Raw genomic sequence first — 56,919 nt, 5'->3', positions numbered from 1 at the left:
GAACTCCTGGTCCTCGGCCAGCGTGGCCAGCCGCTCGGCGGAGACCTCCCCGAGCACCTTCACCGGGTCGCCTCCGCAGCTGGCCCACAGCTCGGGGTCGAGCGCCTCGAAGAGGTCGCGGGTCGCCCAGTGCCAGGACCAGCGCAGGTTGATGACCAGCTGCGACAGCGGCCTCAGCGCCTCGGGCAGGGAGGCGCGGACGGTGAGTCGTCGGAGAGCTCGCATCGGCTGACCATAATCGTGACCGCGCTCACGCACAGGGTCCTCCGGGCAGCGGTCGCAGCGGCCGTCCTGGTCCCCCGGCCGACCAGGACCGCCGCCGACGTGTGAGCTGGGGGCCTTCTGGATAGCGTTGCCGCGATGACTGGCCGCCCTGACCTCCGCCTCGGCATCTCCGATGTCGCCCCCGTCGTGTCCTGCGGGTCCTTCTCGACCCGTGCCGTGGTCGGCGAGCACCTGCCGATCACCGCCACCGTGTTCCGGGAGGGCCACGACGCCGTGGCCGCCGACGTCGTGCTCACCCCGCCCGGTGGCGACCCCGCCGGGCGGCGGCTGGTGCGGATGGTCAGGTTCGGACCCGAGCCCGATCGCTGGACGGCGACCGTCGTCCCCGACAGCGAGGGGCTGTGGACCTACCAGGTCGAGGCCTGGGACGACCCGCTGGGCACCTGGCACCACGACATCGAGGTCAAGGTCGAGGCCGGCCAGGGCCCCGAGGAGCTGGCCAACGACCTGGAGTCCGGCGCCCGGCTGCTCGACGAGGTCGCCGCGACCGCCCCCGCGGAGCACCGCGAGGCGCTCACCGCCGCGGCCACCGCGCTGCGCGACGACTCGCTCGAGCTCACCGCCCGGATCACCCCGGCGCTGTCCCCCTCGCTCCAGCGCGTCCTCTCCGACCACCCGGTCCGCCGGCTGGTCACCGGCTCGCAGGTCGTCGAGCTGTGGGTGGACCGTCCCCGCGCGCTCTACGGCTCCTGGTACGAGTTCTTCCCGCGCTCCGAGGGGCCGGTCGTCGAGGGCAGGCCCACCCACGGGACCTTCGCGCAGGCCGCCGAGCGGCTGCCCGCGATCGCCGACATGGCCTTCGACATCGTGTACCTGCCGCCGATCCACCCGATCGGGCACACCAACCGCAAGGGCAAGAACAACACCCTGGTCGCGCACGCCGACGACGTCGGGTCGCCGTGGGCGATCGGCAGCGAGGAGGGCGGGCACGACGCCGTCCACCCGCAGCTGGGCACCCTGGAGGACTTCAAGGCCTTCGTCGCCCGCACCCGCGAGCTCGGCATGGAGGTCGCGCTCGACCTCGCCCTGCAGGCGACGCCGGACCACCCGTGGGTCCGCGAGCACCCGGAGTGGTTCACCACCAAGCCCGACGGCACGATCGCCTACGCGGAGAACCCGCCGAAGAAGTACCAGGACATCTACCCGATCAACTTCGACAACGACCCCGAGGGCCTCTACGCCGAGGTGCTGCGGGTCGTGCGGCACTGGATGGACGCCGGTGTCCGGGTCTTCCGGGTCGACAACCCGCACACCAAGCCGCTGGACTTCTGGCACTGGCTGATCTGGGAGGTCAAGCAGACCGACCCGGATGTGCTCTTCCTCGCCGAGGCCTTCACCCGGCCGGCGATGATGCACCAGCTGGCCCGGATCGGGTTCACCCAGAGCTACACCTACTTCACCTGGCGCACCGAGCGCTGGGAGCTCGAGGAGTACGGCCGCGAGCTGGCCGCCAACGCGCACTACATGCGGCCCAACTTCTTCGTGAACACCCCGGACATCCTGCACGAGACGCTGCAGATCGGCGGCCCGCCGATGTTCAAGATCCGCGCGGTGCTCGCCTCGATGATGAGCCCGACCTGGGGCGTCTACTCCGGTTACGAGCTGTTCGAGCACGTCGGTCTGCGGCCGGGCAGCGAGGAGTACCTGGACACCGAGAAGTTCCAGCTGCGCCCCCGCGACTGGGCCGCCGCCGAGGCCTCCCGCCGCACCCTCGCGCCCTACCTGCGCCGGCTCAACGAGATCCGTCGCGCGCACCCCGCGCTGCAGCAGCTGCGCACCCTGCGGTTCCACCCGACGGACAACGAGAACCTGCTCTGCTTCTCGAAGACCGATCCCGCATCCGACGACGCGGTGCTCGTGGTCGTGTCGCTGAACAGCACGTACACGCAGATCGGCACGACGTCGCTGGACATGCCCGCCCTCGGGCTGGACTGGTCCGACCGGTTCGCCGTCACCGACGAGATCACCGGTGCGCACTACGACTGGGGCCAGTCCAACTACGTCGAGCTCGACCCCTACCGTGAACCCGCGCACGTGTTCACCGTGCACCGCAGCCGGCACACCCCGATCCAGCCCGCCTGAACGAGGACCTGCCCGCCCCCACCGCTCGCAGGCCAGCGGCGGGCCCCTGCAAGCAGGCCACGACGCCAAGCCCCAGCGCACGTGCCCAGCCCTATGAACGAGGAACCCTCTCCATGACCCTCCCCGTCCCCGCGCAGTCCACCCCCGGCGCGGGCGAGCAGTCGACGCTGTCCTCCCCGGGCAGCGACCCCGAGTGGTTCAAGCGCGCCGTCTTCTACGAGGTGCTGGTGCGCGGCTTCGCCGACAGCAACGCCGACGGCATCGGTGACCTGCGCGGCATGATCGGCAAGCTGGACTACCTGCAGTGGCTCGGCGTCGACTGCCTGTGGCTGCCGCCGTTCTTCGCCTCCCCGCTGCGCGACGGCGGCTACGACGTGAGCGACTACACCGCGGTGCTGCCGGAGTTCGGCGACATCGAGGACTTCAAGGAGCTCATCGGCGAGACGCACTCGCGCGGCATGCGGATGATCATCGACTTCGTCATGAACCACACCTCGGACCAGCACCCGTGGTTCCAGGCCAGCCGGAGCGATCCGGACGGCGACTACGGTGACTTCTACGTGTGGGCCGACGACGACACCGGCTACCCCGACGCCCGGATCATCTTCGTCGACACCGAGAGCTCGAACTGGACCTTCGACCCGGTGCGCAAGCAGTACTTCTGGCACCGGTTCTTCAGCCACCAGCCCGACCTCAACTTCGAGAACCCGAAGGTGCAGGAGGCGATCATCGACGCCCTGCGCTTCTGGCTCGACCTGGGCATCGACGGCTTCCGGCTCGACGCCGTCCCCTACCTGTTCGAGGAGGAGGGGACCAACTGCGAGAACCTCCCCAGGACCCACGAGTTCCTCAAGAAGGTCCGCAAGGTGGTCGACGCCGAGTACCCCGACCGGGTGCTGCTGTGCGAGGCGAACCAGTGGCCGGCCGACGTCGTCGAGTACTTCGGCGAGGACGGCGACGAGTGCCAGATGGCGTTCCACTTCCCGGTGATGCCGCGGCTGTTCATGGCCGTCCGGCGGGAGCAGCGCTTCCCGATCTCGGAGATCATGGCGCAGACGCCGGACATCCCGGAGAACTGCCAGTGGGGCGTCTTCCTGCGCAACCACGACGAGCTGACGCTGGAGATGGTCACCGACGAGGAGCGGGACTACATGTGGGGGGAGTACGCCAAGGACCCCCGGATGAAGGCCAACATCGGCATCCGCCGCCGGCTGGCCCCGCTGCTGGACAACGACATCGACACCCTGGAGCTGTTCAACGCGCTGCTGCTGTCGCTGCCCGGGTCGCCGGTCCTGTACTACGGCGACGAGATCGGCATGGGCGACAACATCTGGCTCGGTGACCGGGACGGGGTCCGCACCCCGATGCAGTGGACGCCGGACCGCAACGGCGGCTTCTCCACCGCCGACCCGCAGCGCATGCACCTGCCGCTGATCGCCGACCCGGTCTACGGGTTCCAGGTGACCAACGTGGAGAACCAGCTGCGCAACACCACGTCCCTGCTGCACTGGCTGCGGACGATGATCTCGGTCCGCAGCCAGCACCCGACCTTCGGCGTGGGCAGCTTCGCCGAGATCAGCTCGCGGAACCCCACGGTGCTGTCGTTCGTGCGTGAGTTCGGTGACGACGTCGTGCTCTGCGTCAACAACCTCTCCCGGTTCCCGCAGCCGGTGGAGCTGGACCTGCGCCGCTTCGAGGGCTACACGCCCATCGAGCTCACCGGCCGGGTGCAGTTCCCGCAGATCGGCGTCCTGCCCTACATGCTCACCCTCGCCGGCCACGGCTTCTACTGGTTCGAGCTCTCCAAGCCGGCCGCCCCGGCGGCCGAGGAGGACGACAGCTGGGAGACCGCCGTGAGCAGCAGCGTCGCGCAGTCCCTGCTCGACGCCGGGGTGGTGGGCGGCACCGACGCCCCCGCCGGCAGCGGCGGCCTCGGCGCTGAGGCCCCCACCACGACCACCCACGGAGAAGCCTGATGAGTGCGTTGACCGACATGCTGGCCGACTGGATGCCCGGGCAGCGGTGGTTCGGCGGGAAGGGCCGCGAGTGGGCGTCGGTGAGCGAGGACGGCTTCTTCCTCGACCAGTCCGACCCCGCGCTGTCCGTGCACCGGGTCCGGGTCGGGTACACCGACGGGCACACCGAGACCTACCTGGTGCCGCTGTCCTGGCGCAGCGCCCCGGCCGAGGACCTCGCCGCGGCGTTCGTCGGCGCGGTACCGGGGTCGCACGGTGAGAACTACGCCTACGACGCGATGCGCGACCGCGACGCGACCGTCCCGTGGCTCACCCACCTGGTGGCCGCCTCGACCGTCGGCCCGATGCACTTCCACCCCGCCGGGGTCGCCTACATCCCCGAGGGCCTGCCCGGCGACGTGATCTCGACCGAGCAGAGCAACACCTCGCTGGTCTACGGCGAGACGGCGATCCTGAAGCTGTTCCGCCGGCTCGAGCCGGGGCTCAACCCCGACGTGGAGATCCTCGACGCCCTGCGCCGCACCGAGAACAAGCACATCGCCCCGCTGCTCGGGCACATCGAGATCGACGACCCCGACCCCGCCCAGCAGCCGGCCACCGTCGCGATGCTGCAGGCCTTCGTGCCCAACGCCAGCGACGGCTGGCGGCTGGCCACCTCCAGCGTCCGCGACCTCTACGCCGAGGGCGACCTGCACGCCGACGAGGTGGGCGGCGACTTCGCCGGGGAGAGCGAGCGACTGGGCGAGGCCACCGCCTCGGTCCACGCCGACCTCGCCCGGGTGCTGCCCACCGAGCCGGCCGACCGGGACTGGTACGCCGCGGTCGCCGCCCAGATGACCGAGCGGCTGGATGCGGCGCTCGCCGTCGTCCCCGACCTCGCCGAGCACGCCGACGCGCTGCGGACGCTGTACGCCGCGGTCGCCGGGACCGACGAGCCGGTGCTCCGCCAGCGGGTGCACGGCGACCTGCACCTGGGCCAGGTGCTGCGGACGACGACCGGCTGGATCGTGCTGGACTTCGAGGGCGAGCCGGCCCGACCGCTGGCGGCCCGCCGGGAGAACGACACCCCGCTGCGCGACGTCGCCGGGATGCTGCGGTCCTTCGACTACGCCGCCCGGCACATGCTCGTCGAGCAGCCGGGTGACCCGCAGCGCGCCTACCGCGCGCAGGAGTGGGCCGAGCGGAACCGCACCGCGTTCTGTGCGGGCTACTCCGCCGCCGCCCCGGACCTCACACTGTCGAGCGAATCCGCGCTGCTGCGCGCGTTCGAGGCCGACAAGGCGGTGTACGAGTGTGTGTACGAGGCGCGCAACCGGCCGCACTGGCTCATGATCCCGCTCAGCTCGCTGTCCCGGTTGACCTCCGGCGACTGAAGAAGGACCTCTCTGCCTCCCACGCCTCGCTCCGCTCGGCGAGGGCCCCTGCAGAGAGGCCGGACAAGACCGACGCACCTGGAGGGAACCCATGACGATCGACGACACGCAGCCACCGGGTACCGACACCCCCGAGGAGCCGGCCGACCGGGCCGAGCTGACCCGCCGGGTCGAGGAGAAGACCGCAGCCGTGCAGGCCGCGGCCGAGCCGGCGAAGAAGGTGGCCCGCAAGGCCGCCAGGAAGACGGCAGCCGCCGACGCACCGGCGGCACCGGCCAAGCGCACCCGCAAGGCCGCCGCCGTCCCGGCCGCTGAGGATGCGGGCCCCACCGACGACGTCGCCCCGGCCAAGCGGACCCGCAAGGCCGCCGCGAAGAAGGCGGCACCGGCCGCCGACGACGCAGCGCCGGCACCGGCCAAGCGCACCCGCAAGGCCGCGGCCAAGAAGGTCACCGCGACCCCGGTCGTCGCGCCGGCCCCGATCGCCCAGCCGGGCGACCCGGCGGCCCCCTCGGCACCGCAGCCGGAGCCGCCGAGCCCGGACCCGGCCGAGCCGAGCACCCCGCAGGCACCGGCCGACGGCCGGCAGGCGGGCACCGGCGGCACCTCGCCGGCCCGGACCGCGTCCGGGCCCGGCGCCGAGCTGTCCCCCGACACGGTGCCCGTGGACCGTCCCGCCGAGGACGCCGGTGCGGGCACCTCACCGGACACCGCACAGGGTCCCGGCGCCGTCCCCGGTGAGGTGACCGGCGCCGAGGTCACCACCGCCGACCTGGCGACCAGCGAGGTCCCCGACCTGCCCCCGGCGCCCGGGCAGGCCCCTGAGCCGGCCGCCGCCGGGCTGGTGGCCGCGCTGCCCGAGGGCGAGGCGCCGGTGAGCACCTCGGTGCCGGCCGATGCGGTCCCGTCCGGCAACGAGGTCAGCGACGAGCAGTTCGCCGCCGTCGTCGACGGCTGGTCCTTCGACCCGCACGGCGTCCTCGGGGCGCACCGGCTGGCCGAGGGCTGGGCGGTCCGCACGCTGCGGCCCGACGCGGTCGCCGTCACCGTCGTCGACCAGGACGGCACCCGCCACGAGGCGAGCCCGGTCTTCCGCGGCGGCGTCTTCGAGGCCCGGCTGCCGCAGCAGCCCGGCGACTACCGGATCGAGGTCGGCTACCCCAACGCCGACGGTGGGACCGACACCTTCCTCGTCGACGACCCGTACCGCTGGCTGCCCACCCTGGGCGAGGTCGACCAGCACCTCATCCGGGAGGGCCGGCACGAGAAGCTGTGGACGGTGCTGGGCGCGCACGTGCGCGGCTACGACACCCCCGGTGGGCGCGTCGAGGGCGTCTCCTTCGCCGTCTGGGCGCCCAGCGCCCGAGGCGTGAAGGTGACCGGCGACTTCGACTACTGGGAGGCGCGCGCCTACCCGCTGCGGTCGCTGGGCGCCTCCGGCGTGTGGGAGGTCTTCGTCCCCGGCGTCCAGGTGGGCAGCCGGTACCGGTACCACGTCCTGGGTGCCGACGGTCGGTGGCAGGTGAAGAGCGACCCGCTGGCGTTCGCCACCGAGGTCCCGCCGGCCAACGCCTCGGTGGTCACCACCTCGACCCACGAGTGGCACGACGACGAGTGGCTGGCCACCCGCGCCGAGGGCAGCTGGCACCAGCGGCCGGTCAGCGTCTACGAGGTGCACGCCGGCTCGTGGCGCCAGGGGCTGTCCTACCGGGACATGGCCGACGAGCTCGTCGCCTACGTCAAGGACGCCGGGTTCACCCACCTGGAGTTCATGCCGCTGGCCGAGCACCCCTTCGGCGGCTCGTGGGGCTACCAGGTCACCTCCTACTACGCCCCGACCTCCCGCTTCGGCTCTCCCGACGACCTGCGCTACCTGATCGACGCCGCCCACCAGGCCGGCATCGGCGTCATCGTCGACTGGGTGCCCGCGCACTTCCCCAAGGACGAGTGGGCGCTGGCCCGCTTCGACGGCACCCCGCTGTACGAGCACCCGGACCCGCGCCGCGGCGAGCAGCCGGACTGGGGCACCTACGTCTTCGACTTCGGCCGCAACGAGGTGCGCAACTTCCTGGTCGCGAACGCGCTGTTCTGGGCCCAGGAGTTCCACGTCGACGGCATCCGCGTCGACGCCGTCGCCTCGATGCTGTACCTGGACTACTCGCGCAACGAGGGCGAGTGGACGCCGAACCAGTACGGCGGCCGGGAGAACCTCGAGGCGGTGTCGTTCCTGCAGGAGATGAACGCGACGCTGTACCGCGAGGTGCCGGGCGTGGTGACCATCGCCGAGGAGTCGACCGCGTGGCCGGGCGTCACCCGGCCCACCTACCTGGGCGGCCTGGGCTTCGGCTTCAAGTGGAACATGGGCTGGATGCACGACTCGCTGGGCTACATGTCCAAGCAGCCGGTGTACCGCAGCTTCCACCACAGCCAGCTCACGTTCTCCCTGGTCTACGCCTTCTCGGAGAACTACGTCCTGCCGATCAGCCACGACGAGGTCGTCTACGGCAAGGGCTCGCTCATCCGGAAGATGCCCGGCGACCGGTGGCAGCAGCTGGCGAACCTGCGGGCCTTCCTGGGCTACATGTGGGCCCACCCGGGCAAGCAGCTGCTGTTCATGGGCTCGGAGTTCGGTCAGCTGTCGGAGTGGGCGGAGAGCCGGTCGCTGGACTGGTGGCACCTCGACGACCCGGCGCACCGGGGCGTCCTGGACCTCGTCCGCGACCTGAACACCGTGTACCGGGACACCGAGGCGCTCTGGTCGCAGGACGTCGACGCCGCGGGCTTCCAGTGGATCGACGCCAACGACGCCGGCGGCAACACGCTGACCTTCCTGCGCTACGGCACGGACGGCCAGGTGCTGGCCTGCGTGGCCAACTTCTCCGGGACGCCGCACCACGACTTCCGGATCGGGCTGCCCCGCGGCGGCCGGTGGCGTGAGCTGATCAACACCGACTTCGAGGGCTACGGCGGCTCCGGGGTCGGCAACCTCGGCGGGGTCGACGCCGTCGCCGAGAGCTGGCACGGGCAGCCGTACTCGGCGGCGCTGACCGCGCCGCCGCTGGCGACCGTGTGGTTCGTGCACGAGGGGCCAGAGCCGGAGGCCCCCGACGACGGGGTCCCGGCCGACGCGCAGCACAGCGCCGCGGTCGAGGCCTCCGGCCAGGCGGAGGGCCCGGGCTCCGGGCTCCAGCCGGCCCAGGAGGGCTGAGGCAGCACCCGGGTCACGACGACGGCGGGGCGGGGGCAGGTCCCCCGCCCCGCCGTCGTCGCTCGCCCCACCCCGCACGACCGACGCGTCGCCGGTCCCGACCGGGTCCGGCAGGATGGGGACGCAGCTGCCGGTCCGGCGGCCTGACCGATCGGGAGCCCATGTCCTCCTCGCCCCGCCGGGTGCTCCTCCGTGCCGTCGTGGGCGCCCTGCTGGGCTCGACCGTGCTGACCAGCTGCGCCGTCACCCTCGTCGACGGCCACGCGACCCCCGCCTCCGGGGTCCGCGACGACGTCGACCCCCAGCAGTTCCAGATCATCGGCGCGACCGACGACGACATCGACCAGATCGCCCGCAACGCCCTGCTGGACCTGAACACCTACTGGGCCGAGCAGTTCCCGGGCACCTTCGACCAGGAGTTCACCCCGCTCGCCGGCGGCTACTTCTCGGTCGACCCGGCCGACGTCGACCCGGCGCAGTACCCCAACGGGCAGATCGGCTGCGGCGAGCCGCCGGAGGCGGTGCAGGACAACGCCTTCTACTGCGACGCCAGCAACACCTACCCCAACGGCGACGCGATCCAGTACGACCGTGCGTTCCTCGGCGAGCTCGCCTTCGGCAGCGGCGGCAGCGGGGGCTACGGCCGGTTCATCCCGGCGCTGGTGATGGCGCACGAGTTCGGCCACGCGGTGCAGGGCAGGGTCGGCTACCCGATCCAGGCGTCGATCGCGATCGAGACCCAGGCCGACTGCTTCGCCGGGGCCTGGACCAAGTGGGTCGCCGACGGCGACGCCCCGCACAACACCATCCGCCCGGGCGAGCTCGACGACGTGCTGCGCGGCTACCTGCTGCTGCGGGACCCGGTGGGCACCGGCCGGAACTCCGGCGAGGCGCACGGCTCCTACTTCGACCGGGTGTCGGCGTTCCAGCAGGGGTTCGACGACGGCCCTCCCGCGTGCCGGGACGCCTTCGGCCAGGACCGCCCCTACACCCAGGGCGAGTTCAGCGACCAGGACCTCGCCACCGGCGGCGACGCCCCCTACGACCAGACCGTGGGCCAGTTCGCCACCGAGGGCCTGGCCGAGTTCTTCACCACCGCGGTGGACCAGCAGGGCAAGACCTTCACCGCCCCCACCCTCGCCGGCTTCGACGGGCAGGCCCCCGAGTGCGACGGCGAGCAGCCGGACACCGACCTGGTCTACTGCGCCGCCACCGACACGGTGGGCTACGACGAGACCGACCTGACCGAGCCGCTGTACGCCGACGAGCAGGGCGGGGACTACGCGGTGCTGACCGCCATCGCGATCCCGTACGGGCTCGCCGTGCGCGACCAGCTGGGCCTGTCCACCGACGGTCAGGACGCCGTCCGGTCAGCGGTGTGCCTGGCCGGTGCGTTCACCGCCGGGGTGCTCAACGGCCAGAGCACGGTGCTGCAGATCTCCCCCGGTGACGCCGACGAGAGCGTGTCGTTCCTGCTCGAGTACAGCGACGACCCGGAGGTGCTGGCCGACAGCGGCCTGACCGGCTTCCAGCTGGTCGACGTCTTCCGCAGCGGCGTCTTCCAGGGCCTCCCCGCCTGCGACATCAGCGCCTGACGAACTGCCCCGGCCCTCCACCGTGGATCAGGTGACCTGATCGAAGGGCGTCGTCCCGCACCAACGCTGGTGAGGGAGGACGGCCTCTGATCAGGTCACCTGATCACTGGCGGCGGCGTCAGAACAGGGCGGTCATGAGGGCGCGGCGGGCGGGGCCGACGCGGGGGTCCTCGTCGCCGACGATGCCGAACAGCTCCACCAGGTGCTTGCGCGCGGCGTCGCGGTCCTCCCCGGCGGTCCGGCGGACGACGTCGAGCATGAGTGCGAACGCCGCGTCGACGTCGCCGGTGCCCAGCAGGAAGTCCGCGGCCCGGGTCTGGGCGGCGACGTCGTCCGGCGCGGCCTCGGCGGCGGACAGCGCGTCGGGGCCGGCCTCCTCGGCGCGCCGGAACAGCTGCACCTGGCGCAGCGCCAGGCCGGCGACCGGGTGGTCGGGCTCGGCGTCCAGGATCGACCGGTAGGCAGCCTCGGCGGCGGCCAGGTCACCGCGGTCCAGCGCCGCCTCCGCCTCGTCCAGCCGCGGGTCCTCGGGCAGCTCGTCCTCGCCGCCCTCGACCGCGCCCGGCAGTCCCCCGCCCGTGGTGGCGGCGACCAGCTCGGTGACGAACTGCCGCGCCTGCTCCTCGGGGATGGCACCGGTGAACTCGGCGACCAGCTGGCCCTGCCAGACGGCCTTCACCGCCGGGATGCCCTGCACCCGCAGCCCCTGGGCCAGCGCCGGGTTGGCGTCCACGTCGATCTTCGCCAGCACCCAGGAGCCGGCGCCCTCGGTGGCCAGCCGCTCGAGGACCGGGGACAGCTGCTTGCACGGCTGGCACCACTCGGCCCACAGGTCGAGCACGACGGGCACCTGGAAGGACCGGTCGAGGACCTCGGACTGGAAGGTGGCCTCGGTGACGTCGACGACGGCGCTGCCCGGCGCACCGGCCGGCGCAGCGGCACTCGGCGGTGGGGCGGCCTGGGCGCGGGCGGCTGCCTCACCGCGTGCCTTGACCGCGGCGAGGTCGACCGCCCCGGCCAGCGAGGCCGCCATCTGGGCCTGCTGGGCCGCGGCGCGCGGGTCGGTACGAGCGGGACGGTTGGGCTGCATGACCTCGATCATCCCACCGGCCGGGCGGGTCGCCGCCGGGGCCCGTCGCGCCGGCGGTGCGACCGGCCCCGCACCGGCGGTCAGGCGGGCGGCGCCGGGCGCAGCCGCGGCGCCTTGCGGATGCCGAAGACCTGCCGCAGCGCCACCCGGGCGGCGTTGTCACCGCAGTGGCCGTGCACCGCCGGCCCGGGCGGGGTGGCCGACGACGCCAGGTAGGTGCCGGTGATCGGCGTCGAGTAGGTGTTCCACCGCGGCACCGGACGGGCCAGCATCTGCCGCAGGGAGGCCTCGCCGTTGGAGATGTCACCGCCGACGTCGCTGGGGTTCCAGTGCTCCATCTCCCCCGCGTGCATCGTGCGCCGGCCGACGATCGCGTCGCGGAAGCCCGGGGCGAAGCGCTCGACCTGCGCCTCGATCGCCTCGGTCATGTCCACCGTCGAGCCGTGCGGCACGTGCACGTACGCCCAGAAGATGTGCCCGCCCTCCGGTGCCCGGGTGGGGTCGACGACGGTCGGCTGGACGGCCAGCACGTAGGGCTTGTCGGCCAGCCGGCCGTGCGCCGGTGCCGACTCGCCGGCGATGGTCTCCTCCATGGTCCCGGCGACGTGGATGGTGCCGGCCCGACGGACGTCGGCGTTGGCCCACGGCACCGGCTCGGAGAGCACCCAGTCGATCTTGAACACGCCGGGGCCGTGCTTGTAGCGCCGGACCCAGCGCTGGTAGCCGACCGGCAGCTGGTTGCCGGCCATCGCCACGAACGCCCCGGGCGAGGTGTCCAGCAGCACCGCCGGGACCCCGGCGAACTCGCGGAGGTCGGTCACCTCGTGCCCGGTGACCACCTCGCCGCCCTGCTGCTCCAGCGCGGTGACCATCGCGTCGGCCAGCTTCTGCGAGCCGCCCTCGATCAACGGCCAGCCCTGGTGGTGGCTCATCATGCCCAGGAACATCCCGAGCGCCGCGGTCAGCGGGCGGGTCAGGTCGAGCATCCCGTGCGCCGCGGCGCCGGCGATGAGCGCCTTGCCCGCCTCGGTCCCGAAGTAGCGGCCGGCCAGGTAGCCGATGTTCGGCAGCCCCTGCAGCCCGAAGCTGGCGATGGCCGGGGCGCCGCGCACCGGCAGCCGGCGGAACGCCGAGGTGAGGAAGAAGTCGGTGATCTCGTCCGCGTGCCGCAGCAGCGGGCCGAACAGCCGGCGGTACCCGTCGGCGTCGTCGCCCAGACCGGCCGCGGTGCGCTCCAGCGAGGAGAACGAGAGCGCGGCCCGGCCGCCGTCCAGCGGGTGGGCGAAGTTGATCTCCGGGTGCACGAGCCGGACCCCGCGCGAGGCGAGGTCGAACTCCCGGAAGAACGGCGCGGCGGCCGCCATCGGGTGCACCGTGGAGCAGATGTCGTGCCAGTAGCCCGGGCGGATGTGCTCCTCGGTGCGCATGCCGCCGCCGGGCCGGTCACCCCGCTCGACCACCCGCACGGACAGGCCGGCCGCGGCCAGTCGCAGCGCCGCGGCCAGGCCGTTCGGTCCAGCTCCGACGACGACGGCGTCCGGGGTCCCGTTCACGTCGCCATCCTGCCTGCGCCCGGTCGGCCCCGCCGCCCGAGCGGCGACGGGGCCGGCGGGGTCACGCCTGGGCGGAGAGGGGCCGGGCGGGGACGTGCAGGATGAGCGCGTCGCCCTGGCCGCCGCCGCCGCAGAGGGCCGCCGCGCCGACGCCGCCGCCGCGGCGGCCGAGCTCGAGGGCGAGGTCCAGCACGATCCGCGCGCCGCTCATGCCGATCGGGTGCCCCAGCGCGATGGCGCCGCCGTTGGGGTTGACCTTCGCCGGGTCGATGCCGAGCTCGCGGGTGGAGACGATGGCGACGGCGGCGAAGGCCTCGTTGAACTCGACCAGGTCGAGGTCTGCCGGGTCGATGCCCTCCCGCTCGCAGGCCTTCTGGACGGCGCGCGAGGGCTGGGTCTGCAGGGTCGCGTCCGGGCCGGCGACGACGCCGTGGGCACCGATCTCGGCCAGCACGGTGAGCCCGAGCTCCTCGGCCTTGGCCGCGGACATGACGACGACCGCGCAGGCGCCGTCGGAGATCTGCGACGCCGACGCCGCGGTGATGGTGCCGTCCTCGGCGAACGCGGGCTTGAGCCGGGCCAGGCTCTCGACCGTGGTGTCGGGGCGGATGCCCTCGTCCTCGCGGAACTCGATCGGGTCGCCCTTGCGCTGCGGGATGAGCACCGGGGTGATCTCGGCGTCGAAGACGCCGTCCTTGGCCGCGCGTGCCGCCTTCTGGTGGCTCTCCGCGGCGAAGGCGTCCTGCTCCTCGCGGGTCAGCCCGTACCGGCTGTTGGAGTCATCGGTCAGCTTGCCCATCGCGACCTGGTCGAAGGTGTCGGTGAGGCCGTCGTGGGCCATCGAGTCGACCAGCGTGGCGTCGCCGAACTTGGTGCCGGTGCGCGAGGCCTGCAGCAGGTGCGGCGCCTGGGTCATCGACTCCATCCCGCCGGCGACCACGACCTCGAACTCCCCGGCCCGGATGAGCTGGTCGGCCAGGGCGATCGCGTCGAGCCCGGACAGGCAGACCTTGTTGAGCGTGAGGGAGGGCACCGACATCGGGATGCCACCGGCGACGGCCGCCGGGCGGGCCGGGTTCTGCCCCGCGCCGGCCTGGATGACCTGCCCCATGATCACGTAGTCGACCTGCTCGCCGGTGATCCCGGCACGCTCGAGCGCGGCCTTGATCGCCACGCCGCCGAGGTCGGCGGCGGAGAAGTCCTTCAGCGAGCCGAGCAGGCGGCCCATCGGGGTGCGAGCACCGCCGACGATGACGGAACGGGTCTGTGCGGGCTGGCTCATCGGGGCTCCACGGGGCTCCGGCCGCCGACTCTGGCGACCGTCTCGACAGGACACCGCGCAGGCCGGGACGGCGCAACGGGCACCGTCCAGGATAGATCGCGACGGGGTCGGTGACGCCGCAGCGTGAGCCAGCTCACCCGACCGGCCGGGACCGGCGGCCGCCGTCGGCGGCAGGATGCCCGGCATGACGAACTCCGTGCCCGACGCGCACACCGGTCTGCCCGCCGAGCTGTTCAGCACGATCGACCACGTCGGCATCGCCGTGCCCGACCTGGACGAGGCCCTCGCCTTCTACGCCAGGACCTTCGGCGTCTCCTCGGTGCACGAGGAGACCAACACCGACCAGGGCGTCCGGGAGGCCATGCTGGCGGTGGGGAACGGCACGACCCGCATCCAGCTGCTCGCCCCGCTGACGCCGGACTCGACCATCGCGAAGTTCATCGGCCGCTCCGGCCCGGGGCTGCAGCAGCTCGCGTTCCGGGTCACCGACGTCGAGGCGGTCAGCGCCACGCTCCGCGAGCGCGGGCTGCGCCTGCTCTACGACGAGCCCCGCCGCGGCACGGCCGGCAGCCGGGTGAACTTCGTCCACCCCAAGGACGCCGGCGGGGTGCTCGTCGAGCTCGTCGAACCTGCCGTGCACTGAGCTGCAGCGCCCGTGCCGGCGGCCGGGGCACAGCGGCCCGCGGCCGGCGTCGCGGACGGTGCCTGGGAGTCCGCTGGGAGCGGTCCTGGTCACGCTGACCTCTGCCCGGGTTCTCTGCGAGGATGAGGGCCATGACCGACCCCCGCGACGATCTGCTCGCCTACCGCGACGGCGGCCCGACCTTCGACGTGGTGCGCAAGGGGTACGACCGGGAACAGGTCGCCGAGACCCTGGCCGGTCTGGACGCCGACCTGCGGGTGGCGCTGGCCGACCGGGACGCCGCCGTCTCCCGGTCGGCCGATCTCGCCCGCCAGCTGCAGGCCCTGCACGGTGAGGTGGAGTCGCTGCGCCGCCGGGCGGCCAGCGCGAGCGCGCCCACGTTCGAGAACATGGGCGAGCGCATCTCCAACATGCTCCAGCTCGCCGAGGACGAGGCGGCGGAGATCCGCCGGTCGGCCCAGGAGCAGGCGGCCGCGATGCAGGCGCAGGTGGCCGCCGAGGTGGAGGCGATCCGGGAGCGCATCGCCGGCGAGGAGCGCGCGCTGGGTGAGCGGTCGGCCGCCAGCCAGGCCGAGGCCGAGCGGCTGGTCGCCGAGGCCCGGCAGCACGCCGAACAGATCTCCGCGGTGGCGCAGGCGCGCGCCGACGACCTGGTGACCAAGGCCCAGGAGCGGGTGGCCCGGCTGGACGCCGACTCGCAGGCGCGCCGGGCCAAGGTCGAGGAGGACTTCGAGATCGCCCAGCGGGCCCGGCGGACGGAGGCCGCCCGCTCCGAGGAGGAGCGGGAGCGCGCCTCGGTGCAGGCCGCCCAGCAGCGCGTCGCGGCAGCCGACGAGCAGGCCCGCCGGACCGTCGGCGAGGCCGAGGCGTCGGCCGCGGCGATCCGCGCGGTGCGCGACGACCTGACCCGTCGGCTCACCGAGGTGCGCAGCCTGCTCGGCCAGCTGCCCGACCTCTCCGATCAGCGCCCCCAGGAGGGCGCCCGGCAGCAGCGCCCGGACCCGTCGCCCGCCCCGGAGCCGGCAGCGCAGGCCGAGGCACCCCGGACCGAGGCACCCCGGACCGAGGCGCGTCCGACCGAGGCACCGCGGACCCAGGTCGCGCAGCAGGCCCCGTCCGCCGAGCCCGCAGCGGCACAGCGCGAGGAGGCGCCTGCCGGCGGGAGCACCGCGGTCGACCCGGCCCAGGTGCAGGCAGCTCCGCAGGCACCGGCACGGACCGCGGACCCGGCGGCCACCCAGCCCTCGGTCACCCAGACCCAGGCGGTCCGGCTCCCGGGGAACGGCAACGCGGCTCAGCCGGCGCCCCAGCAGGCCGCGCAGAACGCCTCCCGCCCGGCCGCCGAGGCGGTTGCGCCGACCGGTGAGCAGGGCGCCGTGCAGCCGCCGCGCCAGGTGCGGACGCCGACCCCGGCGCACCCCACGACGGCCCAGCACGCGGCGGTCCAGGCCGGTCCGGCCCAGCAGCGTCCCCAGCCGGGGCCGCGGCAGGCCCCGCCGCTGCCGACCCGCGCGCCGGCGACCCGGGCCCAGCCGCCCACCACCCCGCCGGTCCCGGCCGGTCAGGGCGGGCAGGTGCCCCCGAACCAGGACTGACCCGCTCCTGGTCTCCCGCCGACGGCCCTCCCGGCTCCCGGGCAGGGACGTCGTCGTCCCCGGTGGCCGTGGCCGGACGAGCGTGCCAGGGTCGGTTGCGGACGGTGACCGTGTCGCCCCGGGGAGGTGTCCACCGGTGCGCGGGCGGGCCCCGACCCCGGTTGGCGGGACCCCCGCCGGGGCCCAGGGCCGCGTCGCGGCAGGTACACCCGCACTGTGAAGAGGAGCCCGATGTCCCGGCTGACCCGAGGGCCGTTGCTGGCCCTGCTCGTGGCCGGGCTCTGCGCGCTCGGGTTGCCGGCTGCGGCGGCCGCCCCTGCCGCCCCGAGCGGCAGCGGGCTGCTCCGGATGATGCACCTGTCGCCGGACACCCCGTCGGTCGACGCCTCCATCGACTCGGTGTCCGACCCCGACGTCGGCGTGGTCCTGCCGGCGGTGAGCTACGGCGACGTCTCGCCGTACCAGGCCGTCCCGGCCGGCACGTACACCGTGAGCGCCCGGAAGGCCGGCGCCGCCGCGGACACCCCGCCGGCGCTGGCCACGACCGTGACGGTCGCCGCCGGCCAGGCGGTCACGATCGCCGGTGTCGGGTACTTCGCCGACCTGGGCTTCGCGGTGCTCACCGACGACCTGACGCTCCCGCCGTCGGGCCGGTCCCGTGCCCGGGTGATCAACGCCGCGGCGACGGGCTCCCCGCTGGAACTGGCCCTGGACGGCACCAGCACGCTGGCCCAGGGGCTCGCGTTCGCCCAGGACACCGACTACGTCGACGTGCCCGGCGGCGCGGGCACCCTGACCGTCACCCCCACCTCCGCCGCGCCGACCGACCTGCCGGTCACGCTGGAGGCCGGCTCGGTCTACACCGTCGTCGTCCTCGACCGCAGCGGGGGCGGGCTGACCGTCACCGCCGCGCTGGACGCGGCCAGCCCCGGCGTCGTCCCGGTCGGTGGGGTGGAGGCCGGCGCCGGCGGGACGGCGACCGGTGCCGGACCGCCCGTGGGCCCGCTCGCCGTCGCCGCGCTGGCCACGCTGGCGCTGCTGCTGACGTTCCGCGTCCGGCTGCCCCGCCGCAGCCGCCCCGCGCGGAACGCCGCCTCCTGAGCGGCTCCCGGGTGCGCCTGCTGCCCCGCCGCGCCACCGGCCGGCACGAGCGGCGGCCCCGTCGGCTGCTCACCGGGCTGCGGTGGGCCCTCGCCCTGGTGGCGGTGACGGCGGTGGCCCTGGCGCTGTCCGGCCCCGGGGCACGGTCGCCGGCCGCCCGGGCACCGGTCGCCCCGGATCCGCCGGCACCGGTCGTGGTCGCCTCACCGGCGGCGCGCACGGTGCCCGCACCGGTCCGGGTGACGATCCCGGCGATCGGGGTCGACAGCCCGCTGACCGACATCGGCGTCGACGCGACCGGGGCACTGGTCCCGCCGGCTGACTTCTCGCAGGCGGGCTGGTTCGCCGCCGGCCCGGTCCCCGGCGAGGTCGGCCCGGCGGTGCTGGCCGGGCACGTCGACGACCGCAGCGGCCCGGCGGTGTTCTCCCGGCTCGAGGAGCTCGGAGCCGGGGACCGGGTCGTGGTCACCGACGCCGCCGGCCAGGCGCACACCTTCGCCGTGACGGGGGTGGCCGCCCGTCCCAAGACCGACTTCCCCACCGCCGAGGTGTACGGCCCCACGGCCGACCCGGAGCTGCGGCTGATCACCTGCGGCGGCACGTTCGACCGCGCCCGCCGCAGCTACACCGACAACGTCGTGGTGTACGCCCGCCTTCAGTGACGCGTGCCGCGGGCCCGCCAGCAGGCGGTGTGCCAGTGCCGTCGCCAGTCGGTCGCCGACTCGGTGTCCCAGGGGTCGAGGTCGGAGTCCCGGGCGTAGGCCGGCCAGGTCACCACGTGCGGCGTCCCCGGCCGGATCTCCTGGTCACAACCCGGGCACCGGTAGGTCTTGTCGGTGGCCGCCCCGGTGAGCGGCCGCACCACCCAGTCGCCGTCCGCGGCCTCCTCGACCGGCTGGGCCGCCCGCCGGGCCGGCGGCGGCCCCGTCCGGCCCCGGCGGGAACCGCCTCGGCGCCCCACGACCTACCGGCTCGAGTGGTCGCGGAACCCGCGACCTGCCTTGCGACCGAGGTGGCCGGCGGTGACCAGCTGGCCGAGCAGCGGCGCCGGGGCCAGCCCGGGCTCACGGGACTCGGTGTAGAGCTCGCGTTCGACGGTCAGCGCGACGTCCAGGCCGACCGCGTCGAGCAGCTCGAAGGGGCCCATCGGGTAGCCGCAGCCGAGCTTCATCGCCGCGTCGATGTCGTCCGCTGTCGCGTAGCGCGCCTCGAGCATCCGCACCGCGTCGTTGAGGTAGGGGAACAGCAGCGCGTCGACGACGTGGCCGGCCCGGTCGGGACTGCTCACGGTCGGCAGCCCGAGGGCTGCGCAGAACGCGTGGCCGGTGGCTGCGGCGTCGGGGGCCGTGGCGATCGTCGAGACGACCTCGACCAGGGTGGCCGCCCTGGTCCGGCCGGCCAGGTGCAGGCCGATCACGTCGGCGGGCCGCCCGCTGGCCGCCGCGCAGACGACCACCGGAGGCGTGGCCGACGTCGTCGCCAGCACCGCGCCGGCACCGGTCGCCTCCCCCACCGCGGCGAAGACGTCGCGCGCCACCTCCGCCTCGTCGGCCCCGGCCACCAGCACCAGGTCGGCGCCGGCCAGCTCGTCGACCGTCCCGGTCCAGCGCACCCCGCGCCCGCCCTCCGGCACCCGCTGGGCCAGCAGCACCGGGACGTCGAGTCCGCCGTCCGGGAGCGCCGCGAGCAGTGCGCCGGCCGCCTCGGCCGTCGCGCCGACGACGACGACCCGCTGGACCGGGGGGGCGCCCCCGGTGGCGTCGCCGGGGGCGGGGGTCTGCGCGTCGGGCACGACCTCGGCGGAGTTCCGGCCGGCGTAGGTGTAGAAGCCGCGGCCGGACTTCCGGCCGAGCAGCCCCGCCGTCACCATCTGCTCGATGACCGGGCTGGGGGCGTGCAGCCGGTTGCGCGACTGCCGGTACATCGTCCCGAGGATCTCGTGGGCGGTGTCGATCCCGATCAGGTCCAGCAGCGCGAGCGGGCCCATCGGCAGGCCGCAGCCCAGCCGCATGGCTGCGTCGACGTCCTCGCGGCTGGCGTAGCGGTCCTCGACCATCGACACGGCGTGGTTGAGGTAGCCGAACAGCAGCGCGTTGGCGATGAAGCCGGCCCTGTCGCCGATGGTGACGTCGACCTTGCCCAGCCGGGCGGCGAGCGCCTCGACGTCCTCCACCACCGAGGGCTCGGTGACCACGGTGCGGACGATCTCGACCAGCTTCATCACCGGCGCCGGGTTGAAGAAGTGCATCCCGATGACCCTGCCGGGGCGGCCGGTGGTGACTGACAGCTCGGTGACCGACAGGCTCGAGGTGTTGGTGGCCAGGATGGTGTCCGGCGGGCAGACCGCGTCCAGCGTCGCGAAGACCTCGGTCTTGAGCTCCATCCGCTCCGGGATGGCCTCGACCACGAGCTCGGCGCCGGCGAGGTCCTCCATGCTGGTGGAGAAGCGGATGCGGGACAGGACCTCGTCGCGCTCGGCGGCCTCCAGCCTGCCGCGGGCCACCGCCCTGCCGGTGGACTTCTCGACGTGGCCCCGGCCGGTCTGCACCGCACCGTCGCTGACGTCCACGGCGGTCACCGACAGCCCGGCCCGGGCGAGCACCTCGGCGATGCCGGCACCCATGGTGCCCAGCCCCACGACGCCGACCTCGCTCAGTTCTCTGGCCACCCGGGCAGTCTCCCATCCCCCGCTGACCCCGGCCCTGCTGCAGGGTGGGGGCAGGAGCGCCCTCCGTCAGAAGAGGCGGGCCGAGGGGTCGTCGGTGCCCTTGAGGACGGCGTAGTCGACGGTGACGCAGTCGATGCCGCGGTCCTGGGCGAGCACCCGGGCCTGCGGCTTGATCTCCTGCGCGGCGAACACGCCCTTGACCGGGGCGAGCAGCGGGTCGCGGTTGAGCAGCTCGAGGTACCTCGTCAGCTGCTCGACGCCGTCGATCTCGCCGCGGCGCTTGATCTCCACGGCCACCGTGGTGCCCGCGGCGTCCCGGCAGAGCAGGTCGACCGGGCCGATCGCGGTCGGGAACTCCCGGCGCACCAGCGACCAGCCCTCGCCGAAGGTCTCCACGTGCAGGGCCAGCAGCCGCTGCAGCTCGGCCTCCACGCCGTCCTTCTGCAGGCCGGGGTCCACGCCCAGCTCGTGCCGGTGGTCGTGCTCCACCGACTCGATGGTGATGACCAGCTGCTCACCGGCCTTGTTGGTCACCGTCCAGGTGCCCGCCCCGTCCACCAGCTCGTCGGTGAGGGAGCACGGCGGGCTCATCCAGTTCAGCGGCTTGTAGGCCCGGTCGTCGGCGTGGACGGACACCGAGCCGTCGGCCTTGACCAGCAGCAGCCGGGTGGCGAGCGGGAGATGAGCGGTGAGCCGTCCGATGTAGTCCACGGAGCAGCGGGCGATGACCAGACGCACGGACGGCGACGCTACCGGGTGGGACCGGGGTGGCCACCGGCGCGTCGTGCTGCATCCACCTCGGCGGCGGGGTCCTCCGTCAGTCGGTCCAGACCGGCCGGCGCTTCTCCAGGAACGACGACATGCCCTCGACCGCGCCCGGCAGCTGGCTGGCCGAGGCCATCACCTCCACCGCCACCCCGTAGGCGTCCCGCTCGGGCCGGTCGAGCTGCGCGTACATGGTGGTCTTGCCCCACGCCTTGCTCGCCCGCGAGCCCCGGGTCGCCCGCGCCATCAGGTCCGCGACGGCGGCGTCGAGCTCGTCGTCGGGCACCACCCGGTTCACCAGGCCCCAGTCCAGCGCCGTCCGGGCGTCGATGACGTCGCCGGTGAGCGCCAGCTCCATCGCGCGCTTGCGGCCCACGTTGCGGGCGATGGCGACCATCGGGGTGTGGCAGAACCAGCCGCCCTTGCCGCCGGGGGCCGCGAAGCCGGCCGACTCGGCGGCGACGGCGAGGTCGCAGGAGGCCACCAGCTGGCAGCCCGCCGCCGTCGCCAGCGCGTGCACCCGGGCGATCACCACCTGCGGCACCGACTGGAGCGTCCCCATCAGCTCGGTGCACAGCGCCAGCAGGCTGCGCACCTCGGTGACCGGCCGGCCGGCCACGTCGGCGAAGTCGTGCCCCGCGCTGAACACCGGCCCCTCCCCCGCCAGCACGATCCCGGTCGCGTCGCTCTCCCCGACCGCGGTGACGGCGGCGAGCAACTGGGTCAGGTGCTCGCGGGAGAGCGCGTTGCGCTTGGGCCCCCTCGTCATGGTGATGCGGACGGTGTCGCCGTCCCGCTCCGTACGCGGTGCGCCGTCGCTGGTCATGGCCCCACCCTCCGCTGCGTTCCCGGTCCACCCGACCCCACCACGCCGCCGCCCGGTCGGCAACGCCCGAGCGGCAGCCACACTGGGCGGGTGACCGCACCCGAGCCCCTCACCGCGACCTCGCCGCGGCCGGCGGGGCGCACCGTCTTCACCCAGCAGTGGCGGGACCTGACCTTCCTGCACTGGGCCGTGGACCCCGCGGTGGTGGCCCCGCTGCTCCCGCCGGGCACCGCGCCCGACCTCCTCGACGGCGTCACCTACGTCGGCCTGATCCCCTTCCGGATGCGGCGGATCGGCTTCCTCGGTGCCCCCGGCCTGCCGTACCTCGGGTCGTTCCCGGAGACGAACGTGCGGCTGTACTCCGTCGACGCGCAGGGCCGGCGCGGCGTGGTCTTCCGGTCGCTGGAGGCCTCCCGGCTGCTGCCGGTCCTCGCCGCACGCTGGGTCGCGCGGCTGCCCTACACGTGGGCCGGCATGCGGGTCACCCGGGACGGCGACCGGCTCGGCTACACCTCCACCCGGCGCTGGCCCGGCCCCCGCGGCGCGCACAGCCGGATCGACGTGCGGGTCGGGGAGCAGCTCCCCCCGGGGGACCCGCTCGGGACGTTCCTGACCGCGCGCTGGGGGCTGCACCGTCCCGGTCGGCGGGGCCCGGTCTACTGGCCGAACGAGCACGCCGAGTGGCCGCTGCACCGCGCCGAGCTGCTCGGCCTCGACGAGTCGCTGCTCGCCGCAGCCGGCCTGCCGTCGGTCACCGGAGCACCGGACAGCGTGCTCTTCTCGGCCGGCGTGGCGGTCCGCTTCGGCCCGCCGCGGCGGTGGCCCACCGGGAGCTGAGCGCCGCCGCGGCGACATCTGGCCGCGGACGTTCCGCTCCGGGCCGGGCTGGGCGACAATCCCGGCGTGAACGGGATCCCGCCGTCCTCCGCACCACCGCCCGTCATCCTCTCGCCGAGCTGGCTGCACCGCGTCCTCGACTCGGCCCGCACGAGGCTGGGCATGGAGGTCGCCTGGATGTCGACGTTCACCGAGGGCGCCCAGCAGATCCGGGCGGCGAGCGGCGAGCTCGAGGCCATGCACGTGCACGAGGGGATGGAGCCCTCGCTGGAGGGCTCCTACTGCGTCCGGGTGCTCAGCGGCCAGCTCCCGCCCGTGGTGACCGGCGCCCGCCGCAACCCCCGCACGCGCGACCTGCCGGTCACCGCGGAGCTCGGCATCGGGTCCTACGTGGGCGCACCGGTCCGGGCGCCGGACGGCCGGCCGGTCGGGATGCTCTGCTGCCTGAGCCGGGACGACGGCGCCCAGCTGGACGGCGCGGCCTCCAGGACGCTGGAGCTGCTCGCCGACCTGATCGGCGACCGGCTGGCGGAGCCGGCGCCCCCGGCCCCCGCCGACCCCGGCGAGCGGGTGCGCGCGGTGCTCGCCGAGGGCGCGGTGGTCACCCACGTCCAGCCGGTCGTCGACCTCGCCACCGGCGCGACCGTCGCCTACGAGGCGCTCGCCCGCTTTCCCGACGTGGCGGGCGGGCCGGCCGAGCTGTTCAGCGACGCGGCGACGGCCGGGCTCGGGGGCGAGCTGGAGGAGCTGGCCGCGCGGGCCGCCCTGGCGGTGGCACCCCGCCTCCCGGCCGGGCGCCCGCTGGGGGTCAACCTGTCACCGCAGGCCCTGCTCCGCCCCTCGGTGACCGAGCTGCTGCTCGCCCACCAGCACCTCGATCTGGGCGTCGAGGTGACCGAGCACAGTCCGGTCGAGGACTACGACGCGCTGGTCGCCGTCCTGGCGGTCCTCCGGGCAGCGGGAGTCCAGCTGGCCGTCGACGACGCCGGCGCCGGGTACGCGAGCCTCCGGCACGTCCTGCGGCTCCATCCCGACGTCATCAAGCTGGACATCGCCCTCGTCACCGACGTGCACACCGACCTGGCCCGGCAGGCGCTGGTCGCGGCCATGGTCGGCTTCGCCGCGGCCACCGGCGCCCGGCTGGTGGCTGAGGGGGTCGAGGAGGCCGCCGAGGCGGCCACGCTGCGCCGGCTGGGCGTGGCGTACGCGCAGGGGCACCTGTACGGGCGCCCTGCCCCGCTGCTGTGAACCACCCGGCCGGACCGACATGATCGGCGGCACAGCGTCGTCGAGGCAGGGAGCACCGGCATGGAACCCGTTCGGTTCGGACTCGTGGGCTACGGCTTCGGTGGCCGGTGGTTCCACGCCCCCCTGCTCGCAGCGGCGCCCGAGTGCACCTTCCTCGGCGGGGTGACCACGTCGGCGGAGCGTCGCGAGCTGCTGGCCCGGGAGCACCCCGGCGCCCGCGCCTTCGACTCGCTGGCCGAGCTGGCCGCGGCCGGTGCCGAGGCGGTGTCCATCTCCACCCCCGCCGGCACCCACACGCCGCTCACCGACCAGGCACTCGACCTCGGGCTGGCCGTCGTCTGCGACAAGCCGTTCGCGCTGGACGCCGCGTCGGCCCGGTCGAGCGTCGAGCGGGCCGAGCGCCTCGGCCTGGCCCTCTCGCCGTACCAGAACCGCCGCTGGGACTCCGACTTCCTGACCGTCCGATCGCTGGTGGACCGCGGTGAGCTCGGGACGGTCACCCGCTTCGAGTCACGGTTCGAGCGGTTCACCCCCGACCCCGGTCCCGGCGCCTCGGGTGGCGGCACCCTGCTGGACTTCGGCGCGCACCTGGTCGACCAGGCGCTGGTGCTGCTCGGCCCGGTCGTGCGGGTCTACGCCGAGTGGCGGGTCCGGGAGAGCGGCCTGGACGACGACGTCTTCGTGGCGCTGACCCATGCCTCCGGCGCGACCTCGCACCTCTACGGCAGCTGGAGCGAGGGCGCGCCGGGCGACCGGTTCCGGGTCACCGGCACGACCGGCAGCTACGTCGTCGGCGGGCCGATGGACGGGCAGGAGGCCGCACTGATCGCCGGCCAGACGCCGGCCACGCTGGGCGCCGGCTGGGGTGCCGAGCCGCCCGAGCGCTGGGGCCGGGTGCAGCGCGGCGACGAGAGCCGGACCGAGCCGACCGTGCCCGGCGCGTGGTCGGCGTTCTACCCGGCGTTCGCCACCGCGGTGCGCGGCGAGGGCCCGCTCCCGGTCGAGGGCCGGGACGCCGTCGCCTCGCTGACCGTCCTGGACGCCGCCCGCCGCAGCGCCACCGAGGGCGTCGTCGTCGAGCTGTGACCGGAGCGGGAGGGCGCGGGTCCCGCGCCCTCCCACTCCGCTCGGGCCGGCACGGGCACGGGCCCCGCCGGTGGTGGCACACTCGGCCGCACGACCCGCAGAGCCCCGGAGGTGTGCCGTGCCGATCGACGCCGGGAGCCTGCACTTCCTCGTGGGACCGGCCATCGCCCTGCTCGCCATCGCCCTGCTCGCGGTGTTCCTGCGCTGGGCGTTCGCCTCCGAGTCGTCGGCGCCGCGCCAGCGCGAGGAGCTGCTCACCCCGGTGGCCACGCTGACCCGCAAGGAGTCGGCCCTGGCGCTGCGCGCCGTGCTCTCCGACGCCGGCATCCGGTCGACCATCCGCGAGCCGGCTGCGCACCGCGCCGACGTGCTGGTCTTCCCCGAGGACCTGGAGCGGGCCCGGGCGCTCGCGCTCTCCTTCGGCGGCACGTGACGGCCGGGCCGGCGGCCTCGCTCAGTCCGGTCGTTCGGTCCGCTCGATCTGCACGCCGACGCCGCGCAGCTGCTCGATGAAGTCGGGGTAGCCGCGGTCCACGTGCCGCACGTCCTGCACCTCGGTGACGCCGTCGGTGAGCAGCCCGGCCAGCACCAGCCCGGCACCGGCCCGGATGTCGGTGGCCAGGACCGGTGCGCTGGAGAGCCGCTCCCGCCCCCGGACCACCGCGTGGTGACCGTCGATGCGCACGTCGGCACCGAGCCGGACCAGCTCGTTGACGAACATGAACCGGCCCTCGAAGACGTTCTCGGTGATGAGCGCGGTGCCGGTGGAGACCGCGGCCAGCGCGACGGCCATCGGCTGCAGGTCGGTCGGGAAGCCAGGGAACGGCAGGGTGACCACGTCGACGCCCCGGGGTCGGTCGGCCATGGTCACCCGCACGCCGTCGGCCTGCGGCTCCACCGTCGCGCCGGCACTGACCAGCTTCTCCAGCGGCACGTTGAGGTGCTCGGCGACGGCGCGCTCGATCACCAGGTCGCCGCGGGTCATCACCGCGCCGATCGCCCAGGTGCCGGCCACGATGCGGTCCGGCACGGTCGTGTACTCGACCGGGCGCAGGTCCTCCACCCCCTCGACCGTGATCGTCGAGGTGCCGGCGTCCTCGATCAGGGCGCCCATCGCGACCAGCATCCGGCAGAGGTCGACGATCTCGGGCTCGCGGGCGGCGTTGTCCACGATCGTCGTGCCCTGGGCCAGCGCGGCGGCCATCACCAGGTTCTCGGTCGCCCCGACCGAGGGGAAGTCCAGCCAGATGGAGGTGCCCACGAGCTTGGGCGCGGTGGCGATCAGGAAGCCGTGCTCGTTGACGACGGTCGCGCCCAGCCGCTCGAGGCCGGCGATGTGCATGTCCAGACCGCGGGAACCGATCGCGTCACCGCCGGGGAGCGCCACCTTCGCCGTCCCCAGCCGGGCGACCAGCGGACCGAGGACGCTGACCGAGGCGCGCATCCGGCGGACCAGGTCGTAGTCGGTCTCCGACGACGGCTCGTCGGGCACGTCGATGAGCACCCGGCCGCCACCGCTCGGGCTGCTGCCGGCAGCCGTCGCGTAGCGCTCAAAGCTGACGCTGCAGCCCAGCCGGCGCAGCACCTCGCTCATGATCGAGACGTCGAGGATGTCGGGGACCTCCTCGAGCGTCGTCCGCCCGGGGGCCAGCAGTGCTGCCGCCATGAGCTTCAACGCGCTGTTCTTCGCACCGGTGACGCGGACCCGGCCGCGCAGCGGCGTTCCACCGGTCACCTCGAAGCAATCCACGGCACCCACCCTACGGTGGCCCGCCGGCAGGGCCCGACCGCGAGCGCGGAGAGGTTGGGGGCAGCAGGGTCCGTCTCCTACGCTCGGGCCATGACAGTCCGGCTCACCCGCATCTACACCCGCACCGGTGACGCCGGGCAGACCCACCTCGGCGACATGTCGCGGGTGGCCAAGACCGATCCCCGGCTGGTGGCCTACGCCGACGTGGACGAGGCCAACAGCGCCCTCGGCGTGGCGATCGCGCTGGGCGGCCCGTCCGCGGCCGTCGCCGAGCTGCTGCGGGGCGTGCAGAACGACCTCTTCGACGTCGGCGCCGACCTCTCCACGCCGGTGCAGGAGGCGCCGGAGCACCCGCCGCTGCGGGTGACCGCCGCCTACACCGAGCGCCTCGAGGCCGCCTGCGACGCCGGCAACGCCGAGCTGCCCGCGCTCACCTCGTTCGTGCTGCCCGGCGGGACCCCGCTGGCGGCGCTGCTGCACACCGCCCGCACCGTGACCCGGCGGGCCGAGCGCAGCGTGTGGAGCCTGCTCGAGGCCGACGGCGAGCGCACCAACCCGGAGACAGCGCGCTACCTGAACCGCTTGTCGGACCTGCTGTTCATCCTGGCCAGGGCCGCCAACCCCGACGGCGACGTCCTGTGGGAGCCCGGCGCCCACAGCGGCGCCCACGCCCAGCGCGCCGCGAACCCGCCCGCAGCAGACTGACGACGACGCACCGTCAGTCTGGAACGGCCCTCGTGCAGGGCCCCGACGCGAGCGTGCGAGCGGTGGGGGGCACGAGGGTCCTTCATCGGTCGACGGGCGGGGCCGACTCGATCCAGGAGAGGAACCCGGTCACGGTCGAGGAGTCCATCGCCAGCTCCTGCGGGCCGGCTCCGGTGCGGCAGGTCAGGATCACGCTGTCGGCGGGCAGGGACAGGTCCTCGCCCGTGGGTCTGCGGCGGGCATCGATCTGGAACTGAGAGCGGCACAGCCGCCGGTTGGGGCGGACGGAGAGCGACAGCGCCCGGTACCAGAGCAGGGTCTCGCCCGAGTACCAGGCGACGCCCACGGCCCACCGCGACGCACCGGGCGGCCGCAACCACATGGTCACCGCGCCCAGCCCGGAGAGCAGGAACCGCCGGCGCAGCAGGAAGGCGGCCACCAGGCCGACGAGCAACAACCCGACGAGGACCAGGAGGGCGATGGTCACCGGGAGGGTGCTGTCGGCGGGAGCGAGGTGCTGGGCTCAGGCGTCCTGACCGGCAGCGCGGAGCCGGGACTGCGCGCGGCGGGCGGCGGCCAGGGCGTCGGGGTCGTCGCCGTCCTGCTCGGCCCGGCGGAGTGCCTCCCGAGCGCGCTCCACGTCGATGTCGGTGGAGATCTCCGCGGTCTCGGCGAGGATCGAGACGCCCCGCTCGGTGACGGAGAGGAAGCCGCCGTGCGCCGCGACGACGAGGTCGTCCCCCGACTCGGGACGGATCCGCACGACGCCGCCGGGCGCGAGCTCCCCGAGCAGCGGAGCGTGACCTGGCAGGACACCGAGCTCACCCTCGGTCGTGCGGGCGATGACCATGGTGGCCTCTCCGGACCAGATCATCTTCTCCACGGCCACGAGCTCGACCTGCAGGGTCGCCACGACACTCCTCGGGGTTCCACCGGCCGGCGGTCAGGCCGGCAGTGCGGGGCCGCCGGTCCGGACGGACGCGGCGACGGATCTGCACCCACTCTAGCGGCGGGTCGGAGCAGGCCGCCCCGCAGCCCGGCGGTCCCGTGCGGCCGTGGGGTCCTCGATCAGGCGGACCGGCGGTACAGCAGCGTCCAGCGACCCACCCGGAGCCGCGGGTGCGAGACCACCGACGACGGGGCCCACTCCTCGGTGTCGAACGACTCGTCATCGGTTTCGACCGGCGCGTAGGGCGGCCAGCTCCACTCGAGTGCGTCCTGCGGCAGGGTGGCCTCCCGAGGGGACGGCACCGCCGGCGGCGTCCCGTTCGGTCGCAGCGCCGCTGCGAGGCCCCACTTGTGCACGCGCCCTTGCTCCCGGACGGGGCGTCCGCTGCTCGGACGCACTGGGAGCATGATCGGCCGCTCCGCGGCCGGAGTGGGCTCCCGGCAGCCCGCCACCACCCGAAGGGATGGCGGTTCGGGACGGCCTGTGCCCGGACCCGCACGCTCAAGAGCCGTCGACCGGCCCGCCCGGGGTCCGGAGACGAGAACGGCCGGGCACCCCATGAGGGGTGCCCGGCCGGACGAGGAGGTGCTTCGTCAGCTCTTCTTCAGCTTGTCGTAGTTGCGCTCGAGGTCCTCGAGGCCACCACACATGAAGAAGGCCTGCTCCGGCACGTGGTCGTACTCGCCGACCGTCAGCGCCTTGAAGGCCTGCAGCGTCTCGGTCAGCGGGACGTAGGACCCCGGCTGCCCGGTGAACGCCTCGGCGACGAACATGTTTTGGGAGAGGAACCGCTCGATGCGGCGGGCCCGGTTGACGGTGACCTTGTCCTCCTCACCGAGCTCGTCGATGCCGAGGATCGCGATGATGTCCTGCAGCTCCTGGTAGCGCTGCAGGATCCGCTGGACCTCACGGGCGATGTCGTAGTGCTCCTGCCCGAGGTACTGCGCGTCGAGGATCCGGCTGGTGGAGTCCAGCGGGTCGACGGCCGGGTAGATGCCCTTCTCCGAGATCGGCCGGGAGAGCACGGTCGTCGCGTCCAGGTGGGCGAACGTGGTGTGCGGTGCCGGGTCGGTGATGTCGTCGGCAGGCACGTAGATCGCCTGCAGCGAGGTGATGGACCGGCCCCGGGTCGAGGTGATCCGCTCCTGCAGCTCGCCCATCTCGTCGGCCAGGGTCGGCTGGTAGCCCACCGCCGAGGGCATGCGGCCCAGCAGCGTGGAGACCTCCGAGCCGGCCTGGGTGAACCGGAAGATGTTGTCGATGAACAGCAGCACGTCCTGCTGGATCTCGTCGCGGAAGTACTCGGCCATCGTCAGCGCCGACAGCGCGACCCGCAGCCGGGTGCCCGGCGGCTCGTCCATCTGACCGAAGACCAGCGCGGTGGAGTTGATGACGCCGGACTCGGTCATCTCGGTGATGAGGTCGTTGCCCTCACGGGTGCGCTCGCCGACGCCGGCGAACACCGACACGCCACCGAACTCCTGGGCGACCCGGCGGATCATCTCCTGGATCAGCACGGTCTTGCCGACACCGGCCCCACCGAACAGGCCGATCTTCCCGCCCTTGACGTACGGCGTCAGCAGGTCGATGACCTTGATGCCGGTCTCGAGCAGCTCGGTGCGGCCCTCCAGCTGGTCGAACTTCGGCGCGTGCCGGTGGATCGTCCAGTGCGGGGCGTCCACGCCGTAGCCGGGGGTGTCCAGGCACTCGCCGAGCGCGTTGAACACGTGCCCGGTGACGGCCTCGCCGACCGGCACGGAGATCGCCGAGCCGGTGTCCGTGACCTCGGCGCCGCGGACCAGGCCGTCGGTCGGTGCCATCGAGATGGTGCGGACCACGTTGTCACCCAGGTGCTGGGCGACCTCGAGGGTCAGGGTCTTGCCCAGGTCGGCCAGGGTGACCTCGACCCTGAGCGCGTTGAACAGGTCGGGCATCGCGTCGCGGGGGAACTCGACGTCGACGACCGGGCCGGTGACCCGGACGACCCGGCCGGTGCCGGTGGTCTCCTGGGTGCTCGGACGGTCCTCGGTGACGGTCATCTGTGTTGCTCTCCTGCCCTGGGGCTCGGTGGTCCTACGTCTTCAGTGTCCCCGGCCGCGGCGGTTGCCGCCGCGACCGGGGCCGTGCTCGGTGGTGCGTGCTGCGGCTCAGTCGTCGCTGCCTGCGGACACCAGCGCGTCGGCACCGCCGACGATCTCGCTGATCTCCTGGGTGATCTCCGCCTGCCGGGCCTGGTTGGCCTGCCGGGCGAGGTTCTTCGCCAGTTCCTCGGCGTTGTCCGACGCCGACTTCATCGCCCGCCGCCGCGAGGCCGACTCCGAGGCAGCCGCCTCGAGCATCGCCGCGTAGATGCGGGTGGTGACGTACTTCGGCAGCAGCGCGTCCAGCAGCGCCTCGGCCGACGGCTCGAACTCGTAGGAGGTCGGGATCTCGCTGGTGCGCCCCGAGCCGTCCTGCTCGTCGCGGAACTCCTCGACCTCCTCGACGACCAGCGGAGCCATCCGGTTGGCCACGGGGACCTGCGAGAGCAGCGAGCGGAACTCGGTGAACACGATGTGCAGCTCGTCCACGCCGAGGATGCCGTCGGCGCCCGCGCCGCCCTCGTCGTCGTCCTCACCAGCGGTGAAGGCGTCGATGAGCGTGCGGCCGACCTCCTGGGCGTCGGTGTAGTTGGGCTGCTCGGAGAAACCGGTCCAGGACTCCGCGAACTCACGGTCGCGGAACCGGTAGTAGGTCTCCCCCTTCCGGCCGACGACGTAGAGCACCGGCTCCTTGCCCTCCTGGCGCAGCAGGCCGAGCAGCTCCTCGGTGCGGCGCAGGACGTTGACGTTGTAGGAGCCCGCGAAGCCCCGGTCGGAGGTGATCACCAGGACCGCCACCCGCCGGGCGTCGGGGCGCTCGGTGAGCAGCGGGTGGTCCAGGCTCGCCGAGCCGGCGAGCGCGGACAGCACCCGGGTGATCTCCCGGGCGTAGGGCTTCGAGGCCGCCACCCGGTTCTGGGCGCGCACGATGCGGGCACCGGCGATCAGCTCCTGGGCCGAGAAGATCTTCTTCGTCGACTGGGTGGAGCGGATGCGGCGCCGCAGCGCGCGGAGGGAACCGGCCATGCTCAGGCGCTCCGCTTGACCTGGACGGTCTCCTGGCCGCGCTGGCTGGCGTCCAGGGCCTCGACCTCGGGGTCGTTGACCTGCAGCGACTCACCGTCGGAGGTGGTGAACTGCCCGTAGAAGGTCTCGACGGCCCGCTCCAGGCTGCCCACCGTGTCGTCGTCGAGCTTCTTGGACTCCCGGATGGTGTCGAAGATCGGGTTGTCGCCGCGGCCGATGAACTCGAGGAACTCGGACTCGAAGCGGCGCACGTCGGGGACCGGGACCTTGTCCAGCTTGCCGGTCGTGCCGAGCCACAGCGAGACGACCTCGCGCTCGACCGGGTACGGCGAGTACTGCCCCTGCTTGAGCAGCTCGACCAGGCGCTGGCCGCGGTCCAGGGTGGCCCGGCTGGAGGCGTCGAGGTCCGAGGAGAACGAGGCGAAGGCCTCGAGCTCACGGTACTGGGCCAGGTCCAGACGGAGCCGTCCGGCGACCGACTTCATCGCCTTGATCTGCGCGGAGCCGCCGACGCGGGACACCGAAACGCCGACGTTGATCGCCGGGCGCACACCGGAGTTGAACAGACCGGTCTCGAGGAAGATCTGCCCGTCGGTGATCGAGATGACGTTGGTCGGGATGTAGGCCGAGACGTCGTTGCCCTTGGTCTCGATGAGCGGCAATCCGGTCATCGAGCCCGCCCCCAGGTCGTCGGAGAGCTTCGCGCAGCGCTCCAGCAGGCGGGAGTGCAAGTAGAAGACGTCGCCGGGGTAGGCCTCGCGGCCCGGCGGACGGCGCAGCAGCAGCGAGACGGCGCGGTATGCCTCGGCCTGCTTGGACAGGTCGTCGAACACGATCAGGACGTGCTTGCCCTCGTACATCCAGTGCTGGCCGATGGCCGAGCCGGTGTAGGGGGCGATGTACTTGAAGCCGGCGGCCTCGGAGGCGGGGGCGGCGACGATGGTCGTGTACTCCATCGCCCCGGCGTCCTCCAGCGCCGCGCGGGTGGCGGCGATGGTGGAGCCCTTCTGGCCCACGGCGACGTAGATGCAGCGCACCTGCTGCGACGGGTCGCCGGTGGCCCAGGCCTGCTTCTGGTTGATGATCGTGTCCAGCACGATCGCCGACTTGCCGGTCTGCCGGTCGCCGATGACCAGCTGGCGCTGGCCGCGGCCGATCGGCGTCATGGCGTCGATCGCCTTGATGCCGGTCTGCATGGGCTCGTGCACCGACTGCCGCTGCACCACGGTCGGCGCCTGCAGCTCCAGCGCGCGACGGCCGGTGGTGGCGATCTCGCCGGCGCCGTCGATCGGGTTGCCCAGCGGGTCGACGACCCGGCCGAGGTAGCCGTCGCCGACGGGGACGGAGAGCACCTCGCCGGTACGGCGGACCGTCTGGCCCTCCTCGATGCCGGCGAAGTCACCGAGGATGACCACACCGACCTCGCGCACGTCGAGGTTCAGGGCCAGGCCGCGCACCCCGCCCTCGAACTCGAGGAGCTCGTTGGTCATGACCGAGGGCAGGCCCTCGACCCGGGCGATGCCGTCACCGGCCTCGGTGACGACACCCACCTCCTCGCGGGAGACGTCCGGGGTGTAGTCGGAGACGTAGTTCTGGATGGCACTGCGGATCTCGTCCGCGGAGATCGTCAGCTCGGCCATGGCTCTCGCGTCCTCTTCTGCTGGTGTGTCTGTGGTGAGCGGTCGGTCGGTCGGTGCGGCCGGGGTCAGCCGGCCAGCCGCCGGCCGGCGGCCTCGAGTCGGTGGGCGATCGAGCCGTCGATGACCTCGTCGTCGACCCGGATGACGAGACCTCCGAGCACCTCGGGGTCGACCTGGACCTGCAGGCCCATGGTCCTCCCGTAGATGCGCTCGAGCACGTCGACCAGACGCTGCTCCTGCGCACCCGACAGGGGGACCGCGCTGATCACGTGCGCGACGGACTGACCCCGCCGGCGGGCCGCCGCGGTGGACAACCGCTCGATCTCGTTCTCCGCACTGTGCACGTGCGAACTCGTCAATGCGTTCCGCACGAGCCGCTCGGTGACCGGGCTGACCTTCCCGGACAGCAGCCGGTCCAGCAGCGCGGTCTTGCCCTCACGGGGCGCCGACCGGTTCCCGAGGATCCGGGCCAGGTCGTCGTCGCCTGCCACGATCCGGCTGAACCGGAAGAGCTCGTCCTCGACGTCGGCCAGCTCGCCCCGCGCGTCGGCGGCGTCCAGCGCCGCCTCCGTCGCCAGGGTCTCGGTCGCCTCGACGAGGTCCAGCGGGCGCGACCAGCGCTGCCGGGCCACGGTCGCGACGACGTCCAGCGTCGCCTCACCCACCTTGCCGGAGAACAGGCGCCGGGCCAGCCCGGCCCGGTCGTCGGGCCGGACCGACGCGTCGGACAGGGCCCGGCGCAGGGAGAGCTGACCGTCGAGCAGGTGCGCCACGGCGAACAGCTCGTCGGCCAGCGCCAGCAGTGCCTCCCCGCGGGTGCGGCTGCGGGCGCCACCGGTCTGCGCCTGCAGCGCCTCCCGCGACGCCTCGAGGGCCGCCCGGCTCGACGCGTGCATCAGCGGGCGTCCTGCGGGACGTAGACCGAGCTGCCCCCACGGCCGTCGCTGCTGGCCGCGGTCATGCCGTCGAGGTCGTCGAGGAACCGGTCGACGGTCCCGCTGCGGCGGGCGTCGTCGGCCAGGGACTCGCCGACCACCCGGCCGGCCAGGTCGACCGCGAGGGTCCCGATCTGGCCGCGCAGCTCGTTGACCACCTGCTGCCGGGACGAGGCCAGCTGCTCTTCGCCACGGGCGAGGATGCGGGCCGACTCCTCCTGCGCCTGGGCGCGGAGCTCCTCGATGATCTGCTGCCCCTCGGCACGCGCTGCGTCGCGGATCTGCGCCGCCTCGGTGCGCGCCTCGGCGAGCTGGGCGCGGTACTGCTCCAGCGCCGCCTTCGCCTCGGCCTGCATGGCCTCGGCCCGCTCGATGCCGCCCTCGATCGCGTCGCGACGTGCGACGAAGGCCTTCTCGAACTGCGGGGCGACGAACTTGAACATCACGAACAGCACGATCGCGAAGGCGATCAGGCCGATGATGATCTCGCCCAGGGGCGGGAGGAGCGGGTTGTGCTCTTCCTCAGCTGCCCAGATCAGCATGGTGTCCACCATCCAGGTGTCGGGATCCGCGCTCGGGGGAGCGGGATCAGGTGCCGAAGACGAAGGGGACGACGAAGCCGATCAGCGCCAGCGCCTCGGAGAGCGCGAACCCGAGGAACGCGTAGGTCCGGGTCAGGCCGGCCGACTCGGGCTGCCGGGCGGTGGCCTGGATGTAGGCCGCCCACACGATGCCGACACCGATGCCGGGGCCGATCGCGGCGAGGCCGTAACCGACCGAGCCGATGCTGCCGGTCAGTTCTGCCAGAACGTCCATTGCGGGGTGTTCCTCCTGTGTCGGTCGCCCGGATCGTTCCGGGCGGCTGGCGGGATCGTGCGGGGTGGTGCGGTTCAGGTGGTCGTGCGGATCAGTGCTCGGCCTCGATGGACCCGTTGAGGTAGGTGCCCATCAGCACGGTGAAGACGTAGGCCTGCAGGAAGATGACCAGCAGCTCGAAGAAGGTCATCACGATCGCCATCAGCGCCGAGACCGGCCCGAAGACGACCGAGTAGTTGCCGACCTGGAAGAGGTAGACCGCGCCCAGGGAGAACACCACCAGCAGCATGTGGCCGGCGAACATGTTCGCGAAGAGCCGGACGGCCAGGGTGAACGGCCGGACGACGAAGTTCTGCAGGATCTCGATCGGCGTGACCAGGATGTACATCGGCTTGGGCACGCCCGGCAGGAACAGGATGTCCTTGAAGTAGCGGCCGGCGCCCTGCTCCCGGATGCCGATGTAGATGTAGAGCACCCAGCAGATGGCGGCGAGCACCAGCGGGAAGGCGAACTTGCTCATCGGCGAGATCTGCGCCAACGGGATGATCGCCATCAGGTTGTTCGCCAGGATGAAGAAGAACAGCGAGGCGAGGAACGGCGCGAAGGGCAGCCCGCGCGGACCGACCACGTCGCGGGCGATGCCGTCCCGGACCAGCGAGTAGCCGGTCTCGCCGACGAACTGGAGCTTGCCCGGGACGATCTTGGCGTTCCGCGAGGCGAGGTAGAGGAAGGCGACGAGGGCCAGGGTCGCGATCCAGAGGATCAGCGTGATCCGGGTGATCTCGAAGTCCACCCCGAGCACCGAGAAGTTGGCGATCACCTCGGGGTAGAACTCGCCGAGGCCCGGGGCTTCGAAGCCTTCGCCGTTAGCGGCGAGCACGTCGCCGAGCGCGAGGGCGCTGGAGGTCACCGTTGTCCCTTCTGCGTCCTTGTCGTTCCTGTCCCGGGTCGGCTCCGTCGTCCGCCCGAGGTCTTCGTCGTCCGCTGACCCGGGAGCGGGTCGGCGGCGCCGTACCTCTTGACCACCAGGTAGATGGCCACTGCCATGCCGAAGATGATGCCGACCGGGAAGAACACCGTGATGTCCAGCCAGCGGTCGAGCAACCACCCGGCCCCGCCCCACACGGCCATGCCGGAGATCATCGTCCCGGTGACCGCCCAGCCGGTGTCGGCCCCGCTACCGCTGGGCTGACGGGCTGGACTCGCAGGTCGTGGTCGGGCGCCCCCAGGGGTGGGAGTGTCCTCGGCCATCGGATCGGACCCTATCAGCCGCGTGTCCGGCGGATTTCCGGCACTTCCGCCTTCCGCCCTGTCAGTTCGCTGTGCCGTGGCCGGGAGGGGGCGGCGGGGTGACGTAGTACAGCTGCCGGGTCCAGACCCAGCGGAGTTGGACCACGCTCCACAGCAGCGCCCCGACGATGACCGCCCAGGCCAGCGCGCGTCGGTCGAGCCACCCGTCCTCCGGGAGCGCGTTGAGCAACGCGAACAGCAGCAGGGCCTTGACCCCGAACGTGCCGAGGGCGGCCGGCAGGGTGTACGTGTCGTCGATCTTCCCGGCCCAGGCGATGACCAGGCCGGAGACGCAGAAGAAGGCCGTCACGACCGCGGCGCCGGACAGCACGCCCACGGCCTCGGGCCACCCGGCCAGCAGACCCGTGACCGGCACGGCGACGACGGTCACGGCGAGGGCGACCAGTGCCCCCACGCGCAGGAAGGACAGGTCCCACGGCGCCTGGCTCCGCGGCTGCGCGCGCTGGGCGTCCGACGCGCTCATCGCCGCACCCCCGCCGTCCTGCTGGTCGGCAGCGGCCCCGGGCCCGAGGGCGCGGGGACCGGGACGGTGGGGGCCGCAGGTCCGCCGCGGGGGGTCCGGCTGGCCGGGTGCGCAGCCCGGCTGCGCTCCTTGAGGGCAGCCAGCTCGGCCTCCCGCGCCGCGATCGCGGCGCGACGGGCCCGCGGGCTGAGCACGACCACGACCCCGACCACGAGCAGGGCGCCGACGATGACGAGCACCTCGACGGTCCCCCCGGTGATGGACAGGGCGACGGCGCCGAAGCTGAGCAGCGCGGCCCAGAAGTACATGATCAGCACCGCCCGGCGGTGCGAGTGCCCGATCGACAGCAGCCGGTGGTGCAGGTGCAGCTTGTCCGGGCTGAACGGCGACTGGCCCCGCCGGGTCCGCCGGACGACGGCCATGACCAGGTCGATGAACGGGATGAAGAGGACGGCGAACGGCACCAGCAGCGGCAGGGTCAACGGCAGCAGGTTCGCCGCCGACCCGAGCGTCTGGGAGTCGGTCTGGCCGGTCGCCGAGACTGCAGCCGCCGACAGCATGAGCCCCACCAGCATCGACCCGGAGTCGCCCATGAAGATCCGGGCCGGGCTGAAGTTGTGCGGCAGGAAGCCCAGGCAGGCGCCGGCGAGCACGGCGGTGATCAGCGCAGGGGCGCTCGCGACGTCGTCGTAGCCGACCAGCCCCAGGTGGTAGCTGTAGGCGAAGAAGGCCAGCGCGGCGATCGCGGAGACCCCCGCGGCCAGGCCGTCCAGGCCGTCGATGAAGTTCAGCGCGTTCACCGTGAACACGGTGAGCAGGATGGTGGCCGGCACGCCGACGTCCGGCCCCAGCGACAGGGTGCCGATGTCGGCGACCGGCAGGAACAGGAACGCCAGCTGGACGCCGAGCAGCACCATCACCCCGGCTGCGGCGATCTGACCGGTCAGCTTGGTCAGCGCGTCCAGGCCGAACCGGTCGTCGAGCACACCGAGCAGGCAGATCAGCCCGCCCGCGGCCAGGACGGCGATGGTCTGGGTGCTGAACTCGAAGCTGCGCTGCAGCGAGGGCAGCTGCGAGGCCACCAGCACCCCGGCCGCGACCCCGAGGTACATCGCCACTCCCCCGCCGCGGGGGGTGGGGATGACGTGCACGTCCCGGTCGCGGACCTCGGCCATCACCCGGAACCGGACCGCCGCCACCCGGACGACCGGCGTGGCCAGGAAGGTGACCAGCGCCGCAACGAGGAGGACGACGGCGTACTCGCGCATGGGGTCAGACGGTCCGGGTGGGCTCGGGGTACGCGGGATGGGCGGCGACCAGCTCGCGGACACCCGCGGCGACCTCGGCGGTGCGGGCGCCTTCGGCGTCCCGGATCGCGGTGCCGATCAGCGAGGCGATCGTCTTCATGTCGCTCTCGACCATCCCCTGCGTCGTGACCGACGGGCTGCCGACCCGGATGCCGGAGGCGACCGACGCCGGCTGCGGGTCGAACGGGATCGCGTTCTTGTTCAGCACGATGCCGGCGGCGTCGCAGCGGGCCTCGGCCACCTTGCCGGTGACCGGCTCACCGGCGGTGTCGGTGACCTCGCGCAGGTCGAGCAGCGCCAGGTGGGTGTCCGTGCCGCCGGCGACCGGGCGCAGCCCCTCGGCGGCGAGGCCCTCGGTGAGCGCCTGGGCGTTGGTGACGACCTGCCGGGCGTAGACCTGGTACTCCGGCTGCAGGCACTCCTTGAGGTTCACCGCCTTGGCCGCGATGGCGTGCATGAGCGGTCCGCCCTGCATCATCGGGAACGCGGACTTGTCGATGGCCTTGGCGTGCTCGGCCTTGCAGACGATCGCGCCGCCGCGGGGGCCGCGCAGCACCTTGTGCGTGGTGAAGGTGACGACGTCGGCGTAGGGCACCGGCGAGGGGATCGCCTTCCCGGCGACCAGGCCGATGAAGTGCGCCGCGTCGACCATGAAGACGGCGCCGACCTCGTCGGCGATCTCCCGGAACGCGGCGAAGTCGATCAGCCGCGGGATCGCCGAACCACCGGCGATGATCAGCTTGGGGCGGTGCTCGCGGGCCAGGTCGCGGACCTGGCCGTAGTCGATGTGCTCGGTCTCCGGGTCGACCCCGTACTGCACGGCGTTGAACCACTTGCCGGAGAAGGAGACCTTGGTGCCGTGGGTCAGGTGCCCGCCGTGCGGCAGCGCCATGCCCAGCAGGGTGTCGCCGGGCTGCAGGAAGGCGCCGTAAGCGGCCAGGTTCGCGCTCGCCCCGGAGTGCGGCTGCAGGTTGGCGTGCTCGGCGCCGAAGAGCTCCTTGGCCCGGGCGATCCCCAGCTCCTCCGCGCGGTCGACGACCTCGCACCCGCCGTAGTACCGGCGACCGGGGTAGCCCTCGGCGTACTTGTTCGACAGCGTGCTGCCCAGCGCGGCGAGCACCGCCGGGCTGGTGAAGTTCTCGCTCGCGATGAGCTGCAGGCCGTTGCGGAGCCGGTCGAGCTCGTCCACGACGACGCCGGAGATCTCCGGGTCGAACGCCGTGAGGGCCTCGAAGTCGGGCCCCCAGTACGGGGTGGTGGCGGGGGTGCTCATCAGAGGTGCACTCCTGCGGCTCGGTGCGGGTACCCGCGCGCGCCGGGACTGGACGGGTGCGCGGCTGTCGCACCACGGTATCGCTCTGACACGGCGGTCCTCCGGACCGCACCGCGGCCAATTGCCGTTCCCGGCTCACGCTGAGCCGCTTCGTGCGATGACGGCGGGACCCTCCGGGCCCGCGCCACCCTCGCACAGCGGTGCTTCGCACCGCGGGTCCGTACTCGTCCCCGGCCCCGCTGCGGGGGCCCGCCGCGAGCCTGCGAGCGATGGGGGGCAGCGGGGTCCTTCCTCAGTCCTGGATGTCGGGGACGACCACGCGGAGGCGGTCGAGGTCGATCGCGCCGAGGCGGAGCACGCGCGGGGTGGGCGCCGTGCAGTCGACGATGGTGCTGGCCGCCGAGCCGGTGCGGGAGCCGCCGTCGAGGACCACGGCGGCGTGCTCGCCCAGCTGGTACTGCGCCTCGGCGGCCGAGGCGGCGGCCGGCCGGCCGGAGCGGTTGGCGCTGGAGACGGCGAGCGGTCCGGTGCGGCGCAGCAGGTCGCGGGCGACGTCGTCGTCGGGCAGCCGGACGGCGACCGTGCCCTCCGCCTCCCCCAGGTCCCAGGCCAGCGACGGCGCGTGCTCCACGACCAGGGTCAGCCCGCCGGGCCAGAACTCCTCGGCGAGGTCGTGGGCGACCGGCGGGACCACGGTCACCAAGCCGGCCAGCGTCGTGGCCTCACCGATGAGCACCGGCACCGGCATGCTGCGGCCGCGGTTCTTCGCCGCCAGCAGCTTGGTGACCGCCGCCGGGGTGAACGCGTCGGCGGCCACCCCGTAGACGGTGTCGGTGGGCAGGAGGACCAGCTCGCCACGGGACAGCGCGGTGGCCGCGGCGGTGAGGCCGGTCTCGCGCTGGTCGGGGTCGCTGCAGTCGAAGAGGTCGGCCACGGGTCCGCAGTCTGTCACCTGCCCTCCCCCGCCCCGGCTCAGCGGTCGGCGGACCGGCTCAGGCCCGCCGGGCCGTCGTGTACCGCGGCCGGCCGGCGAGGTCGGCGTGGTCGGCGACCCCGGTCCAGCCGCCTGCGCTGCGGACCAGGGCCGGCAGCGCACCCCCCTGCTGGTCGGCGTGCTCGATGCCCAGCCAGCCGCCGGGCCGCACCAGCCGGGCAGCGGTGACCAGCAGCCCGCGGACGACGTCCAGGCCGTCCGGCCCGCCCCACAGCGCCAGCGGCGGGTCGTGGTCGGCCACCTCGCGGGGCAGCCGGGCGTCGTCGGGGACGTACGGCGGGTTGGAGACGACGACGTCGACCGACCCGTCCAGCTCGCGCAGCAGCCCGGGATCGGTCATGTCCCCGGCGAGCACCTCCACCGGGGTGTCGCCGGCCGCGGCCCGGGTGCCGGCGTTGAGCCGGGTCCACTCGATCGCCGCCGGGTCCCGCTCGACGGCGACCACCCGGGCACCGGGGTGCTCGTTCGCGACCGACAGGGCGATGGCGCCGGAACCGGCGCCCAGGTCGACGACGGTCGGCGCGGTCAGGCCGGCGATCCGCCCGAGCACCCAACCGGCGATCTGCTCGGTCTCCGGGCGGGGCACGAAGACGCCGGGGCCGACGGCGAGCTCGAGGTGCCGGAAGGGCGCGGTGCCGGTCAGGTGCTGCAGCGGCACCCGCGAGAGCCGCTGGTCCAGCAGCCCGGCGAACCGGCCGGCCAGGTCCGCGGGCACCTCGTCCAGCGTGAGCAGCCGGGCGCGGGGCACCGCGAGCACCGCGGCCAGCAGCAGTTCGGCGTCCACCCGCGGGGACTCGACACCCGCGTCCGCGAGCCGGCGGGCGGCGTCGGTCAGCAGGCCGCGGGCGTTCAGGAGCCGGCCGCCAGCAGCTCGGCGGTGTGCGCGGCGGTCAGCGCGTCGAGCACCGGGTCCAGCTCGCCGTCCAGCACGGCGTCCAGGTTGTGCGCCTTGAAGCCGACCCGGTGGTCGGAGATCCGGTTCTCCGGGTAGTTGTAGGTGCGCACCCGCTCGCTGCGGTCGACCGTCCGCACCTGGCTGCGACGCTGGTCCGAGGCGGTGGCCGCGGCCTCCTCGCGGGCGGCGGCCAGCAGCCGCGACCGGAGCACCCGCAGCGCGGACTCGCGGTTCTGCAGCTGGCTCTTCTCGTTCTGCGAGCTGACGACGATGCCGGTGGGCAGGTGGGTGATCCGGACGGCGGAGTCGGTGGTGTTCACGCTCTGCCCGCCCGGCCCCGACGAGCGGAAGACGTCGATCCGCAGGTCGTTGGGGTCGACGCTGACGTCGACCTCCTCGGCCTCGGGCAGCACCAGCACCCCGGCCGCGGAGGTGTGGATCCGGCCCTGCGACTCGGTGACCGGCACGCGCTGGACCCGGTGCACGCCGGCCTCGAACTTCAGCCGGGCGAAGATGCCCTCGTCGGTGCGCGACTTGATCGCCACCGCGACGTCCTTGTACCCGCCCAGCTCGGCGTCGACGGCCTCCAGCACCTCGGTCGACCAGCCGCGCCGCTCGGCGTAGCGCAGGTACATCCGCAGCAGGTCCCCGGCGAACAGCGCGGACTCCGCGCCGCCCTCACCCGCCTTGATCTCGAGGATGACGTCCTTGTCGTCGTCGGGGTCCTTCGGGAGCAGCAGCTCGGTCAACCGGGCGGTCAGGTCGGTGACCGTGGCCTCCAGCTGCTCGGCCTCGCGGGCGAAGGAGGCGTCCTCGGCGGCGAACTCGCGGGCGGCGCCCAGGTCGTCCCGGGCGGCGTCCAGGGCGCGGACGGTCTCCACCACCGGGGCGAGCGCGGCATAGCGCCGTCCCAGCCGGCGGGCGCGGCCGGCGTCGGCGTGCACCGCCGGGTCGGCCAGCTCGGCCTCCAGCTCGCGGTGCTCGGCGAGCAGGCCGGCGAGCCGGTCGCTGCCGGTCTCGGTGCCGCTCACGAGATCCACCTCTTCACTCTCAGTGCGGAAGGCCGGGACGACGAACTCGCTCCCGGCGCGGGGAGCGAGAGGGTCGGGCCGGACATGACGACGGCGCCCGCGCCGCCCCGGTGCAGGGCGGCGCGGGCGCCGTCGGAGGTGCTACTTGTCGGCGGAGGCGTCCGCAGCGGCGCCGGCGTTGCGCTTGCCGAACCGCTTCTCGAAGCGGGCGACGCGGCCACCGGTGTCCAGGATGCGCTGCTTGCCCGTGTAGAACGGGTGGCAGGCGGAGCAGGTCTCGACGGTCATCGTGCCGCCGGGCGCCGTGCTCTTGGTGGTGAACGTGTTGCCGCAACCGCACGTCACGGTGGTGACGTGGTAGTCCGGGTGGATGTCGGCCTTCATGCCCGTACACCCTCTCTCTGGTCTCGGGATCTGGTGGAACGGAGGCCGCCGGGAGCTGGGGCGTGACCCGGCAGCGGAGGCTCGGTCGGCAAGTCTCCCAGACGGGAGACCAGCGCGACCGGCCGGGTCACTCCTTGTCGCCCACGCCCAGCGTCGTCTTCTGCACCTGCATGAGGAACTCGATGTTGTTGCGGGTCTTCCGCATCCGGTCGAGCAGCAGCTCCAGCGCCTGCTGGGGCTCCAGCGCCGACAGCACCCGGCGGAGCTTGATCACGATGGCCAGCTCGTCCGGTGAGAGGAGGATCTCCTCCTTGCGGGTGCTGGAGGCGTTCACGTCGACGGCGGGGAAGACCCGCTTGTCGGCGAGCCGCCGGTCCAGCTTGAGCTCCGCGTTACCGGTGCCCTTGAACTCCTCGAAGATGACCGTGTCCATCGTCGACCCGGTCTCGACCAGCGCCGAGGCGATGATCGTCAGCGAGCCGCCGTTCTCGATGTTGCGGGCCGCACCGAGGAAGCGCTTCGGCGGGTACAGCGCCGTGGAGTCCACACCACCGGAGAGGATGCGCCCGCTGGCGGGGGCCGCCAGGTTGTAGGCGCGACCGAGCCGGGTGATCGAGTCCAGCAGCACGACGACGTCGTGGCCCATCTCGACCAGCCGCTTGGCCCGCTCGATGGACAGCTCGGCGACCGTGGTGTGGTCGGCCGGCGGCCGGTCGAAGGTCGAGGCGATGACCTCGCCCTTCACCGAGCGCTGCATGTCGGTGACCTCCTCGGGCCGCTCGTCGACGAGCACGACCATGAGGTGGACCTCGGGGTTGTTCGTGGAGATCGCGTTGGCGATCGACTGCAGCACCATCGTCTTGCCGGCCTTCGGCGGGCTGACGATCAGCGCCCGCTGGCCCTTCCCGATGGGCATGACCAGGTCCATGATCCGGGTCGTCATCAGGTGCGACTCGGTCTCCAGCCGCAGCCGCTCCTGCGGGTAGAGCGGCGTCAGCTTGGTGAACTCGGGCCGGTTCCGCGCCTGCTCGGGGTCCAGGCCGTTGACCGAGTCCAGCCGGACCAGGGCGTTGTACTTGTCCTTGCGCTCGCCCTCGCGGGGCTGGCGGACGGCGCCGGTGATGGCATCGCCGCGGCGCAGGCCGTACCGGCGCACCTGGGACAGCGACACGTAGACGTCGTTCGGGCCGGTCAGGTAACCCGACGTGCGGACGAACGCGTAGCTGTCCAGGACGTCCAGGATCCCGGCCACCGGCAGCAGGACGTCGTCCTCGCTGACGGTCGGCTCGCCCTGCTCGAAGCGCTCGCGACCGGCCGGGGCGTTGCCGCCGCGGCGGTTGCGGTCGCGGTAGCGACGACCCCGGCGACCGCGGCCGCCACCCTCGAAGTCGTCGTCGTCCTCGTCGGTGCGCGCCTCGGGACGGGGCTCGGTGCGGCCGGCGTCGTTGCGGTTGCCGTCGCGGGCACCGTCGGTGCGGTTGCGGTCGTTGCGGCCGCTGCGGTTCCCGGTGGGCTCACCGTCGGTCCGGTTCCGGCCGCCGCGCTCCTCGCCGTCCCGCTCGGACCGGTCCCCGTCGCGGGGGCGCTCCTCGCGGGTGCGCTCCTCGCGCCCGGCGCCGTCCCGGGGGGCGCGCTCCTCGCGCTCGGCACCGTCACGCGGCGCACGCTCGGCACCGTCACGCGGCGCACGCTCGGCACCGTCACGGGGCGCGCGCTCGGCGCGGTCCCGGCTGCGGTTGCGGTTGGGACGCTCGCCCTCGGCCCGGCCCTCGGCCGGAGCCTGGGACGGGGTCTCGGCGGTCGGCTCGGCCGCACCGGCGGACGCGTCGGTGCTGGGGGCCTCGACGGCGGCGTCCGCGGTGGGGGCGCCGGCGGGGCGGCTCGCGCCACGGCGGCGACGACCGGTCGGCGCGGCCTCGGCAGCCGGGCTCTCGGCCGCGGCCGGCTCGGCGGCCGGGGTGTCGGTGGCCGGACCGGTGGCGGTCGGCGGCGTCACCGGGGTGCCGTTGGCACCACCGGAGACCGGGGCCTCCAGCGGCGCGGACGACGCGGCGTCGTTGGTCCGGGCAGCCGGCGCGGCCGGGGCGTCGGCAGCGCCGTCGGACCCGCCCACCTGCCGCTCGGAGATGGCGGCGACGAGGTCGCTCTTGCGCATCTTCCCGGTGCCCGGGATGCCGAGTTCGCCGGCCAGGCGCTGCAGCTCGGGCAGCAGCATCCCGGACAGTCCGCTGCCACGGCGGCGGGAACGGGGGGCCGTCCCGGCGGTGGCAGCTGCCTCGTCGGACGGGGCGGTGGTCGCGCCGTCGATGAGGTCGGTGGTCTCGCTCACGTACAGGTCCTTCCCTGCGGTGACCTGCGCCTACCAGCGCAGGAGGTGACCCGCTCCCGACACGGCGCGAGCCCGGGCGTGGACTCGGCGCGGCGATCAGGAGAGGCGGGTCTGTGGATGCGAGGCGGGTCAGCGGCGACGGATCGCGGCAGACGCCCCGCGTGAGGCTCGCCCGGAGGCGGCTACGGAGTCAGCCTAGACACAGGCCGACATCGTCCACAACACAGTCCCTCGTAGGTGTGTTCCGGATGGTCAGAACGATACAGGATCGTGATCAGCACCGAGCGGGACGACGACCGCCCCGGTGTGGTCGACCCGCAGCGGCCGGCACTCCCAGCCCTCCGGGGTGCTGCGCCGCAGCGCCCTGACCTCGGCGGCCGAGCCCGGGTCGCCGGCGTGCTCGTCGTGGCCCAGGACGGCCAGCGCGAGCAGGCACGGCCCGGCCCCGGAGACCACCGCGGCGTGACCGGCGGCGCGCAGGGCCACCAGCAGCGCGGCGCTCTCGGGCATGGCCGACGCCCGCTGCACCTGGTGCAGCCGGTCCTCGGTGCCCTCGAACAGCAGCGCGGGTTCGCGGGTCAGCGCGTGCACCAGCAGCGCGGAGCGCCCGGCGGCGTGGGCCGCGTCGGCGTGCGGCACCACGTCGGGCAGCAGCCCGCGGGCCACGTGGGTGGACAACGTCCCGCTCGGCACGAACAACACCGGGGCCACGCGGGGGTCGACGGTGAGCCGTTCGGCCCGCGCACCCGACGACGTCGTCCAGGACAGCGTCGCTCCGCCCAGCAGGCAGGGCGCGACGTTGTCCGGGTGACCCTCGATCTCCGAGCACAGCCGCAGCACCGCCGCGTCGTCGACACCCGCGACGTCCGGGCACAGCGACCAGGCCGCCAGCACGCCGGCGGTCACCGCGGCGGCCGACGAGCCCATCCCCCGCCCCTGCGGGATCCCGTTGCGCGCCGAGAGCCGCAGGCCGGGCGGCGTCCAGCCCAGCTCGGCGCTGGCCGCGCGGAAGGCCTGCACGACCAGGTGCCGCTCGTCGGTGGGCAGCTCACCGGCTCCGGCCCCGGTGACCGTGACGTCCAGCCCGCCGTCGGTGACCGCGACGTCCAGGGTGTCCCAGCAGGACAGCGCCAGCCCCGCGCAGTCGAACGCGGGGCCGAGGTTGGCACTGGTCGCCGGCACCCGGATGCGGACGGCCTGCGCCACTCAGAGTCCCAGCTGCGCGGCGGCGGCGGCCGAGTCCACCGGGATGGTGACCGGCGCCGGGGCGCCGGAGATCGCCCAGTCCGGGTCCTTGAGGCCGTTGCCGGTGACGGTGCAGACCACCCGCTGGCCGCGCTCGAGCCCGCCGGCCTCGGCGACCTGCAGGAGCCCGGCGACCGACGCCGCCGACGCCGGCTCGACGAAGACGGCCTCGGTGCGGGCGAGCAGCCGGTAGGCGGCGAGGATCGCCCGGTCGGTGACGGCGTCGATCCGGCCGCCGGAGTCGTCCCGCGCGGCCAGCGCCTTGGTCCAGGACGCCGGGTTCCCGATCCGGATCGCGGTGGCGATCGTCTCGGGGTGCGGGACCACCTGGCCGGAGACGATCGGCGCTGCCCCCGCGGCCTGGAAGCCCCACATACGCGGCGTGCGGGTCGCGGGGCCGGGGGTCTCCGACGTGCTGCAGTACTCCCGGTAGCCCTGCCAGTAGGCGGTGATGTTGCCGGCGTTGCCCACCGGCAGGCAGTGCACGTCGGGGGCGTCGCCGAGGACGTCGACGACCTCGAAGGACGCCGTCTTCTGCCCCTCGATGCGGTACTGGTTGACGCTGTTGACCAGGCTCACCGGGTAGTCGATGGCGAGCTTGCTGGCCAGCGCCAGGCAGTCGTCGAAGTTGCCCTCGACCTGCAGCAGCTTCGCGCCGTGCACCAGCGCCTGGGCGAGCTTGCCGGTGGCGATCTTCCCCTGCGGCACGAGCACGGCGCAGACCAGCCCGGCCCGGGCGGCGTAGGCCGCGGCGCTGGCGCTGGTGTTGCCGGTGGACGCGCAGATCACCGCCTGGGCGCCCTCCTCCACGGCCTTGGTGATGGCCATGGTCATGCCGCGGTCCTTGAACGAGCCGGTCGGGTTCGCGCCCTCGACCTTCAGCCACACCTCGCAGCCGGTGCGGCGGGACAGCTCCGGCGCCGGCACCAGCGGGGTGGCGCCCTCCTGCAGCGTCACCACCGGCGTCGAGTCGCTCACCGGCAGCCGGTCCCGGTAGGCCTCGATCAGGCCCGGCCAGTACGGCGAGACGGCACCTCGCAGGGTGTGTGCTCCGGTCATGACAGCCCTTCCCGGCACGGTCGTCGGGCCGGGGTCGGCAGGCGGCCCGGCACAGCGACGGGAATCCTACGGGCGGCCGTCGCGGCCCCCCGCACCTCCGTGCCCACCGCGCGGCACGACCGGGGCGTCGGTCAGGCCAGCCCCTCGACCCGCAGCACGCTGGTCACGCCCCGGACGGCGGCCATCTCCCGCAGTCGGGTCACCGTCGCGGACAGCGCCGCGTCCGGAGCCCGGTGGGTGACGATCACCAGCGTCGCCGCCTCGCCGTGCCCGTCCTGGCGGACGGTGGCGATGCTGACCCCGTGGGCGGCGAACTCGTGCGCGACCGTCGCCAGCACGCCCGGCTTGTCGGCGACGTCGAGGCTCACGTGGTACCGGGTCGGGGTGTCCGCCATCGGCCGGACGGTCAGCCCGGCGTAGCCCGTCGTCCCCGGCCCGGCCGCACCGGCCAGCCGGTTGCGGGCCACCGCGACCAGGTCACCGAGGACGGCGCTGGCGGTGGGCTCTCCCCCGGCCCCGCGCCCGTAGAACATCAGCTCGCCGGCGGCCTCCGCCTCGACGAAGACGGCGTTGAAGGCGCCGCCGACCGCGGCCAGCGGGTGGGTGGTCGGGATCATCGCCGGGTGCACCCGCACGGCGACCCCGTCGTCCGCGCCGTCCGGGCCCGCCACCCGCTCGCAGATGGCCAGCAGCTTCACCGTGCAGCCGATCTCGGCGGCCCGCGCGACGTCGGTGGCCGACACCGCCGAGATGCCCTCGCGGTACACGTCGGCCGCGGTGACCGGGGTGTGGAAGGCCAGCGAGGCGAGGATCGCGGCCTTGGCGGCGGCGTCGAAGCCGTCGACGTCCGCGGTCGGGTCGGCCTCGGCGAAGCCGGCCTCGGTGGCCTCGGCCAGCGCCTCGCCGAACCCGGCGCCGGTCTCGGCCATCCGGGACAGGATGTAGTTCGTCGTCCCGTTGACGATGCCGACGACGCGGCGCAGCTGGTCACCGGCGAGCGACTCGCGCAGCGGCCGCAGCAGCGGGATCGCCCCGGCGACCGCGGCCTCGTAGTACAGGTCGACCCCGGCCTGCCCGGCCGCGGCGTGCAGCGCGACGCCGTCCTCGGCCAGCAGGGCCTTGTTGGCGCTGACCACCGACTTGCCGGCGCCGATGGCGGCGAGCAGCAGGCCGCGGGCCGGCTCGATGCCGCCGATCACCTCGACCACCAGGTCGACGTCGGGCCGGGTGACCAGCCCGTGCGCGTCGGTGGTGAGCAGCTCGGCGGGGACCTCGGGGTGGTGGTCGGGACGGCGGACGGCGACCCCGGCCACCTCGACCCGCCGGCCGATCCGGGCGGCGAGGTCGTCGGACTGCTCGGTCAGCAGCCGCAGCACCGCACCCCCCACGGTCCCGCAGCCCAGCAGGGCGACCTTCAGCGCGTCACTCATCGTTCGACTCCCGACTCGTCCTGCTCCTCGGCGGCCGGAGCTCGCTCGCCCGTCGTCTTCACATCACTCACGAGGTGGCTCCTGCTGCGTGCTCGGGCGCCGGCTGGTCGATCGCCGGCGAGGGGGCGGGGACGTCGGCGAGGACGGCGTCGAGGGCGAACACGTCGGACAGTGTCTGCCGCCGCACGATCTCGGTGGCGGCACCGTCGCGCACGGCGACCACCGGCGGCTTGAGCAGGTAGTTGTAGTTGCTGGCCATCGACCAGCAGTAGGCGCCGGTGGCGGCCACGGCGAGCAGGTCGCCGGGGACGACGTCCGAGGGCAGCCACAGGTCGCGGACCAGCACGTCGCCGCTCTCGCAGTGCTTGCCCACCACCCGGCACAGCGCCGGCGGGGCGTCGGAGCTGCGGTTGGCCAGCACGCAGGTGTAGCTGGCGTCGTAGAGGGCGGTGCGGATGTTGTCGCTCATCCCGCCGTCGACCGACACGTAGTTGCGCACCAGCGGGGCGCCGGGGGTGCCACCGGCGCCGAGCCGGACCGGCTTGATGGTGCCGATCTCGTAGAGGGTCACCGTGCCGGGCCCGGCGATCGCCCGGCCGGGCTCGACCGCCAGCCGGGGCACCGGCAGGCCCAGCGCCGCGCACTCGGCGGCGACCACCGAGCGCAGCTTCGTGGCGACGTCGGCGGGCGTGACCGGGTCGTCCTCGGCGAGGTAGGCGATGCCGAAGCCGCCGCCGAGGTTCAGCTCGCCCAGCAGCTCACCGGTGGCCTGGTGCACCTGGCCGAGCAGCCCGACCACCCGGTGCGCGGCGGCCTCGAAGCCGGCCGTGTCGAAGATCTGCGAGCCGATGTGGCTGTGCAGCCCGGCCAGCCGCAGCGCCGGCTCCCGGATCACCCGCACCGCCGCGGTCAGCGCGTCGCCGGTGGCCAGCGAGAAGCCGAACTTCTGGTCCTCGTGGGCGGTGGCGATGAACTCGTGGGTGTGCGCCTCGATGCCGACCGTCGACCGGATCAGCACCGGCACCGGCGCACCGCCCGCGGCGACCCGGGCCGCGGCGAGGGGCACCAGCCGGTCGATCTCGTCGAAGGAGTCCAGCACCACGTGGCCGATGCCGGCGTCGACGGCCAGCTGCAGCTCCACCAGCGACTTGTTGTTGCCGTGCAGCGCGATCCGCTCGGCGGGGAACCCGGCGGCCAGCGCGACGGCGAGCTCGTTACCGCTGCAGGCGTCCAGGTGCAGGCCGTCGTCGGCGATCCAGCGGGCCACCTGGCCGCAGAGGAACGCCTTGGAGGCGTAGTGCACGTCGGCACCGGCGAAGGCACCGGCGAAGTCCGCGGCCCGGCTGCGGAAGTCCGCCTCGTCCAGCACGAACAGCGGCGTGCCGTGCTCCCGGGCCAGCTCGGTGACCGGGCGACCGGCCAGCTGCAGCTCCCCGTCGACCCGGCGGGCCGACCGCGGCCACACCTGCGGGTCGAGCGCGCCGAGGTCGGCCGGGGCGGGGCCGGCCGCGGGCGGCGGGGCGATGTTGCCGTGCAGCGGCCCGGCCGGGTGCGCCCTCACATCCGCTCCGGGGCGTGCACGCCCAGCACGTCCAGGCCGTTGCGCAGGACGGTGGCAGTCGCCGCGCACAGCCAGAGCCGGGCCGTGGTCAGCGGGGTCGCCTCCTCGTCACCGCGCGGCAGCACCCGGCAGGAGTCGTAGAAGCGGTGGTAGGTGCCGGCCAGCTCCTCCAGGTACCGGGCCACCCGGTGCGGGGCCCGCAGCTCGGCGGCGGAGGCGACCACCCGCGGGAACTCGCCGACCGCCCGCAGCAGGTCGCCCTCCCGCTGCTCGGCCAGCAGCGAGGTGTCCACGTCACCGGCCTCGCCCAGCACCAGCCCCAGGTCCCCCGCGCCGCGCAGCAGCGAGGAGATCCGGGCGTGCGCGTACTGGACGTAGAAGACCGGGTTGTCGTTGGTCTGCCGCGTCCAGGCGTCCAGGTCCAGGTCGATCTGCTGGTCGACCGAGGCCCGCGCCAGGGCGTAGCGGGCCGCGTCGGCACCGATCGCCTCGACCAGGTCCTCGAGGTTGACCACCGTGCCGGCCCGCTTGCTCATCCGCACCGGCTCGCCGTTGCGGACCAGGTTCACCAGCTGGCCGATGAGGATCTCCAGGTTCGCGCCCGGGTCGTCGCCCATCGCCGCGACCAGCGCCTTGTACCGCCCCACGTACCCGGTGTGGTCGGCGCCGAGCATGATCACGACCTTGTCGAAGCCGCGCTCCCGCTTGTCCAGGTAGTAGGCGCAGTCGGCGGCGAAGTAGGTCGGCTCACCGTCGCGCTTGACGAGCACCCGGTCCTTGTCGTCGGCGAAGTCCGTCGTCCGCAGCCACACCGCACCCTCGGCCTCGTAGACGTGGCCCTGCTCGCGGAGGCGGGCGACCGCCTTCTCCAGCGCGCCGCTGTCGTGCAGCGTCTTCTCGGAGAAGTAGGTGTCGAAGACGACGCCGAACCCGGCGAGGCTGCGCTTGATCTCGTCGAACATCAGCTCGACGCCGCGCACCCGGAACCGCTCCTGCTGCTCCTCGGCGGGCAGCTCCAGCACGCCCGGCTCGGCGGCGACCACCTGGGCCGCGATGTCGCCGATGTAGTCCCCGGCGTAGCCGTCCTCGGGCACGGGCTGCCCGTGCGCCGCCGCCACCAGGCTCCGGGCGAACCGGTCGATCTGGGCGCCGGCGTCGTTGAAGTAGTACTCCCGGGACACCTCGGCGCCGCTCGCGGTCAGCAGCCGGCCCAGCGCGTCACCGACCGCGGCCCAGCGGGTGCCGCCGATGTGCACCGGCCCGGTCGGGTTCGCCGAGACGAACTCCAGGTTCAGCCGCTGTCCGGCCAGGGTGCCGGTGCGCCCGTACGCCTCGCCCGCGGTGACCGCGCGGACGGCGATCGCGCCCAGCGCGTCCCTGGCCAGGGTGATGTTGAGGAACCCCGGGCCGGCGACGTCGACCCCGGCGATGCCGTCGACCGCGCGCAGCTCGGCGGCCAGCACCTCGGCCACCTCGCGCGGCGGCCGGCCGGCCGCCTTGGCCAGCCGCAGCGCCACGTTGGTCGCGTAGTCGCCGTGCTCGGGGTTCTTCGGCCGGTCGATGACGACCTCGGCGGGGACGTCGACCGCGAGCACGCCTCGTTCCACGGCCGCCGCGAGTGCGGACCGGACGACGTCGCTGAGCTGCTCGGGTGTCACCGATCCAGCGTACTGAGCCCCGCCGCGCTCCTTCCCGGCCCCGGCAGCCCCTCCCGCCTCCGCGGCCCCAGCCGGGTCGACGGGCCGTGCGGAGGGCCCGGCTCGCACAGCCGCCCCACCTACACTCGCTGCCGCCGGTCCGCGTGGACCGGCGCGGTCCGGGGAGCGCGCACGCGCTGCCGGGACGCCGGCGCAGCGAGGAGCGGTAGTGGCCAAGGACCCCGAGCCCGAGAACGGCCGCGCGAAGAGCGGCCCGTCCCGTGGGGGGTCCGGCGCCAGCAGGGCGACCGGGCAGCGCCCCGGCCAGGGCGGGCGCACCCGGCCGCCGGCCAACGTCGTCACCCAGCAGCGGCCGTGGGGGCTGATCGCCGCGGCCGTCGCCGTCGTCGTCTTCGCCGCCGCGGTCATCACCTACGCCGTCGTCCAGGTGAACCGCTCCAACGCCGACAAGGTCACCTCGGCCGACCAGATCGCCGACCTGCGGACCTTCGACTACGCCAGCGGCCAGCAGCACGTCACCACCCCGGTGACCTACACCGAGTCCCCGCCGGTCGGCGGCCCGCACGACCCGGAGTGGGCCGACTGCACGGGCACCGTCTACGACGTCGACATCCGGCACGAGAACGCCGTCCACTCCATGGAGCACGGCGCCACCTGGATCACCTACGACCCGGACGCCATCAGCGACGACGACCTCTCCACCCTCGAGGACCTGGTCGACGGCCGCTCCGGCCTGCTGCTCTCCCCCTACGCCGGGCTGGGCTCGACGATCAGCCTGCAGTCCTGGAACCACCAGCTGTCCGTGGACTCCGCGGCCGACGAGCGGGTGCAGCAGTTCGTCGACTTCATGACCTTCAACGCGGACTTCTACCCCGAGGTCGGCGCCAGCTGCGAGAACCCGACGTTCATCAGCGACCCGCTCGTCGTCGGGGACAGCAGCCGCGGGGCCGCCTCGGCGGCGACCGACGCAGCGACCACCGAGACCCCGGCCACGGACGCGCCGACGTCGACCACCCCGGCCGCCACCGAGACCCCGGCGCCCTGACGGACACCCCCACCATGGACGACCCAGCCGTGGACGACGTCGAGCCGACCACCGCACCGACCCCTCCCGGGCGCCGGCCACGGTCGTGGCTGACCGCGGTGCTGGTCACGGTCATCGCCGTGGGGCTGCTGGCGCTGGGCGGCGGCCTGGCGGTGGCGCTCGGCATCGGGCGGACCGAGCAGCCGGCCGCGGACTCGGTCGACGCCGGCTTCGCCCGGGACATGTCCCGGCACCACCTGCAGGCCGTGGAGATGGCCGACCTGGCGGCCGGCCGCAGCACCGACCCCGAGGTGCTGCTGCTCGCCTTCGACATCGCCTCCACCCAGACCAACCAGGCCGGCCGCATGCAGGGCTGGCTGACGCTGTGGGGCCTGCCGCTGACCAGCGGCGACACGATGGGCTGGATGGACGACGCGGCCGCAGGCGGGCACGACGTGTCCGGGCACGATGTGTCCGGGCACGACATGTCCGCCACCGGGTCCGCCGACGGTGCGGTGATGCCGGGCATGGCCACCGAGACCGAGCTGGCCCAGCTCCGCTCGCTGTCGGGCACCCCGTTCGACGTGATGTTCCTGCAGCTGATGATCCGGCACCACCAGGGCGGGCTGGAGATGGCGCAGTACGGCCAGCAGCACGCCGGCGAGGCGGTGGTGCGGGGCCTGGCGCGGTCGATCGCGCAGACGCAGACGGCGGAGACCACGACGATGGAGCAGATGCTCCGGGCCCGCGGCGGCGCTCCGCTGCCGGCCCCCTGAGCCCCCCGCCGACCGGGCGGGCGCTGCTGGTAACGTCGTCCGGGCGCCGAGCACGACAGGCGCCAGCGATGACGAGCCCCCGTAGCTCAGGGGATAGAGCACTGCCCTCCGGAGGCAGGGGCGCAGGTTCGAATCCTGCCGGGGGCACCACCAGCCCAGGCTCGCACCGCACACACCGCCCGCCCGGCCCCTCGGCCGCGGCGGGCGGCGTCGCCCCCGGTCAGCCCGCGTGCACCCGGCCCTCGACCACCTCGAACCGGCGGGTGGTGTGCACCGCCTCGAGCATCCGGCGGTCGTGCGTCACCAGCAGCAGCGTGCCCGGGTAGTCGGCCAGCGCCTGCTCCAGCTGCTCGATCGCCGGCAGGTCCAGGTGGTTGGTCGGCTCGTCGAGCACCAGCACGTTCACCCCGCGGGCCTGCAGCAGTGCCAGCGCCGCGCGGGTCCGCTCCCCCGGCGACAGCGTGCCGGCGGGTCGCAGCACGTGGTCGGCGCGCAGCCCGAACTTGGCCAGCAGGGTGCGCACCTCGGCGTCGGGCAGGTCGGGCACCTCCGCGCCGAAGGCCGAGGCCAGCGGCTCGTCGCCGAGGAACCGGCCGCGCGCCTGGTCGACCTCGCCCAGCCGCACGCCGGAGCCGAGCGACGCCGTCCCCTCGTCCAGCGGCACCCGGCCCAGCAGCGCGGCCAGCAGGGTGCTCTTCCCCGACCCGTTGGCGCCGGTGATCGCCACCCGGTCGCCCCAGTCGACCTGCAGGTCGACCGGGCCGAGGGTGAACCCGCCCCGGCGGACGACGGCGCCCCGCAGCGTCGCCACGACCGCGCCGGCGCGCGGCGCCGCGGCGATCTCCAGCCGCAGCTCCCACTCCTTGCGCGGCTCCTCGACGACCTCGAGCCGCTCGATCCGCTTGTCGGTCTGCCGGGCCTTCGCCGCCTGCTTCTCCGACGTGGCCCGCATGTGCGCCCGGATGTTCTTGTCCGGCTCGTTGCCCTGCTTGCGCACCGCGTTGCGGACGCCCTTGGCCATCCAGCTGCGCTGCACCCGGGCGCGGTCCTCCAGGCCCGACCGCGTGTCGGAGTACTCCTCGTACTCCTCGCGGGCGTGCCGGCGGGCCACCTCCCGCTCGACCAGGTAGGCCTCGTACCCGCCGTCGTGGACCCGCACCAGCTGCTGGGCCAGGTCGAGCTCGACCACCCGGGTGACGGTCCGGGCCAGGAACTCGCGGTCGTGGCTGACCACGACGACGCCGGTGCGCAAGCTGGTGACGAAGGTCTCCAGCTGCTCCAGCCCGGCGAGGTCGAGGTCGTTGGTCGGCTCGTCGAGCAGCAGGACGTCGTAACGGCTGAGCAGCAGCGAGGCCAGGCCCACCCGGGCCGCCTCCCCTCCGGAGAGCCCGACCGTCGGCGCGTCCAGGGCGACGCCCGGGGCGACGGAGGCCACGACCTCCTCCGCCCGCTCGGCGAGGTCGGCGCCGCCCAGGGCCAGCCAGCGCTCCAGCGCGTCGCCGTAGACGTCGTCCGCCCCCGGCGCCCCCTCGGTCAGCGCCTCCAGCGCGGCGTCCATGGCCCTCTGGGCCTCGGCCACGCCGGTGCGCCGGGCGAGCGCGTCCAGCACCGTCTCCCCCGGCCGCCGCTCGGGCTCCTGCGGCAGGTAGCCGACGGTGGCCGACGGCGGGCTCAGCGAGATCTCCCCCGCCTCGGCCGGGAGCACCCCGGCGAGGGTCTGCAGCAGGGTGGACTTCCCTGCGCCGTTCACCCCGACCAGGCCGACGACGTCACCCGAGGCGACGACCAGGTCGAGGTCGGTGAACAGGACGCGGGCGCCGTGACCGGCGGCCAGACCACGGGCGAGCAGGGTTGCGGACACCCCTCCATCGTGCCGACCGCCCGGGACACCGGGTCACGCGGTGTCGACGCCCGCCCCGCTCAGTCCGCGAACGGACCGCCGGCGTCCGGCGACTCCTCGTCCCAGCTCCCGCTCGACGGTTCGTCGGCCGCGCCGGTCAGCACGTCGTCGGCGATCTCGTCGAGCAGCCGCTCGAGGGAGGCGACCCCGGGGGGGACGTCGGCGTCGGCGCCCGCGCGGCGGACCAGCCAGGGCTGAAGCTGGTCGTAGCCGCGCACCGACACCCGGCGCAGCGGCCGCACCCGGTAGTCCGGCAGCCCGCGCAGTCGCCGGGCCAGCTGCTGGTCGACCAGCACGGTGGAGGGCCGGGCCAGCGAGGTGAGCCGGCTGGCCAGGTTGACCACCGGGGAGTAGACGTCGCCCAGCCGGGTGAGCACCGGGCCGAAGGCGGCGCCGACCCGCAGCGGCGGCCGGTCCGAGGCGTTCCACTCCTCGGGGAGCCGCAGCCCGATGTCGACGGCGTCGGCCGGTTCCGGGGCGGTGAAGAGGACGCCGTCCCCGACGGTCTTGACCACCCGGCCGTGGTGCCGGGCGATCAGGTCGGCCGCCAGGCCCTCGAAGTCCTCGACCATCGTGCCGAGCTCCCGGCCGCCCATGCCGCGGCTGCGCGACGTGTACCCGACCAGGTCGGCGAAGCCGACGGCCAGCTCCCGGCGGTCCACCGTCCCCGGGTCGGCGACGAACAGCCGGCCGGCGTTGGCCGCCAGGTGCCGGCGCCAGACGTAGTCCTGCAGCTCGCGCATCAGCGGCAGCAGCTGCTCCGCCGAGCGCACGACCCCCTCCTCGACCGCCTGCTGGGCGTCCGGCCCACCGTGCGCGCGGTCCAGCAGCAGGGCGGCGATCATGTCGGTCTGCCAGTCGGCCAGCCGGGCCAGCGACTGCCCCAGCGCCCGGGCGATCGAGGCCTCCGCGCCGGGGTCGACGAAGCCGGTGTCGATCAGCGCCGACAGCCGGGCGAGGGCGGTGACGTCGGCATCGGTGAAGGCCGCGTCGTCGTCTGCCACGTCGGCGAAGCCGAGGGCCCGCCACAACCGCTGCGTGCGCTCCGGGAGCATCCCGGCGAGCGCGGCCACCTGCGCGCGCGTGTACCGGCGCGGCCCGTCGAGCAGCAGCCGCTCCAGGCTCTCCCGCGGGTCGGGGTCAACCACCGGCCGGGGTGGGTGC

At 74.0% G+C, this 56,919-nt stretch carries 51 protein-coding genes and 1 tRNA gene (1 of these 52 only partly in view); 18 read left to right on the top strand and 34 right to left on the bottom strand.

The features are described 5' to 3' along the window. On the bottom strand, positions 1-225 hold the beginning of the coding sequence (gene glgP, locus FHL80_RS09495; RefSeq protein ID WP_138733182.1) for an alpha-glucan family phosphorylase. 2,325 nt of this gene lie to the left of the window's left edge; the window shows 225 of its 2,550 coding nt (coding positions 1-225); it begins with the start codon at positions 223-225; its stop codon lies beyond the left edge, outside the window. Between the two features lie 135 nt (positions 226-360). Here glgP and FHL80_RS09490 point away from each other — a divergent pair, with 135 nt between their 5' ends. The 5 genes from FHL80_RS09490 (at position 361) to FHL80_RS09470 (ending at position 10,519) form a co-directional block, all read left to right on the top strand. Then, positions 361-2,367: an alpha-1,4-glucan--maltose-1-phosphate maltosyltransferase gene (locus tag FHL80_RS09490; protein ID WP_138733181.1), complete on the top strand. Its 2,007-nt coding sequence runs from the start codon at positions 361-363 to the stop codon at positions 2,365-2,367. Between the two features lie 113 nt (positions 2,368-2,480). Further along, complete coding sequence (gene treS, locus FHL80_RS09485; RefSeq protein WP_138733180.1) at positions 2,481-4,343, top strand: maltose alpha-D-glucosyltransferase; 1,863 nt, start codon at positions 2,481-2,483, stop codon at positions 4,341-4,343. Continuing rightward, the gene (locus FHL80_RS09480; RefSeq protein WP_138733179.1) at positions 4,343-5,716 is read left to right on the top strand and encodes a maltokinase N-terminal cap-like domain-containing protein; all 1,374 of its coding nucleotides are present in this window, start codon (positions 4,343-4,345) and stop codon (positions 5,714-5,716) included. Before treS ends, FHL80_RS09480 begins: the two co-directional genes overlap by 1 nt. A 91-nt stretch (positions 5,717-5,807) precedes the next feature. Next, on the top strand, positions 5,808-8,924 hold the full coding sequence (gene glgB / locus FHL80_RS09475) for a 1,4-alpha-glucan branching protein GlgB (RefSeq protein WP_138733178.1): 3,117 nt from the start codon (positions 5,808-5,810) through the stop codon (positions 8,922-8,924). A gap of 161 nt (positions 8,925-9,085) precedes the next feature. Continuing rightward, complete coding sequence (locus FHL80_RS09470; protein WP_138733177.1) at positions 9,086-10,519, top strand: neutral zinc metallopeptidase; 1,434 nt, start codon at positions 9,086-9,088, stop codon at positions 10,517-10,519. 118 nt (positions 10,520-10,637) lie between these two features. Here FHL80_RS09470 and FHL80_RS09465 read toward each other — a convergent pair whose 3' ends face one another. The 3 genes from FHL80_RS09465 to FHL80_RS09455 all read right to left on the bottom strand — a co-directional run bounded on the left by FHL80_RS09465 (position 10,638) and on the right by FHL80_RS09455 (position 14,444). Next, a complete protein-coding gene (locus tag FHL80_RS09465; RefSeq protein WP_138733176.1) occupies positions 10,638-11,609 on the bottom strand; it encodes a tetratricopeptide repeat protein in 972 nt (323 codons plus the stop codon). Positions 11,610-11,689: 80 nt separating this feature from the next. Then, complete coding sequence (locus tag FHL80_RS09460) at positions 11,690-13,162, bottom strand: phytoene desaturase family protein (RefSeq protein WP_138733175.1); 1,473 nt, start codon at positions 13,160-13,162, stop codon at positions 11,690-11,692. A 61-nt stretch (positions 13,163-13,223) separates the two neighbouring features. After that, positions 13,224-14,444: an acetyl-CoA C-acetyltransferase gene (locus FHL80_RS09455; protein ID WP_138733174.1), complete on the bottom strand. Its 1,221-nt coding sequence runs from the start codon at positions 14,442-14,444 to the stop codon at positions 13,224-13,226. 184 nt (positions 14,445-14,628) lie between these two features. Between FHL80_RS09455 and mce the strand changes: the two genes are divergently transcribed. From mce to FHL80_RS09435, 4 genes are all read left to right on the top strand, one after another. Further along, entirely contained in the window at positions 14,629-15,087 is a 459-nt protein-coding gene (mce, locus tag FHL80_RS09450) for a methylmalonyl-CoA epimerase (protein WP_138733173.1), read from the top strand. A 131-nt stretch (positions 15,088-15,218) separates the two neighbouring features. After that, on the top strand, positions 15,219-16,682 hold the full coding sequence (locus FHL80_RS25365; RefSeq protein WP_216870560.1) for a coiled-coil domain-containing protein: 1,464 nt from the start codon (positions 15,219-15,221) through the stop codon (positions 16,680-16,682). A 231-nt stretch (positions 16,683-16,913) separates the two neighbouring features. Next, positions 16,914-17,783, top strand: a complete 870-nt coding sequence (locus tag FHL80_RS09440) for a DUF4397 domain-containing protein (protein ID WP_138733172.1) — start codon at positions 16,914-16,916, stop codon at positions 17,781-17,783. Between the two features lie 11 nt (positions 17,784-17,794). Continuing rightward, a complete protein-coding gene (locus tag FHL80_RS09435) occupies positions 17,795-18,445 on the top strand; it encodes a class F sortase (protein WP_246078573.1) in 651 nt (216 codons plus the stop codon). On the opposite strand, the gene FHL80_RS09430 is transcribed toward FHL80_RS09435, so the two are convergent. The 4 genes from FHL80_RS09430 to FHL80_RS09415 all read right to left on the bottom strand — a co-directional run bounded on the left by FHL80_RS09430 (position 18,439) and on the right by FHL80_RS09415 (position 22,042). Next, positions 18,439-18,744 (bottom strand): Rv1322 family protein, encoded by a 306-nt coding sequence (locus tag FHL80_RS09430; RefSeq protein WP_138733171.1) that lies wholly within the window; start codon positions 18,742-18,744, stop codon positions 18,439-18,441. The genes FHL80_RS09435 and FHL80_RS09430 overlap by 7 nt on opposite strands. Before the next feature lie 3 nt (positions 18,745-18,747). Then, a complete protein-coding gene (locus tag FHL80_RS09425) occupies positions 18,748-20,451 on the bottom strand; it encodes a 3-hydroxyacyl-CoA dehydrogenase family protein (RefSeq protein ID WP_138733170.1) in 1,704 nt (567 codons plus the stop codon). Between the two features lie 66 nt (positions 20,452-20,517). After that, the gene (nucS, locus tag FHL80_RS09420; protein ID WP_138733169.1) at positions 20,518-21,189 is read right to left on the bottom strand and encodes an endonuclease NucS; all 672 of its coding nucleotides are present in this window, start codon (positions 21,187-21,189) and stop codon (positions 20,518-20,520) included. 79 nt (positions 21,190-21,268) lie between these two features. Continuing rightward, positions 21,269-22,042, bottom strand: a complete 774-nt coding sequence (locus tag FHL80_RS09415) for an enoyl-CoA hydratase-related protein (RefSeq protein WP_138733168.1) — start codon at positions 22,040-22,042, stop codon at positions 21,269-21,271. Between the two features lie 90 nt (positions 22,043-22,132). Here FHL80_RS09415 and FHL80_RS09410 point away from each other — a divergent pair, with 90 nt between their 5' ends. The 4 genes from FHL80_RS09410 to FHL80_RS09395 all read left to right on the top strand — a co-directional run bounded on the left by FHL80_RS09410 (position 22,133) and on the right by FHL80_RS09395 (position 25,646). Then, positions 22,133-22,879 carry a YqjF family protein gene (locus FHL80_RS09410; protein WP_138733167.1) on the top strand — a complete coding sequence of 249 codons (747 nt, stop codon included), beginning with the start codon at positions 22,133-22,135 and terminating at the stop codon, positions 22,877-22,879. A gap of 66 nt (positions 22,880-22,945) precedes the next feature. After that, a complete protein-coding gene (locus FHL80_RS09405; RefSeq protein WP_216870559.1) occupies positions 22,946-24,127 on the top strand; it encodes a sensor domain-containing phosphodiesterase in 1,182 nt (393 codons plus the stop codon). Positions 24,128-24,187: 60 nt separating this feature from the next. Further along, positions 24,188-25,213, top strand: a complete 1,026-nt coding sequence (locus FHL80_RS09400) for a Gfo/Idh/MocA family protein (protein WP_138733166.1) — start codon at positions 24,188-24,190, stop codon at positions 25,211-25,213. A gap of 118 nt (positions 25,214-25,331) precedes the next feature. After that, positions 25,332-25,646: a hypothetical protein gene (locus tag FHL80_RS09395; RefSeq protein ID WP_138733165.1), complete on the top strand. Its 315-nt coding sequence runs from the start codon at positions 25,332-25,334 to the stop codon at positions 25,644-25,646. 21 nt (positions 25,647-25,667) lie between these two features. On the opposite strand, the gene murA is transcribed toward FHL80_RS09395, so the two are convergent. Then, positions 25,668-26,948 carry a UDP-N-acetylglucosamine 1-carboxyvinyltransferase gene (gene murA, locus FHL80_RS09390; protein WP_246078572.1) on the bottom strand — a complete coding sequence of 427 codons (1,281 nt, stop codon included), beginning with the start codon at positions 26,946-26,948 and terminating at the stop codon, positions 25,668-25,670. 105 nt (positions 26,949-27,053) lie between these two features. Between murA and FHL80_RS09385 the strand changes: the two genes are divergently transcribed. Continuing rightward, entirely contained in the window at positions 27,054-27,668 is a 615-nt protein-coding gene (locus FHL80_RS09385; protein ID WP_138733163.1) for a cob(I)yrinic acid a,c-diamide adenosyltransferase, read from the top strand. 82 nt (positions 27,669-27,750) lie between these two features. On the opposite strand, the gene FHL80_RS09380 is transcribed toward FHL80_RS09385, so the two are convergent. The 10 genes from FHL80_RS09380 to atpB form a co-directional block, all read right to left on the bottom strand. Further along, positions 27,751-28,155 (bottom strand): DUF2550 domain-containing protein, encoded by a 405-nt coding sequence (locus FHL80_RS09380; protein ID WP_138733162.1) that lies wholly within the window; start codon positions 28,153-28,155, stop codon positions 27,751-27,753. 36 nt (positions 28,156-28,191) lie between these two features. Continuing rightward, entirely contained in the window at positions 28,192-28,581 is a 390-nt protein-coding gene (locus tag FHL80_RS09375) for a F0F1 ATP synthase subunit epsilon (protein WP_138733161.1), read from the bottom strand. A gap of 155 nt (positions 28,582-28,736) precedes the next feature. Further along, on the bottom strand, positions 28,737-28,973 hold the full coding sequence (locus FHL80_RS09370) for a hypothetical protein (protein ID WP_138733160.1): 237 nt from the start codon (positions 28,971-28,973) through the stop codon (positions 28,737-28,739). Between the two features lie 237 nt (positions 28,974-29,210). Continuing rightward, positions 29,211-30,656, bottom strand: coding sequence for a F0F1 ATP synthase subunit beta (gene atpD, locus FHL80_RS09365; protein ID WP_138733159.1), 1,446 nt, complete (start codon positions 30,654-30,656; stop codon positions 29,211-29,213). A gap of 108 nt (positions 30,657-30,764) precedes the next feature. Then, the gene (locus FHL80_RS09360; RefSeq protein ID WP_138733158.1) at positions 30,765-31,724 is read right to left on the bottom strand and encodes a F0F1 ATP synthase subunit gamma; all 960 of its coding nucleotides are present in this window, start codon (positions 31,722-31,724) and stop codon (positions 30,765-30,767) included. Between the two features lie 2 nt (positions 31,725-31,726). Further along, positions 31,727-33,364 (bottom strand): F0F1 ATP synthase subunit alpha, encoded by a 1,638-nt coding sequence (gene atpA / locus FHL80_RS09355; protein ID WP_138733157.1) that lies wholly within the window; start codon positions 33,362-33,364, stop codon positions 31,727-31,729. 65 nt (positions 33,365-33,429) lie between these two features. Next, on the bottom strand, positions 33,430-34,260 hold the full coding sequence (locus FHL80_RS09350) for a F0F1 ATP synthase subunit delta (protein ID WP_138733156.1): 831 nt from the start codon (positions 34,258-34,260) through the stop codon (positions 33,430-33,432). Next, entirely contained in the window at positions 34,260-34,841 is a 582-nt protein-coding gene (locus FHL80_RS09345; RefSeq protein ID WP_216870558.1) for a F0F1 ATP synthase subunit B, read from the bottom strand. Before FHL80_RS09345 ends, FHL80_RS09350 begins: the two co-directional genes overlap by 1 nt. Before the next feature lie 46 nt (positions 34,842-34,887). Continuing rightward, positions 34,888-35,115, bottom strand: coding sequence for an ATP synthase F0 subunit C (atpE, locus tag FHL80_RS09340; RefSeq protein ID WP_014742489.1), 228 nt, complete (start codon positions 35,113-35,115; stop codon positions 34,888-34,890). A 91-nt stretch (positions 35,116-35,206) separates the two neighbouring features. Further along, positions 35,207-36,025 carry a F0F1 ATP synthase subunit A gene (gene atpB / locus FHL80_RS09335; protein ID WP_138733154.1) on the bottom strand — a complete coding sequence of 273 codons (819 nt, stop codon included), beginning with the start codon at positions 36,023-36,025 and terminating at the stop codon, positions 35,207-35,209. 123 nt (positions 36,026-36,148) lie between these two features. Here atpB and FHL80_RS25360 point away from each other — a divergent pair, with 123 nt between their 5' ends. After that, positions 36,149-36,307, top strand: coding sequence for a hypothetical protein (locus FHL80_RS25360; protein WP_216870557.1), 159 nt, complete (start codon positions 36,149-36,151; stop codon positions 36,305-36,307). Positions 36,308-36,427: 120 nt separating this feature from the next. Here the strand turns inward: FHL80_RS25360 and FHL80_RS09325 are convergent, their stop codons facing one another. From FHL80_RS09325 to argS, 13 genes are all read right to left on the bottom strand, one after another. Then, positions 36,428-36,889 carry a Cg1360 family ATP-synthase-associated protein gene (locus FHL80_RS09325; protein WP_138733152.1) on the bottom strand — a complete coding sequence of 154 codons (462 nt, stop codon included), beginning with the start codon at positions 36,887-36,889 and terminating at the stop codon, positions 36,428-36,430. After that, positions 36,886-38,157, bottom strand: a complete 1,272-nt coding sequence (locus FHL80_RS09320) for a glycosyltransferase family 4 protein (protein ID WP_138733151.1) — start codon at positions 38,155-38,157, stop codon at positions 36,886-36,888. Before FHL80_RS09320 ends, FHL80_RS09325 begins: the two co-directional genes overlap by 4 nt. Before the next feature lie 4 nt (positions 38,158-38,161). Then, positions 38,162-39,469 (bottom strand): serine hydroxymethyltransferase, encoded by a 1,308-nt coding sequence (glyA, locus tag FHL80_RS09315; RefSeq protein ID WP_138733150.1) that lies wholly within the window; start codon positions 39,467-39,469, stop codon positions 38,162-38,164. 292 nt (positions 39,470-39,761) lie between these two features. Continuing rightward, on the bottom strand, positions 39,762-40,403 hold the full coding sequence (locus FHL80_RS09310; protein WP_138733149.1) for an L-threonylcarbamoyladenylate synthase: 642 nt from the start codon (positions 40,401-40,403) through the stop codon (positions 39,762-39,764). A gap of 58 nt (positions 40,404-40,461) precedes the next feature. Next, the gene (gene prmC / locus FHL80_RS09305; protein ID WP_281283451.1) at positions 40,462-41,298 is read right to left on the bottom strand and encodes a peptide chain release factor N(5)-glutamine methyltransferase; all 837 of its coding nucleotides are present in this window, start codon (positions 41,296-41,298) and stop codon (positions 40,462-40,464) included. A gap of 14 nt (positions 41,299-41,312) precedes the next feature. Further along, positions 41,313-42,389: a peptide chain release factor 1 gene (gene prfA / locus FHL80_RS09300; RefSeq protein ID WP_138733147.1), complete on the bottom strand. Its 1,077-nt coding sequence runs from the start codon at positions 42,387-42,389 to the stop codon at positions 41,313-41,315. A gap of 141 nt (positions 42,390-42,530) precedes the next feature. Continuing rightward, positions 42,531-42,773: a 50S ribosomal protein L31 gene (gene rpmE / locus FHL80_RS09295; RefSeq protein ID WP_138733146.1), complete on the bottom strand. Its 243-nt coding sequence runs from the start codon at positions 42,771-42,773 to the stop codon at positions 42,531-42,533. Between the two features lie 127 nt (positions 42,774-42,900). Then, entirely contained in the window at positions 42,901-45,102 is a 2,202-nt protein-coding gene (gene rho / locus FHL80_RS09290) for a transcription termination factor Rho (RefSeq protein ID WP_138733145.1), read from the bottom strand. 252 nt (positions 45,103-45,354) lie between these two features. Further along, positions 45,355-46,308 carry a homoserine kinase gene (gene thrB / locus FHL80_RS09285; protein ID WP_138733144.1) on the bottom strand — a complete coding sequence of 318 codons (954 nt, stop codon included), beginning with the start codon at positions 46,306-46,308 and terminating at the stop codon, positions 45,355-45,357. Then, a complete protein-coding gene (gene thrC / locus FHL80_RS09280; protein ID WP_138733143.1) occupies positions 46,309-47,406 on the bottom strand; it encodes a threonine synthase in 1,098 nt (365 codons plus the stop codon). It lies immediately after the preceding gene. A gap of 131 nt (positions 47,407-47,537) precedes the next feature. Further along, on the bottom strand, positions 47,538-48,836 hold the full coding sequence (locus tag FHL80_RS09275; protein ID WP_138733142.1) for a homoserine dehydrogenase: 1,299 nt from the start codon (positions 48,834-48,836) through the stop codon (positions 47,538-47,540). Positions 48,837-48,903: 67 nt separating this feature from the next. After that, positions 48,904-50,397: a diaminopimelate decarboxylase gene (gene lysA, locus FHL80_RS09270; protein WP_138733141.1), complete on the bottom strand. Its 1,494-nt coding sequence runs from the start codon at positions 50,395-50,397 to the stop codon at positions 48,904-48,906. After that, on the bottom strand, positions 50,394-52,055 hold the full coding sequence (gene argS / locus FHL80_RS09265; RefSeq protein WP_138733140.1) for an arginine--tRNA ligase: 1,662 nt from the start codon (positions 52,053-52,055) through the stop codon (positions 50,394-50,396). The genes lysA and argS overlap by 4 nt, the downstream gene beginning before the upstream one ends. 208 nt (positions 52,056-52,263) lie before the next feature. Between argS and FHL80_RS09260 the strand changes: the two genes are divergently transcribed. From FHL80_RS09260 to FHL80_RS09250, 3 genes are all read left to right on the top strand, one after another. Beyond that, positions 52,264-53,100: a thioredoxin-like domain-containing protein gene (locus tag FHL80_RS09260; protein ID WP_138733139.1), complete on the top strand. Its 837-nt coding sequence runs from the start codon at positions 52,264-52,266 to the stop codon at positions 53,098-53,100. Between the two features lie 14 nt (positions 53,101-53,114). Then, a complete protein-coding gene (locus FHL80_RS09255; RefSeq protein ID WP_138733138.1) occupies positions 53,115-53,855 on the top strand; it encodes a DUF305 domain-containing protein in 741 nt (246 codons plus the stop codon). Positions 53,856-53,930: 75 nt separating this feature from the next. Beyond that, positions 53,931-54,005: transfer RNA gene (locus tag FHL80_RS09250), tRNA-Arg, on the top strand. A 70-nt stretch (positions 54,006-54,075) separates the two neighbouring features. Here FHL80_RS09250 and FHL80_RS09245 read toward each other — a convergent pair. Next, positions 54,076-55,716: an ABC-F family ATP-binding cassette domain-containing protein gene (locus FHL80_RS09245; RefSeq protein ID WP_138733137.1), complete on the bottom strand. Its 1,641-nt coding sequence runs from the start codon at positions 55,714-55,716 to the stop codon at positions 54,076-54,078. Between the two features lie 59 nt (positions 55,717-55,775). Next, positions 55,776-56,919, bottom strand: a 1,144-nt coding sequence (locus FHL80_RS09240; protein WP_138733136.1) for an adenylate/guanylate cyclase domain-containing protein, incomplete at its 5' end; no start/stop codon positions are given.

This window comes from Modestobacter excelsi, from assembly GCF_005930495.1.
GTDB classification, from domain to species: domain Bacteria; phylum Actinomycetota; class Actinomycetes; order Mycobacteriales; family Geodermatophilaceae; genus Modestobacter; species Modestobacter excelsi.
This window is presented reverse-complemented; position numbering and strand designations above follow the sequence as displayed.

Excerpts from the sequence above, each read along its gene's own strand:
- FHL80_RS09490 (WP_138733181.1), top strand. The coding sequence starts at position 361 with ATGACTGGCCGCCCTGACCTCCGCCTCGGCATCTCCGATGTCGCCCCC.
- treS (WP_138733180.1), top strand. The coding sequence starts at position 2,481 with ATGACCCTCCCCGTCCCCGCGCAGTCCACCCCCGGCGCGGGCGAGCAG.
- FHL80_RS09480 (WP_138733179.1), top strand. The coding sequence starts at position 4,343 with ATGAGTGCGTTGACCGACATGCTGGCCGACTGGATGCCCGGGCAGCGG.
- glgB (WP_138733178.1), top strand. The coding sequence starts at position 5,808 with ATGACGATCGACGACACGCAGCCACCGGGTACCGACACCCCCGAGGAG.
- FHL80_RS09470 (WP_138733177.1), top strand. The coding sequence starts at position 9,086 with ATGTCCTCCTCGCCCCGCCGGGTGCTCCTCCGTGCCGTCGTGGGCGCC.
- FHL80_RS09465 (WP_138733176.1), bottom strand. The coding sequence starts at position 11,609 with ATGCAGCCCAACCGTCCCGCTCGTACCGACCCGCGCGCCGCGGCCCAG.
- FHL80_RS09455 (WP_138733174.1), bottom strand. The coding sequence starts at position 14,444 with ATGAGCCAGCCCGCACAGACCCGTTCCGTCATCGTCGGCGGTGCTCGC.
- mce (WP_138733173.1), top strand. The coding sequence starts at position 14,629 with ATGACGAACTCCGTGCCCGACGCGCACACCGGTCTGCCCGCCGAGCTG.
- FHL80_RS25365 (WP_216870560.1), top strand. The coding sequence starts at position 15,219 with ATGACCGACCCCCGCGACGATCTGCTCGCCTACCGCGACGGCGGCCCG.
- FHL80_RS09440 (WP_138733172.1), top strand. The coding sequence starts at position 16,914 with ATGTCCCGGCTGACCCGAGGGCCGTTGCTGGCCCTGCTCGTGGCCGGG.
- FHL80_RS09415 (WP_138733168.1), bottom strand. The coding sequence starts at position 22,042 with ATGACCAGCGACGGCGCACCGCGTACGGAGCGGGACGGCGACACCGTC.
- FHL80_RS09400 (WP_138733166.1), top strand. The coding sequence starts at position 24,188 with ATGGAACCCGTTCGGTTCGGACTCGTGGGCTACGGCTTCGGTGGCCGG.
- FHL80_RS09385 (WP_138733163.1), top strand. The coding sequence starts at position 27,054 with ATGACAGTCCGGCTCACCCGCATCTACACCCGCACCGGTGACGCCGGG.
- atpD (WP_138733159.1), bottom strand. The coding sequence starts at position 30,656 with ATGACCGTCACCGAGGACCGTCCGAGCACCCAGGAGACCACCGGCACC.
- FHL80_RS09360 (WP_138733158.1), bottom strand. The coding sequence starts at position 31,724 with ATGGCCGGTTCCCTCCGCGCGCTGCGGCGCCGCATCCGCTCCACCCAG.
- atpA (WP_138733157.1), bottom strand. The coding sequence starts at position 33,364 with ATGGCCGAGCTGACGATCTCCGCGGACGAGATCCGCAGTGCCATCCAG.
- FHL80_RS09350 (WP_138733156.1), bottom strand. The coding sequence starts at position 34,260 with ATGCACGCGTCGAGCCGGGCGGCCCTCGAGGCGTCGCGGGAGGCGCTG.
- FHL80_RS09345 (WP_216870558.1), bottom strand. The coding sequence starts at position 34,841 with ATGCTGATCTGGGCAGCTGAGGAAGAGCACAACCCGCTCCTCCCGCCC.
- atpE (WP_014742489.1), bottom strand. The coding sequence starts at position 35,115 with ATGGACGTTCTGGCAGAACTGACCGGCAGCATCGGCTCGGTCGGTTAC.
- FHL80_RS25360 (WP_216870557.1), top strand. The coding sequence starts at position 36,149 with ATGGCCACTGCCATGCCGAAGATGATGCCGACCGGGAAGAACACCGTG.
- FHL80_RS09325 (WP_138733152.1), bottom strand. The coding sequence starts at position 36,889 with ATGAGCGCGTCGGACGCCCAGCGCGCGCAGCCGCGGAGCCAGGCGCCG.
- FHL80_RS09320 (WP_138733151.1), bottom strand. The coding sequence starts at position 38,157 with ATGCGCGAGTACGCCGTCGTCCTCCTCGTTGCGGCGCTGGTCACCTTC.
- glyA (WP_138733150.1), bottom strand. The coding sequence starts at position 39,469 with ATGAGCACCCCCGCCACCACCCCGTACTGGGGGCCCGACTTCGAGGCC.
- rpmE (WP_138733146.1), bottom strand. The coding sequence starts at position 42,773 with ATGAAGGCCGACATCCACCCGGACTACCACGTCACCACCGTGACGTGC.
- thrC (WP_138733143.1), bottom strand. The coding sequence starts at position 47,406 with ATGACCGGAGCACACACCCTGCGAGGTGCCGTCTCGCCGTACTGGCCG.
- FHL80_RS09275 (WP_138733142.1), bottom strand. The coding sequence starts at position 48,836 with ATGAGTGACGCGCTGAAGGTCGCCCTGCTGGGCTGCGGGACCGTGGGG.
- FHL80_RS09255 (WP_138733138.1), top strand. The coding sequence starts at position 53,115 with ATGGACGACCCAGCCGTGGACGACGTCGAGCCGACCACCGCACCGACC.